The sequence below is a fragment of the Luteitalea sp. genome (assembly GCF_022842525.1).
In the GTDB taxonomy this organism is placed as follows: domain Bacteria; phylum Acidobacteriota; class Vicinamibacteria; order Vicinamibacterales; family Vicinamibacteraceae; genus Luteitalea.
Genome location: NZ_JALHPM010000024.1, coordinates 1 through 53053, shown reverse-complemented (window position 1 = coordinate 53053; position 53053 = coordinate 1). Strand labels below are relative to the sequence as shown.

The following is a 53053-nucleotide window of genomic DNA, read 5'->3' as shown; positions in this document are numbered from 1 at the left end:
GACGCGTCCGGCCGTGCTCGGCGGCACACCGGTGCGCACCGCCGCCTTCCCGAACTGGCCGGTCCAGGATGCGCGCGAGGAGCAGGCGCTGATCTCCGTCCTCAAGAGCGGCAAGTGGGGACGCGGCGGCGGAGGCCAGGTCAAGGCCTTCGAAGACCGCTATGCCGCGGCCACCGGCACCCGCGCCTGTCTGGCGACGGCCAACGGCACGTCGGCCCTGCTGACGGCGCTGGCGGCGATGGGCATCGGCGCCGGCGACGAAGTGATCGTGCCGCCCTACACCTTCGTGGCGACGATCAACGCCGTGCTGATGCTCAACGCGCTGCCCGTGTTCGTCGACACGGACATCGAGACCTTCCAGATCGACGCTCGCAAGATCGCCGCGGCGATCACGCCGCAGACGCGGCTCCTCCTGCCGGTCCATCTCGGCGGATCGGTGGCCGACATGGATGCCATCATGGCGCTCTCCACGGCCCGCAGCATCCCGGTCCTCGAAGATGCCTGCCAGTCGCACCTGGCGCAGTGGAAGGGCCGGCACGTCGGATCCCTGGGCACCGCGGGCTGCTTCTCCTTCCAGGCCAGCAAGAACCTGAACAGCGGCGAGGGCGGCGCCATCATCAGCAACGACACCGCCCTGGTGGACCGCGCCCACGCGTTCCACAACAACGGACGGCCGGGCTCCGGCAGCGACTTCGCCTATCGCCACACGGGCCTCAACCTGCGCCTGACCGAGTTCCAGGCCGCGCTCCTGCTCGCGCAGATGACCCGTCTCGACGCGCAGGCCGTGCAGCGCGAGACCAACGCCGCCTACCTGACGACCGAACTGGCGAAGATTCCCGGCATCACGCCGGCGAAGATGTACCCGGGCGTGACGCGCAACGCCTATCACCTGTACATGTTCCGCTACGACCCGGCGGGCTTTGCCGGCCTGTCGCGCGCCGCCTTCCTGAAGGCCATGCGTGCCGAGGGCGTGCCCGCCAGCGCCGGCTACTCGCCGCTCAACGCGGAGCCGTTCCTCGCCGCGACGTTCGCGTCGACGGCCTATCAGCGCATCTACGGTCCTGCCGCGCTGGCGTCGGCCGCCGAACGCAGCCGCACCCCGCAGAACGATCGCCTCTGCGCCGAAGCCGTGTGGCTGACGCAGACGATGCTGCTCGGGCCGCGCGAGGACATGGACCACATCGTGGCGGCCGTGCGGAAGATCCAGACGCATGCCGGCGACATCGCCCGTCAGTCCAACTAGGCGCCGCAACCCCCGGTGACCGCCGCGGCCGTCGACTTCCGGGGCGTCTCCTTCCGACACGCGGACGGCACACCCGTGCTCGATGGGCTGACCCTGGCCATCCAGCCGGGTGAGGTCGTCGCGCTGCTCGGCCGCAGTGGTGCCGGCAAGTCCACCATCCTGCGCCTGGTCAATCGCATGCTGCTGCCCACGCGCGGCAGCGTCCTGGTCGACGCCCAGGACACCCGCAGCTGGGACCCGATCCTCCTGCGCCGACGCATCGGCTACGTGCTGCAGGAAGGAGGGCTCTTCCCGCATCTGTCGGTGGCCGACAACGTCGCGGTGGTGCCACGGCTCGCGGGCTGGCTGCCCGAGGACGTCGAGACCCGCGTGCAGGAGATGCTGACACTGGTGGGGCTGCCACCCGACCGCTACGCCGCGCGCTGGCCCGACGAGCTGTCCGGTGGGCAACGGCAGCGGGTCGGCGTGGCCCGGGCGCTGGCCGCGGACCCGCCCGTCCTGCTCATGGACGAGCCCTTCGGCGCGCTCGATCCGATCACCCGCGCCGAGCTGCAACAGGAGACGGCACGCCTCCAGCAGCGACTGCGCAAGACCATCCTGCTGGTCACGCATGACGTCGAGGAGGCGCTGCTCCTCAGCGACCGCATCTGCGTCATCGACGATGGGCGACTGCAGGCGTGCGTCGCCGCCACGGCCTTCGACGAGGCCGACGATCCGGTCATCGCGGCGCTGCGCGACGCCCGCCTGCGCGGGAAGGCCCGGTGACCGCGTGGACGTGATCCGCTTCTGGCTCGATCACCGCGCCGAGGTGCTGGCGCTGCTCGGTCAGCACGTGCTGCTGGCCGGCCTGTCGACGCTGGTGGCCACGGCGATCGCCGTGCCGCTCGGGATTGCCGCGGCGCATCGCCCTCGCCTGAGCGCCCCTCTGGTCGGCCTCGCCAACGCCGTCCAGACCATTCCCAGCCTGGCGATGTTCGGCTTCCTGCTGCCCCTGCCGGTGCTCGGCGGCGTCGGATCGCGGACGGCCATCCTGGCGCTGACGCTGTACGCCCTGCTGCCCATCCTGCGGACGACGATCACCGGCATCACCGGCATCGATCGATCCGTGCGTGACGCCGGCGTGGCGCTCGGCATGACGCCGCGACAACTGCTGTGGCAGGTCGAAATCCCGCTCGCGATCCCCAGCATCGCGTCGGGCATTCGCATCGCCGCCGTGGTGGCCGTCGGGTCGGCCACCATCGCGGCCGCGGTCGGCGCCGGCGGTCTCGGCGAGTACATCTATCGCGGACTCGCCATGGTCGACTCCACGGTGATCCTCGCGGGGGCCATCCCGGCGGCGGCGCTGGCCCTGCTCGTGGACGGCGCACTGTGGTGGGTGCAGCAGCGATCGACGCGCCGACATCGGCGACGGACCGTGCGCGGCCCACTCCTGGCCGCAGGGGTGCTCGGCGTGGTTGGTCTCTCGACATGGGCGGTGCTGGCGTGGCGGGCGAGCGACGTCGTGGTCGTGGGCTCGAAGAACTTCGCCGAGCAGCTGGTCCTCGGCGAGATCGTCGCCCAGACGATCGAGGGCACCGGTCTGCGTGTCGACCGTCGACTCAACCTCGGCGGCACGCTGATCTGCGACCGTGCCCTGCTCTCGGGTGACATCGACATCTACGTCGAGTACACCGGCACGGCCCTGACGGCGGTGTTCAACCAGCCGACCGGCACGTCGCGGCGCGAGGTCACGCGGACGGTCCGCGAACTCTACGCCCGCAGCGGCCGCACGCTGCTGCCGCCGCTCGGCTTCGACAACACCTTCGCGATGCTGGTCCGCGGCGCAGACGCCCGGGCGCGCGGTCTGCGCAGCATCGAGGACGCCGCGCGCGAGGCACCACGCTGGCGCGCCGCGTTCGGCTACGAGTTCCTCGACCGTCCGGACGGCTTCACCGGGCTGGCCCGCGCCTACGGCATCACCCTGGCGGCGCCGCCGACGTCGATGGACCTGTCGCTCACGTATCGCGCGCTCGCCTCCGGCCAGGTCGACCTGATCGCCGGCGACGCCACGTCCGGGCTGATTCGTGCCCTCGACCTCGTCGCGCTCGAGGACACGCGCGGCTACTTCCCGCCCTACGACGCCGTGCCGGTCGCGCGGGCGGAGACCCTGCTGCGGCATCCGGCGATGCGCACCGCCATCGAGTCCCTGACCGGGCGTGTGACGGCCGCCCACATGCGCGAGATGAACTACCGCGTCGAGGCGCTGCGCCAGCCGCCGGCCGACGTGGCGCGGGCGTTCCTCGCCGGCGAGATCGTCGTGCCATGAGTGGCGACTCGCCGCGCGCGACCTGGCACTTCCTGCTGCAGCTGATCACGCCCTATCGCGGGTCGCTCTCGCTCGTCGCGCTGGCGCTGCTGGTGCAGACGTTCGCGCGCCTGGCCTCGCCCTGGCCGCTGAAGGTCGTGCTCGACTCCGTGCTGGGCGGCATGCCGCTGCCTGCGCTGCTGGCGCCACTGGTCGGTGCCGGCACGCCCATCGCCATCCTCGACGCGGCTGTCGTCGCCACCATCGCCATCGCGCTCATCGAGGCGGCCGCCGGCTACGCCAGCGCGTACTACACGGCCAGCGTCGGCCAGTGGGTGGCCCACGACCTGCGCCAGACCGTCTACGCCCACCTGCAGCGCCTCTCCCTCTCGTTTCACGAGCGGCGTCAGGTCGGTCCCCTCATCAGCACGATCACCGACGACGTCAAGGCGGTGCAGGACTTCGCGTCGCAGTCGCTGGTGTCGATGGTGGTGGACGCCCTGACGATCGTCGGCGTGCTGGTGGTGATGCTGTCGCTGAACTGGAACTTCACGCTCATCGCCCTGTCGGTCACGCCGCTCCTCGCGCTGTTCGTGTATCGCCTGCGGCACCTCGTGCGCGTGTCCACGCACGACGTCCGGCGCCGGCAGAGCGAGATCGTGTCGATCGTCCAGGAAGGACTGACCTCGATTCGCGTCGTCAAGGCCTTCGCCCAGGGCCGCTTCGAACTGCAGCGGCTCGATGCCAAGAGCCTCGAGAGCGTCGAGGCCGGGCTGCGCGCGCGCCGCATCCGCGCCCTGCTGCCGTCGCTCGTCACGGTGCTGGTGGCGACCGGCACGGCGGCGGTGCTGTGGTTCGGCGCTCGACTGGTGCTCCAGGGACAGATGAGCGCCGGCGCGCTCGTCGTCTTTCTCGCCTATCTGACCCGGCTGTTCACGCCCATCCAGAACCTCGCCCGGACGAGCAACGCCATCGCCCAGGCGTCGGTCGGCCTGGAGCGCGTGCGTGAGGTGCTGGCGGCGGACGAACGCCTGGCGCGCGCCCCGCACGCGCGCACGCTGGCGCAGGTCGCGGGCCGCGTCGAGTTCCGGGGCGTGCACTTCGCCTACGTGGCGGGGCGTCCGGTGTTGCACGACATCTCCTTCGTGGCGGCACCTGGCGAGATGATTGGTCTGGTCGGGCGCAGCGGCAGCGGCAAGAGCACCCTCGCCAGCCTCATCGCGCGCTTCTACGACCCGACTGCCGGGCAGGTGCTGGTCGATGGCATCGACATCCGGGAGGTCACCGCGCGATCGCTGCGGCGACACATCGGCTTCGTGCTGCAGGAGACCCAGCTGTTTCATGCGCCGGTCTGGCAGAACATTGCCTACGGCAGTCCCGATGCGACGCGCGAGGCCATCGTCGCCGCCGCGACCCAGGCGCACGCGCACGCCTTCATCGAGGCCCTGCCGGAGGGCTACGACACGGTCGTCGGCCAGGGCGGGGTGCCGCTCTCGGGCGGGCAGCGGCAGCGCATCGGGATTGCGCGCGCCATGATCCGCAACGCGCCGATCGTCATCCTCGACGAACCAACCTCGGGGCTCGACGCCGAGTCGGAGGCGCTGGTGTTCGACGCCTTCGGACGCCTGCTCGAGGGACGCACCGCCTTCGTCATCGCGCATCGTCTCGCCACCATTCGTCGCGCCGACCAGATTCTCGTCCTCGACCAGGGGCGCATCGTCGAGCACGGCACGCATGACGCCCTGACGGCGGCTGGCGGGCTGTATGCCAGCCTGCTCGAGGAGCGCGAGAGGTAGGATTTCCCCCGTGCCCCACTTCCATCGCCTGCTGCTGTCGTGTCTGTTCGCGCTGTGCTCGCTCCTGCTCGGCCCCGGCCGCGCCGGGGCCGTCGACCTCGTCGACCTGTCGACCGCCACCATCGTCGTGCGACCGGATCCCCGCCCGCAGGGCGAGAAGATGGCTGCGCAGGTGTTGCAGGAGGAACTCGAGCAGCGGCTCGGTGTCCGACTGCCCGTGAGCACGACGTGGCCTCGGGACGCGTCGACCGCCATCGTCATCGCGTCGGGCCTGCAGTCTGGCGTTGGCGCCGAAGGATTCCACCTCGCCGTCGACCGGACCGGCGATCGCACCGTGGTGCGGGTGACCGGCGTCGATGGGCGGGGGACGCTGTTCGGCGTCGGTCACCTGCTGCGGCAACTGCGCTGGACGCCTGGCAGGGCTGGCGGCCTGGCGAGCGGGCTGCCGGTCGACCTCGACGTCACGTCGGCACCGGCCTACGCGATCCGTGGCCATCAGCTCGGCTACCGCCAGCACTCCAACACCTACGACGCCTGGGACGAGGCGGCCTACGACCGCTACATCCGCGAGCTGGCCTTGTTCGGGGCCAACAGCATCGAGAACATCCCGCTGCAGGACCCGCGCGTCAGCCCCCACTTCCGTGTGCCGCGCGACGAGATGAACGTGGCCATCAGCCGCGTCTGCGCCAGGTACGACCTCGACTACTGGATCTGGACGCCGGCCGACTTCGACCTGGCCGACACCGCCAGGCGGGCCGAGACCCTCGACACGCTCGAGGCCCTCTTTGCGAAGATGCCGCGGCTGGACGCCATCTTCGTGCCCGGCGGCGATCCCGGGCACAATGCCGCGTCGCTGGTGCTGCCGTACCTTGCGGACCTCGGCGCGCGCGTCCGGAAGCATCATCCCCGGGCGAAGGTGTGGCTGTCCCTGCAGTGGTTTCCGGCGCCGCAGGTCGACTGGATCTACGAGCAGATCAACGCCACGGCGCTGCCGTGGCTCGGTGGACTGGTGGCAGGACCGAGCAGCCCGCCGCTGGCCGAGACCCGGGCGCGGCTGCATCCGCGCTACCGCCTGCGCGACTATCCGGACGTCACGCACACCGTCCGCGCGCAGTACGTCGTCCCCGACTGGGATCCGGCCTTCAACCTCACGCTGGGACGCGAGCCGATCAATCCGCGGCCCGTCTTCTACGCCGACCTGCACGATCGTATCGCCTCGCACAGCGACGGCTTCATCACCTACTCGGACGGCGTCAACGACGACGTCAACAAGGCGATCTGGAGTCGGAAGGGCTGGGCGCCGGAGTCGGGCGCGCGCGACATCCTGATCGAGTACGCGCGGCTCTTCTTCGGCGACGCGGTGGCCGAGCGCGCCGCCGATGGACTGCTGGCCCTCGAGAAGAACTGGGAAGGCCCACTGGCGACCAACGGCGCCGTGGACGGCACGCTGGCCACCTGGCAGCGTCTCGAGGCCGAGGTGCCGGCGCTGCAGGGGCAGTGGCGCTGGCAGCAGGCGCTGCTGCGCGCCTACTACGATGCCTACACCCGCCATCGGCTCCTGCGCGAGACCGACATCGAGCAGCGTGCCAACGCCGTGATGCTGGCCGCCGGATCGACCGGCGCGGCCGCGGCGGCCACGCGGGTGCGGACGCTGCTCGCCGAGGCGGACCTGCCGGGGCCACAGGAGGCGTGGCGCCGCCGCATCACCGATCTCGGCGCGGCGCTGTTCTCGTCGATCGGCATGCAGCTGGATACCCCCACCTACAAGGCGAGTGGCACCGAGCGCGGTGCGGTGCTGGACTTCCTGCACTACCCGCTGAACAACCGCTGGTGGCTGGAAGACGAACTCCTTCGCGTGCTGGCGCTGCCCGACGAACCCGCGCGGGTCGCCGCGCTCGAGGCCCTCGCGCGATGGGAGTCACCGGGCCCCGGCAGCTTCTACGACGACCTCGGCCACGTCGGTCGTTCGCCACACGTGCGGAAGGCGCGGGTGAGTGGGGCCAACCCGCCGGAACTCGAGGACGGCCCGACGCCTCACTTCACCTGGGAGAACGACGGTCGCAGTCGCAAGCGGCTCTCGTGGCAGGTGAGCTTGCGCTGGCCGATCGCGCTCGTGTACGAGCAGGTCGACCCTGCCGCCGAGTACCTCGTGCGGCTGAACGGCAACGGGGACGTCCGGTTGCGCATCAACGGCGTCCCGGTCCAGGCGCGCCACGCCAGTACGACGCTCGGCGACCCGAAGGAATACGTCGTGCCGGCCGACGCCGTGCAGTCACGACGCATCGTCCTGACGTTCGACGACATCGACGAAAGCGACCGCAACTGGCGCCAGCACTCGCGCCTGCACGAGGCGTGGCTCGTGAAGCGGTCGGCACGAGGAGCGCCATGACCACCCGTGACCTGCTGCGTGGCCTGCTCGCCGGCGCCTGCCTGGTCACGCGAGCGGTGGTGGTGTCGGCGCAGTCGGCGCCTGTCCCGTCGCCGTCGGCGCTGATGCCGGCGCTGACCGCGGCCCTGTCGACCTACGACGTGGTGCTGAAGCCGGATACGGAGGCCGCCGAGTGGTGGGCCGGGGCGCCCTCGGTGGTCCGGGACCAGCACGGCATCGTCTGGATGGCGGCGCGCATGCGCAGCCCCGAGGCCCCACGCGGGCAGCGCGGCTACGAGATTCGCCTGCTTCGCAGCGACGACGGCGTCAGGTTCGAGACGGTCCATCGCATCCGTCGTGCCGACGTGCCGGTGGCGGGCTTCGAGCGTCCCGCCTTGCTGATCGACCCTGTGACCCGGCGCTTCAAGCTCTATCTCTGCGGGGCATGGCAGGGCGGGCCGTGGGCGATCCTGAAGCTGGACGACGCCGAGTCGCCGACAGGGTTTCGCGCCTCGACCGCCCGACCGGTCATCACGGCACCGCCGCAACGGTCGGCGCGAGACGTCGGGGTGCACGAGTACAAGGATCCCGTCGTGGTGCACGATGGACGACAGTGGCATGCGTACGTGACGGGGTACGCGCGTCAGAACGAGCGGACCTATCACTACACGAGCGACGACGGCGAGCGGTGGCGCCCGGTCGGCGACGTCAACGCGCCGATCCTCGACCTGACGGGGTGGCGCAACTTTTTCGTGCGACCGGCCTCCGTGCTGCCAATCGGCGCCGGCTACCTGTTCGTCTACGAAGGGTCGTCGACGCGCTGGCACGATCCCGTCTACAACGTCGTGACGGGCCTCGCCTACACCTTCGACCTGCATCACCTGATCGATCTGACCCCCGAGGCTCCGCTGGCGGTCAGCACCACGCCCGGCCAGTTCCACACCTTCCGCTACTCGCACTGGCTGCGCGTCGGCGACGAGGTCTGGATCTACGCGGAGGTGGCCCGGCCGGACGATGCGCACGAGATTCGTCGATTCCGGCTGGCACTTCCGCCAGGGTGACCGGCGGCCCCCCTGCTCTCACGCCCTTCTCACGGCCTCGGGAGGCATACTTGTCGGGATGCCTTGTCTCCAGATCGTCATCGTCAGCACCCGTCCGGGCCGAAAGGGCCCGGCGCTCGCCACCTGGTTCGAACAGCACGCCCGCGCCCACGGCGCCTTCGAGGTCGAAGTGGTCGATCTCGCGGCCATGGCGCTGCCGGTCTTCGATGAGCCCGAACATCCCCGCCTGCGCAAGTACCAGCATGCGCACACCAGGGCGTGGAGCGAGACGGTGTCACGCGGCGACGCGTTCGTCTTCGTGACGCCCGAGTACAACTTCACCACGCCAGCCAGCCTGGTCAATGCGGTGACCTACCTGTTCCACGAATGGGCCTGCAAGCCGGCGGCCTTCGTCAGTTACGGCGGTATCTCGGGGGGCCTCCGGGGCGTGCAGACCACTCGGCTGCTGCTGTCGAATCTGAAGGTCGTGCCGATCGTCGAGGCCGTCACCGTGCCGATGTTCGCCTCGCACATCGATGCCAGTGGTGTGTTCACCGGTGACGCGAAGCTCGACGCGTCGGCCGCCACCGTGCTCACCGAGCTCGCCCGCTGGGAACAGGCGCTTCGTGTCCTGAGGACGCCGAAGGCCTGATCGATGTCCACCCCGGAAGACCCCTCGTCCACGCTGCTCGGCATCGACCGCCGCCTCGCCCTCAGTCTGGCGTGCGGTGCGCTGTTGATCGCCGCGTGGGTGGGTGAGGGCTGGCTGGGGCTGTCGCATGCGTGGGCGGTCGGGTTGTACGTGCTGTCGGGCGTCTGCGGCGCCGCCGAACTCGTGCGGGCCACGCTCGGCGAGATTCGCGAGGGCCGGTATCGCGCCGACATCGACCTGCTGATGCTGCTGGCAGCGCTGGGTGCCGCTGGCCTCGGCGAGTGGGTCGAGGGCACGTTCCTGCTGTTTCTCTTCTCGCTGGCGAATGCGGCCGAGCACTACGCGATGGGGCGGGCGACCGGCGCGATCCGGGCGCTCGGCGATCTCACGCCGCCGACCGCCCGGCTGATCTTCGCCGACGGTCACGACGAGGTCGTGCCCATCGCGCAGGTGGCGCGTGGGGCCCTCGTGCTGATTCGCCCGTCCGAGCGGATGCCGGTCGACGGTGTCGTCCGCAGCGGTCGCTCGGCGGTCGACCAGGCACCCATCACCGGCGAGTCCGTGCCCGTCGACAAGGCGCCGGGCGATCAGGTGTTTGCCGGCACCGTCAATGGCGACGGCGCCCTGCAGGTGGAGACGACGAAGGCGGTCGGCGAGCGGACGCTCGATCGCATCATCCAGCTCGTCGCCGATGCCCAGGCGCAGAAGGCGCACACCGAACAGCTGACGGCACGCTTCGAGCGCGCGTTCGTGCCCATCGTGCTGGTCTCGGCCACGCTGCTGATCGTGGTCCCGCCACTGCTTGGCGTCTGGCCCTGGGCCACGAGCATCTACCGTGGCATGGCGCTGCTCGTCGGGGCCTCGCCCTGTGCGCTCGCGCTCGGCACGCCGGCGGCCATCCTCTCGGGGATTGCCCAGGCGGCCCGGCGCGGGGTGCTCGTCAAGGGCGGCGCGCAACTCGAAGCCCTCGGCATGGTGAGCGCCCTGGCGGTCGACAAGACGGGCACCTTGACGATCGGCAAGCCCGAGGTCACCGACGTAGTGCCGATCGAGGGCAGCCGCGAGCGGCTGCTGGCCGTGGCCGGTGCCGTGGAACGGCAGTCGCAGCATCCGCTGGCCGAAGCCATCGTGCGGCGTGCGGATGCCGAGGGCGCCGCGGCGCTCGAGTCCGGGCCCCTCGAGAGCGTGACGGCACGAGGGGTGCGCGCCGTCATCGACGGCGAGACCGTCGAGATCGGCAGCCTCCGCATGTGGGCCGACCTGCCGGGCGGGGTGCCGTCCGTCGTGCAGGAGGCGGTGGCGGCCCTGCAGGCGCAGGCGCGCAGCACGATGGTCATCAGGCACGGCACGCGCTGGCTGGGTGTCTTCGGCGTGGCCGACACGGCACGGCCGGCGGCGGCCGCGGCCCTCGAGGCGCTGCGGCGCATGGGCGTCAAGCCGATCGTGATGCTGACCGGCGACAACGAGCACGTCGCCCGACAGATCGGACGCGAGGTGGGCATCGACGACGTGCAGGCGCACCTGTTGCCGGAGGACAAGGCGCTCGCTGTGGAGGCCTTGCGGCAACGCTACGGCAGCGTCGCGATGATCGGGGACGGCGTCAACGATGCGCCGGCCCTGGCGAGCGCCAACGTCGGCATCGCCATGGGCGCGGCGGGCACCGCGGCGGCCCTCGAGGCGGCCGACGTCGCGCTCATGAGCGACGACATCGCCCAGGTGCCGTTCGCGATCGGCCTGGCCAGGCAGACGCGCCGCATCATCGTCCAGAACCTGGTGATCGCCCTCGGAGTGATCGGGTTCCTGATTCTGGTCACGACCACCGGCCTGATGGGCATCGGCCCCGCGGTCGTGCTCCATGAAGGCAGCACGCTGGTGGTGATTGCCAACGCGCTCCGCCTGCTGGTCTACCGCTGAGGCAACGAAGGCGGGCCGCCTCGCGTCCCATCGAGTGCCATGCGAGGCGTCAAGAAGGCCCACCTGCCGACGAGGATCTGCGTGAAGTGCCAGCGCCCGTTCACCTGGCGCAAGAAGTGGGCGCGCGACTGGGCCAACGTCAAGTACTGCAGCGACGCCTGCCGTCGCCACGCCCGAGCCCTGAGCCTCGAGCCGTGAGCCTTCGGTTCTGAGCCTTGAGCCTTGAGCCTTCGGTTCTCAGCCCTGAGCCTTGAGCCCTGAGCCCTCCTACTGACAGCGAACCGGATAGCTGTTGCCCGGCACGCGAATGCGTTTCCGGTCGACATTCCGCTCGGCGATGCCGCCGCCGACGGGCCGCTGCGCATCGCCCTTCAGCACTGCGACCACCGATTCCCGCATCGGTGACCCGAGGCGCAGGACGAAGCGTCGCGCCATATCGGGGAAGTAGCCGGCGCCGCCCGCGGCGACGAACTCGTTGGTGACGATGCGCAGGGACGTCTCCGCGGGAATCGCCGCGCCGCCCCGCGACAGCGTCACGCGCGGCGTCGGGCCGTCGCACGTCACGTCGGCCTCGATGCCGGAGACGATGGGGATGGGGCCCCGCGTCACCCCGCGCAGGATGGCCTCGGCGATCATGCTGGCCGGCAGGGTCGCCGTGGCGACCACGCTGTCGAACGGCAGCAGGGCGTAGATGTCGCCGTAGGTGATCGGACCCGCCGTCAGGCCGGCGCGGGTGCCGGTCGCGTTGTACAAGGCGACGTCCATGGCCGGGTAGGCGGCCCGCAGCAGGTCCACGACCAGATGGCTGGCCGGCGATTCGTCGCGCGTCGAGTGCGGGTAGTCCCGGTCGGCCACCACGCCCAGTGGCTGGTCGCGTCGACGTTCCGCCCGGGCGATGTCCGCGCGCAGGACGGCCATCATGCCGGCATCGTGACGCACGGGACGTCCTTCGTAGTCCGGCGGCGCGCAGGCGTCCGGCGCCCACGAGGCGATGTCCCGGCTCTGCACGCCATCGCACAGGTACCGGGGCGGGTGAATGCGGGCGTCGGCGACGCGGCCGGCCGTGTCGATCCGGAGATCGACGCGGCTGAACGCCCGTCCCAACTGGAAGGCCTCGACGATCGCGATGCCGTCGACGCGATGGGCGATGCCGAAGTGCGCGTGCCCGGCCGCGATGACGTCGACGAGGCCCGGCGGCAGCGCGCGCGCGAGCTGGAAGACCTCGCCCTGCAGCCGGCAGGCGGACAGGTCGTCGGGATCGGTGAAGCGATCGCAACTGCCCCCCGCGTGTGCCAGCACGACCACGACCGTGGCGCCCGCCGCCCGCAGTTGGGTGGCTTCGCGTTCGATCGCGTCCCGCATCGGGGTGATCTGCAATCGCACCAGGTTGCGGGGGTCGGTCGCCTGCAGTGTGCCCGGGGTCGTGACGCCGATCAGACCGATGCGGACGCCAGCGACGGTGAGGATGGTGGCGGGTCGGATGTTGCGCGGCGTCCATGGCGCGCCCGCCGTGGTGCGCAGGTTGGCGGCCAGGAACGGAAACCGTGCCTGGCGTGCCCGTGCCTCGATGTTGCCGGTGGGATTGTCGCGCGGCGACCGCGGCACGGTGTCTCGCCCGGTCGGACCGAAGTCGAACTCGTGATTGCCGATGGTCACGGCGTCGTACCGGAGGGCGTTGTAGGCGCGCACGACGGCAGCGCCTTCGCCGAGGTTCGACTCGAGCGTGCCCTGCCACATGTCGCCCGCATCGACGAGCAGGACGTCGCCACCCTCGGCCCGCCGGGCCGCGCGCAGGTTCTGCACATGGCCTGACAGCCAGGGCAGGCTCTCGAGATGACCGTGGACGTCGGTGGTGGCGACCACCGAGATGGTGACGGGGCGCGCGGCGGGATGCGCCGCCGCCGGCGAGGTCGCGGGCGCCGTGGGTCGCGCGCATGACGCCGCGAGAGCGAGGGCCAGCGGCAGCACGCAGCGACGCATGGCTCTGAACTCTACCAGAGCGTGGCACACCGGCCGGTCATCCGCCGGGGGCCGGGGGGCAGGGGGTTGACGACATGTCTCGACGATGATTTCATCGTCCTGACATGAAATATGAGGTGGAGGGAACCATGGTGCAGATTCGCAACGTGCCGGTGGAGCTCCACAGGCGCTTGAAGGCGCGGGCGGCGCTCGAGGGGCTGTCGATGTCCGACTTCGTCCTGCGGGAGGTCACGCGGGTACTCGAGCGGCCCAGTCGAGCCGAGGTCATCGAGCGGCTGCGCAGTCGGCCGAGGCTCAAGCTGGGCGACGAGGTCGTCGTGGCGCTGCGCGAGGAGCGGGCGCGCTACGAATGATGCTGGTGCTCGATGCCTCCGCGGTCGTCGAGTTGCTGCTGGGGACGCCGCGCGGGCTGCTGGTGCTGGAGTGGCTGCAGGACGAGTCGCAGACGGTGCATGCCCCGCACCTGCTCGATGTCGAGGTGATTGGGGTCCTGCGCCGACTCGCGCAGCGTGGGGTGATCAGCGCCTCCATTGCGGCGCGGGCCCTCGAGGACTACCGCGACCTCGGCATCGAGCGGCACGCCCACGAGCCGCTGCTCGAGCGGGCGTGGGCGATTCGCGACAACGTCACGGCGGCCGACGCGATGTACGTCGCGCTCGCCGAAGCCCTGCCCGCCCGGTTGCTCACCTTCGACACCCGCCTGCTCAACGCGCCGGCGCTGCGCAACATCGTTCGGCCCGCGTCTGGCTGGTAGCGGGCGCTCACCAGCGCGTCAGGCCCAGGAGTTTCTCGCCGAGTGGCGTCAGCGTGGCCCGCTGCGCGTGCGTCTTCTCCCACGCGCGAGGGTCGCCAGGGAACGCCGGCCGCTGCGGATGATCGAGTTCCCGCCACAGGCGGATGCGCTCCTCGCGCTCCGCGCTGTTGTCCCAGTCGGCCGGGTGCATGGAGACGTACTGCGCGATGCGCGGTCGCCGGTCCGAGTGGTTGGGGCGGACGCCGTGCGCCAGCAGCGAGTTGAAGATCAGCAGGTCGCCGGCCTCCATCGAGACGTTGACGATGCGCAGGCCGGTGGTGTCGGGATGCATCGGCGCCCGGTCGGCGGGCTGTGTCGTGACCCACGCGTCGAACCCGGAGAAGAGCTCCGGCACGCACTGGAAGCCGCCGACCTCCTCGTCCTGGGTCGCCAGGCTCAGCACGCCCTGCACGCCGATGGGCAAGGGCCGCAGCGTCGTGTCCACGTCCCAGTGGATGAAGCCGTTGGGGTTGCCCTTGACCTTCTTCGGCAGATTCAGGTTGGCGCGATCGATCGTCACCCACAGGTCCTCGCGGTCCCAGATGTCGACGAAGGCGTCGTAGATGCGCGGGTCGGTTCGCGTATCCCACAGGTACTGGTGGTTGTAGATCTCCAGCATCCCGGTGTGATTCAGCTCGCGCATGGCGTGGTCGCGCCGCTGCGGGGCGTCCCAGGTGGCGGGGTCGTCGGGGTCCTTCTCGTCGAACCGCCACAACAACTCCACCAGCCGGTCCACCTTCTCGCGCGGCACCGCCTGGCGGACGATGACGTAGCCCTGCGTCACCCAGTGCTGCCAGTCGTCCTCGGAGAGCACGCGCAGCGGCAACTGTTTCCGGATGTCCTTCAGCGGCGTGTCGGCGTGCGCTGCCGTCGGGTGGCTGTGGTTCGGACCGGTGGGGTGCATGGCGACGACTCTAGCAGAGGCGATTCCCGCGAGCGCACCGCCTCGCCGGTCTGTACAGAAAAGCGGCGAAGGTTTCAGTAGCGAGCTGACGTTTCCAGCAGACCCCCCGTCCCTCATCACGTGCCGCTCGAGCAGTGTCGCCGGGACATAGGCCTGGACGCGCGCGTCGAAGGCGAACGTGGTCCGGAGGGTGAGGCTTCCTGGTGATGTGCCTGCAGGAAGGCCAGCGCCAGAACGGGACTGGTCATCGTCCGAGGTCTCGGGGCGAGGAGGTGGCGAGCACCATCGGCGGCGATGCGCTGCGCGGCCGCGACGCCCGATCCCTCCGTGGTGGCAAACAACTGCAGCAGACGGTCGGGATCCTCCGTGACGACCCGGTCGTCGACGCGAACGAGATCGCGGAACGCGAGCCAGAAGACCGTGCCCGCGGGGCGGACGAGCAGGAACTCGGACGTCAGGGTCCGGCGTGTCGTGGTGCCGGGGACTCTCGCTCCTCGGCCGACCATGTTGAGCGGGGCCGTGGTCAGCGCCTGCGTCATCGTCTCCTGGACCACGACGTTGGAGAAGCGCGCGACGAACTGGTCGACGTACGCAGCGGCCCGCTGCAGCAGGTCTGGAGCGGCCGGCAACGCATCAGCCCCCTGGATGTCTGGCGCGCTGCAGCAGGGGAGGACCCGCGCCGCGATCCAGCCACTGCTGTCCCGTGCGACGACGGTCAGCGTATATCGACCGCGTGGAGGTCGCGGTGTGCTCAGGACGACGCGAAGATTGGCGGCCGCCGTCATGCGCGCATGTTCGTCGGGCGTCAAGTCCAGCACCACGTCCTTGCCGGGGATCGACTCGCCTCCCGTCCGCTGGCCCTCGGCGGCCGAGAGCTCGGCGTGCACGCTGAAACTGGCGCGCAGGCGTCCTTCGGCGTCCGTGAAGCGCACCGAGGCCACCGGGATCAGGGCCTCGATGGCGACGGTGTTCTCGTCGATGCGGTAGCTGACCACGAAGTCGTCGCGCGTCACGCTGTCGGGGGCGGCGAAGGCGGCGCTGAAGGCGCGATCGGCGTCACTCGCTGCGGGCGCTGATGGCGCGAGGTACCCCGTGCGGTAGCGGACCTGCACGCCGCGTCGCTTGACCGACAGGCTGACCTTCCGCAGACCGGGCTTCGATGTCGGTGCCGGTGGCGCGTACCCCACCAGGTAGTACTGACTCGCGTCGGCACTGGCGCGCTGCAGCACGGCGCCCAGGTCGTTGGACCGGAGGTGCAGGCCGCCCGTCTCGGCGGCGAGCCCCTGCAGATAGTCGCGTCCGGCGTCGGCACGTAGACCCGGGAGGGCCATCAGCGCTCCGGCGCCACCACTGCGGGCGCTCCCGCGCGATTGCGGCATCACCGCACTGGTGAAGATGCCTGACGGATCCAGCGTGTAGAAGGTCGTCTGCGCCCGATTGGCCTGAGTGATCACGGCGCGCAGGCCCTCGCTGGCGTCTCGCGTGGCCGTTCGCCCGAGCGCAGACGACGCGTCTCGTCGCAGGCGCATGATGTCGATGCCGGTGCAGGCGCTGGCGGCGGCAGACACGGCGTCCACGGCCTGCGTCACCGGGCTGATCGCATGGCCTGCCGAGTAGAGAACGAGGTGCTTGCGGCCGTCGAGCGCGCCGAGGCTGGCGACGAGCGATGCGAGGGCCGCGGAGGTGGCCGCGCTGCGCACATTGGCATCCGCGACGAGTCGCTCGCCTGCCTCGATCGCCGCCTCCACCACGCGGGTCTCGTCGACCGATGCGGCACACACCCGGTCGACCGCGTCGGAGATGGCGTCGACGGACGCCGGCGTGTCGAGCTGCGGCGGCAGCGCACCGATGGCTGTGGCCAGCGCCGCGCGGTCGGTGGTGAAGGCCTGCCGCACGGCCAGCTCCGTGCCGATGGTTGCCAGCAGGACGGGCACCTCCGCCGGGAGATCCTGCACGGCGCGTCGCAGCGCCTCGCGCACGCGCGGCACGGCGTCGACGGACAGGCTGAGCGCGTCGATGACGATGGCGAGGCGTCGCGGGGCAGCTGCGGTTCCGGACGCCGGGGCGCCGGCCACCACGGCCTGCATCAGGCGGTCCGCAGGCGCGAGCCCCGACGTCGGTGACGCCGGCGAGGAGGCCGGTGCGGCCGCCGCCTCGGACGCCCTTCCCACGAGCTGCAGGAGCTGAACGGGTTGGCGGCGTCCGTCTTCGCGGAGGTCTATCTCGTCGGGTGAGAGGTTGGCGACGAAGCGCCCCTGTGCATCGACGGCCACAAGGTCGATCACCACCAACTCGGCGCTCACCGAGAAGCTGGGCTGTGGCGACGACAGCTGCGCGTGAGGGCTGCCCGCCGTCGCTGCCGACAGCATGACCCCGAGCGCCAAGCGACGCCAGAGAGCGTGCATCACGTGTCTCACGATGACGGCCGGCTCCACCTCCGCCACGGCTTCGGCGGACAGGTCGGAGAGCCGGCCCTACCCACCCGATTCCCGACTCCCGACTCCCGACTCCCGACTCCCGGCTTCCGGTTCCCGGTTCCCGGTTCCCGGTTCCCGCTTCCCGGTTCCCGCTTCCCCTACGCGAGCAGCCCGTGCACGACCTTGCCGTGCACGTCGGTCAGGCGGAAGTCGCGGCCCTGGAACTTGTACGTCAGCTTCTCGTGGTCGATGCCGAGCAGGTGCAGCATCGTCGCGTGCAGGTCGTGCACCTCGACGGGGTCCTTCGTGATGTTGTAACCCAGCTCGTCGGTCTCGCCGTGGGTGATGCCCGGCTTGATGCCGCCGCCAGCCATCCACATCGTGAACGCACGCGGATGGTGGTCGCGGCCGAGGAACTTCGAGCCGTTGCGGGCCTCGTTCATCGGCGTGCGGCCGAACTCGCCGCCCCACACGACCAGCGTCGAGTCGAGCAGGCCACGCTGCTTGAGGTCCTTCACGAGGGCCGCGGCCGCCTGATCCGTCTGGCGGCACAGGTGCGGCAGCTTCTCGATCACGTCGTCGCCGAAGCTGGCGCCATGGGTGTCCCAGCCGCGGTGGTAGAGCTGCACGAAGCGGACGCCGCGCTCCACCAGCCGGCGCGCGAGCAGGCAGTTGTTGGCAAACGACGTCTGCCCCGGCTGCGTGCCGTACAGGTCGTGCACCGCCTGCGGTTCGTCGGAGATGTCGGTCAGCTCGGGGACGCTGGTCTGCATCCGGTAGGCCAGCTCGTACGCGCTGATGCGCGTCTCGATCTCGGGGTCGCCGACGCTCGTTTGCCGGAGCCCGTTGAGATCCTTCAGGGCGTCGAGCGAAGCCCGCCGGAGGTGGGCGTCGACGCCGTCCGGGTTGGAGACGAACAGCACCGGGTCCGCGCCACCACGGAACTCGACACCCTGGTGCGTCGTCGGCAGGAAGCCGGAGCCCCAGCACGACTTGCCGCCATCCGGGTTGTTCTCGCCGGAGATCAGCACCACGAACGCCGGCAGATCCTTCGAGTCCGAGCCCAACCCGTACGACAGCCACGAGCCCATGCTCGGGCGCCCGATGACCTGGTGCCCGGTGTTCATGAAGATCTGCGCCGGCGCGTGGTTGAACTGCGTGGTCGCCATCGACTTCACGATGCAGATGTCGTCGGCGATCGTCGCCGTGTGCGGCAGCAGGTCGGAAATCTCCTGGCCCGACCGGCCGTGCCGACGGAATTCGTACGGCGATCCGAGCAGTCGCGGCGTGCCCTTGATGAACGCGAAGCGCTCCCCCTTGACGATCTCGGCGGGAATCTCCTGGCCGTCGTACTTGCGCAGCGCCGGCTTGTTGTCGAACAGGTCGAGCTGCGACGGCGCGCCGGCCATGAACAGGAAGATGACCTGTGTGGCCTTCGGCGCGACGGTGGAGGCCACCTGCCGGGCAGCCTGCGCCAGGAGCTGCTCCTGCATCAACGAGGCGAGCGCCGCCCCGCCGATGCCGAACCCGGTCGCCTGGCGGAAGAAGTGGCGTCGTGTGATTGCGTGAAGTTCGTTCATCGTCGTTCTCGTCAACTGGCCGGGGCCAGGGGCTGGGTGCTCGGAGAGCCGGCCCTGCCGTCCGTAAGCCGTAAGCCTTTTCTAGCCCTTCGTCATCGTCTCGTCCAGGTTCAGCAGCACGTTACCGACCATCGTCCAGGCCGCGAGGTCGATCTGGTCGGCGGTCGGCGTCGTGCCGGCCTTCAGGCCGAGGGCCTCGAGGGCCTCGGTTGGGGCCTTCGCATAGCGCGCGCGGGCCTGGGTGTGGAACTCGCGCAGTCGGGCCAGCTCCCGCGCCGTGGGCGCGCGACTGGTCACCAGGCGGAAGCCGAACGTGAGGCGCGCCTCGACGGTGGCCGGTGAGGCCTCGGCGCGCATGCGCGTGGCGAGCGCGCGGGCGTACTCGAAGAAGCCCGTGTCGTTCAGCGTCGCGAGCGCCTGCAGTGGCGTGTTGGTGCGCACGCGGCGCACGGTGCAGAACTCGCGACTGGTGCCGTCGAAGGTCGTGAACATCGGGTACGGCGCGGTGCGGCGGTGGAACGTATACAGGCTGCGGCGGAGACGGTCTTCGCCGGTGCTCTCGATCCAGCGCGAGTTGTCGTAGGGGTTGTCCCAGATGTTGGGCGGCTGCGGCGGGAACACGCTCGGCCCACCGACCTTCGTGCTCAGCTGCCCGCTCGCGGCGAGCGCGACGTCGCGGACCATCTCGGCATCCATGCGGAAGCGGGGGCCGCGCGCGAGGAGCCGGTTGTACGGGTCGCGGGCCTGCAGCGCCGGCGTCACCGTCGAGTCCTGCCGGTACGTCGCGGAGAGCACGAGCGTGCGCAGCAGTCGCTTGACGCTCCAGCCCTGCTCCATGAAGTCGACCGCCAGCCAGTCGAGCAGCTCGGGGTGCGATGGCGGCGCGCCCATCGTGCCGAAGTCCTCGCTCGTCTCGACCAGGCCGCGCCCGAACAGTGCTTCCCAGAAGCGGTTCACCGCGACGCGGGCGGTGAGCGGGTTGTCGGGCCGCACCAGCCAGCGCGCGAGCCCCAGCCGATTGGGCGGCAGGTCGTCGCCGAGCGACGGCAGCGACGACGGCGTGTTGGCGTACACGCGCGCACCCCGCGCGGTGAACGCCCCGCGCTCACGGAAGTCGACAGCGGGCCGCTCGAACGTCGGCGTCTCTTCCATCACGAGCGTCGTGGGAAGCTTCAGGTCGTCGAGCGCCTTCTTCAGCCGCGTGGCCTCCTTGCGCTCGGCCTCGAACAGGGGCGACTGCTCCCTGAACTGCGTCGCCAGATCCCTGGCCTGCGCCGGCGTGCGCGTCGACTGCGGCACGTCGAGCACCGCACGCGTGCGGGCGTTCACACCCACCGCAAGCAGCGGGTTACTGGCCGTCGTCGTCGACAGCCGGAAGCGACCGAGTCCCTGTCCCAGCGTGCCGTCGTCGTGCCCGAGGACGACGGTGAGGATCGTGCCGCCGGGCTCGCCGAGCGGGGCCGTCGGGACGAGCACCAACTGGAAGGGCACCCGCCACCCGTCGCGTACCGCATCGACCACCCACGCGCGGCCGAGGCGTGCGTAGGCCGTGGGCGCGTCGCTCGTGAGCGTCAGCAGGTCGCCGCGCGACACGTTGCCGTCGGCCTTCACCGCCGTGAACGCGACCGGCGTCCGCTTGGTGGGGTCGGAGGCGGGTGCGACGAACACCTGCACCCTGGTCAGCCGGAAGTGGCCGTAGGGGTCCCGTCCCGGGCCCTGCTTGGGCAGCGACGGGTCGAGCAGCACCTCGAGGCGCACGCCGGTGACGCTGGTGGCGTCGGTCCTCGCCTGGACCGTGTAGGTGGTGCTCGGCGGATTCGGCCCGCTGGCGAGCACGCTGCCGTCGTCCTGCACGGCGAGCACGGCGCCGTTGGTCGCCGCCGCGTGGCTCGGCATCAGCGTGGCCCAGGCCTTGCCGGCCTTCCGCACCTCGGCTTCCCAGCGTGCCTGGGCGGCCGCGCGCGCCGGCGTGTCGGCCGCGAGCGCCTCCTCGGCGGCCTTGACCTGCGCGCGCAGGTCCTTGCGCCTGGCGTCCTGCTCCGGCGAGGCCAGGTCCAGGACGCCTTCGAAGAAGCGAGTGCCGTCGCCGAACGTCTCCGATCGGTACGCGGGGTTGGCGAAGAACGCCATCAGCTGGAAGTAGTCCTTCTGGCTGAAGGGGTCGTACTTGTGGTTGTGGCACTGCGCGCAGGCCAGCGTGCTGCCGAGCCACACGGTGGCCGTCGTGTTGACGCGATCCACCTGCACCTCGTAGAGGGCTTCCTCGGGATCGACGCCGCCCTCCTCGTTGGTCATCGCGTTGCGATGAAAGCCGGTCGCGATCCGCTGGGCACGCGTCGCGCCGGGCAGCATGTCGCCGGCGATCTGCTCGACGGTGAACCGGTCGAACGGCATGTCGGCGTTGAGGGCATCGATCACCCAGTCGCGGTACGGCCACATGGACCGCAGGCGGTCCTTCTCATGGCCGTTGCTGTCGGCATAGCGGGCCAGGTCGAGCCACAGACGCGCCCAGCGCTCGCCGAAGTGCGGCGAGGCGAGCAGGCGGTCGACGACGCGCTCGTAGGCGTCGGGACGCGTGTCGGCGGCGAAGGCGTCCAGTTCGGCGAGGCTCGGCGGCAAGCCGGTGAGGTCGAGCGACACGCGCCGCAGCAGGGCGTCCCGTGAGGCCTCGTGCGAGGGCACCAGGCGCTCGGCGTCGAGGCGGGCGAGCACGAACCGGTCGACCGACGTGCGCGCCCAGGCCGGGTTCGACACCTCGGGCGGCTGGGCCTTCTTCGGAGCCACGTACGCCCAGTGCTCCTGCACGGCCTGCGTCGCGGCGGTGCCTGGTGCGGTGGGCCACTCGGCGCCCTGGTCGATCCAGGCGCGGACGAGGGCCGTCTGCTCGTCGGTGAGCGGGTCCTCGTCGAGCGGCATGCGGTCTTCGCCGCCCTCGCCGAGGATGCGCTGCACCAGGTAGCTCTTCGCGCTGTCGCCCGGCACCAGCAGCGGCCCGGTCGCGCCGCCCTTGAGCGCCAGGTCGCGGACGTGCAATCGCAGCTTGCCGCGTCCCTTCTTCTCGCCGTGACACTCGTAGCACTGCGCGCGCAGAAGGGGTTCGATCTGCGTCGCGAAGTCGATCCGGGCGGCAGGCTGGGCCGAGTGCACGACGTCGGTCCCCATCCACGCGGCGGCAAGCGCGGTGGCCGACACGAGGGCCGCGCCGGGCAGCCAGCGAAGAGGGAGGGACATCGGCATCGGGAACACTCGAATCTAGCCCTTCGTCACCGTCTCGTCCAGGTTCAGCAGCACGTTGCCGACCATCGTCCAGGCCGCGAGGTCGATCTGGTCGGCGGTCGGGGTCGTGCCGGCCTTCAGGCCGAGGGCCTCGAGCGCCTCGGCGGGGGCCTTCGCATAGCGCGCGCGGGACTGGGCGTGGAAGTCCCGCAGTCGGGCCAACTCCCGCGCCGTGGGCGCGCGACTGGTCACCAGGCGGAAGCCGAGCGTGAGGCGCGCCTCGACGGTGGCCGGCGAGGCCTCGGTGCGCATGCGGACGCCCAGCGCGCGGGCGTACTCGAAGAAGCCCGTGTCGTTCAGCGTCGCGAGTGCCTGCAGCGGCGTGTTGGTGCGCACGCGGCGCACGGTGCAGAACTCGCGACTGGTGCCGTCGAACGTCGTGAACATCGGGTAGGGCGCGGTACGACGATGGAAGGTGTACAGGCTGCGGCGGAGACGGTCGTCGCCGGCGCTCTCGATCCAGCGCGAGTTGTCGTACGGGTTGTCCCAGATGTTGGGCGGCTGCGGCGGGAACACGCTTGGCCCACCGACCTTCGTGCTGAGTTGGCCGCTCGCCGCGAGCGCGACGTCGCGGACCATCTCGGCATCCATGCGGAAGCGGGGGCCGCGCGCGAACAGCCGGTTGTACGGGTCGCGGGCCTGCAGGGCCGGCGCCACCGTCGAGTCCTGCCGGTAGGTCGACGACAGCACGAGCGTCCGCAGCAGCCGCTTGACGCTCCAGCCCTGCTCCACGAAGTCGACCGCCAGCCAGTCGAGCAGCTCGGGGTGCGACGGCGGCGCGCCCATCGTGCCGAAGTCCTCGCTCGTCTCGACCAGGCCGCGCCCGAACAGCGCTTCCCAGAAGCGGTTCACCGCGACGCGCGCGGTGAGCGGGTTGTCAGGCCGCACCAGCCAGCGCGCGAGCCCGAGTCGATTGGGCGGCAGGTCCTCGCCGAGCGCCGGCAGCGACGACGGAGTGTTGGCAAACACCTGCTCGCCCGGCGCCGTGAAGGCGCCGCGCTCCCGCAGGAAGGTGGACGGCCGTTCGAAGGTCGGGCGGTCCTCCATCACGAGGGTCGTCGGGAGCTTGAGGTCGTCGATCGCCTTCTTGAGGCGGCCGACCTCCTTCCGCTCGGCGTCGAACATCGGATCCTGCTCGCGGAACTGGCTGGCGAGCAGCGAGGCCTCGTCGGTGCTGCGTGCGGCCAACGGCTTGCCGAGCGCCGCACGCGTCCGCGCCGTGATCGACACTGCACGGAGCGGCTCGGGGGCCGTCGTGGCCGACACCCGGAACCGACCGAGTCCCTGTCCCAGCGTGCCGTCCTCGTGGCCGAGGACGACCGTGAGGATCGAGCCGCCGGACTCGCCAATGGGGGCCTTCGGGACGAGGACCAACTGGAAGGGCACCCGCCACCCGTCGCGCACCGCATCGACCACCCACGCGCGGCCGAGGCGCGCATACGTCGCGGGTGCGTCGGTGGTGAGCGCGAGCAGGTCGCCGCGTGACACGTTGCCATCGCCCTTCACGGCCGTGAACTCGACGCGTCGCCGGTTGGCCGGCGCGCTCGCCGGCGCGATGAACATCTGCGCCTTCGTGAGCCGGAAGTGCCCGTACGGGTCACGGCCGGGGCCCTGCTTCGGCAGCGAGGGATCCAGCAGCGCCTCGACGCGCACGCCCGTGATGCCGGCGACGTCGGTGCGGGTCTCGACGGTGTAGACGGTCACCTGCGGGTTCGGACCGCTCGCCAGCACGCTCCCATCGTCACGCACCGCCAACTGCGCGCCGTTGGTCGCCGTGGCGTGGCTCGGCACGAGCGTGGTCCAGCCGCGGCCGGTGTCGGCCAGCGTCGCCTCCCATCGTGCCTGGGCCGCGGCGCGCGCCGGCGTGTCCGCCGCCAACGCGTCCTCGGCGGCCTTGAGCTGGGCCTTGAGCGTCGTCCGCTGCGCGTCCTGCTCCGGCGTGGCGAGGTCGATCTGGGCCTCGCTGTACTTGAAACCCGCCCCGTGCTTGTCGACGGTGTACGCGGGGTTGGCGAAGAACGCCATCAGCCTGAAGTAGTCCTTCTGGCTGAAGGGGTCGTACTTGTGGTTGTGGCACTGCGCGCAGGCGACGGTGCTGCCGAGCCACACGGTGGCCGTCGTATTCACGCGATCGACCTGGACTTCGTAGAGCGCCTCGTCCGGATCGACGCCGCCCTCCTCGTTGGTCATCGCGTTGCGGTGGAACCCGCTGGCGATACGCTGGGCACGCGTCGCGCCGGGCAGCATGTCGCCGGCGATTTGCTCGACGGTGAACCGGTCGAACGGCATGTCGGCGTTGAAGGCGTCGATCACCCAGTCCCGATAGGGCCACATCGAGCGCAGGCGGTCGGCCTCGAACCCGTTGCTGTCGGCGTAGCGGGCAAGATCCAGCCAGTGGCGGGCCCAGCGCTCGCCGAAGTGGGGCGACGCGAGCAACCGGTCCACGGCGCGCTCGTAGGCGTCGGGGCGCGTGTCAGCCAGGAAGGCGTCGAGGTCGGCGAGCGTCGGCGGCAGGCCGATGAGGTCGAGCGTCACGCGGCGCAGCAGCGTCTCGCGTGCGACGTCGTGCGACGGCATCAGCTTCTCGCGGTCGAGCGTGGCGAGGATGAAGCGGTCGACCGGTGTGCGCACCCAGGTCTCGGTGGACACCGCCGGGAGCGGGGCCTTGACCGGCGGCACGTAGGCCCAGTGTTCCTGCACGGTCTGCGTCGCCGTGCCTGCCGGCACGGGCCAGGTGGCGCCCTGATCGATCCAGGCACGGATGAGCGCCGTCTGCTCGTCGGTGAGCGGGTCCTCGTCGAGCGGCATGCGGTCTTCGCCGCCCTCACCGAGGATGCGCTGCAGGAGGTAGCTCTTCGCGCTGTCGCCCGGCACGAGCAGCGGCCCCGTGGCGCCGCCCTTCAGCGCCAGGTCGCGGATGTGCAACCGCAGCTTGCCGCGTCCCTTCTTCTCGCCGTGACACTCGTAGCACTGCGCCGCAAGGATGGGTTCGATCTGCGTGGCGAAGTCGACCGGCGCCGCGGACTGCGCCGACGACACGACCGCCGGGGCCAGCCACACGGGCCGCCACGGCCCGAGGACCGCGGCAAGGACGAAGACGGGAGGTGCGAGCCGCCGGAGGCGTCGGGGAGTGAGCATCGGGATCGAGCGAATGATACTTCGACCTTTCCCCTTCGACGGCCGGCTCGGCGAGCCGGCCCTCCCACCATCCGGTGCCCGGTGCCCGTCTGTGTTACCGTGACGCCGCTTCAGGAGCCAGCCGATGTCCCACTACGCTCGTCGCCCACAGCTGTCCTTGCTGCCGCTGCTGCTGGCGGCCACACTGGGAGGCGCCTGCGGCTCCTCCTCCACCGAGGCTCCGGCCTCCTCGACCACCCCGGCCCCCGCGCCGACCCGAACGCTCGCCATGACACGCTCGCCCTTCGGTACGCTGCCCGGCGGCCAGGCCGTCGAAGCCTTCACCTTGACCAACGCCAACGGCATCAGGGTCACGGCCATCACCTACGGCGGCATCATCACGTCGCTCGAGGTGCCCGACCGTGCGGGCAAGGCCGGCGACGTCGTGCTCGGCTACGACACCCTGCAGGGCTACCTCGACAAGTCGCCCTTCTTCGGCACCATCGTCGGCCGCTACGGCAATCGCATCGGGAAGGGGACGTTCACGATCGACGGCACGACGTACTCGCTGCCGATCAACAACGGCGAGAATCACCTCCACGGTGGACCGCAGGGCTTCGACAAGGCCGTCTGGAAGGCCGAGCCGTTCGAGCGTGCCGATGCGGTCGGCGTCGTGTTCAGCCACACGAGTCCCGACGGTGACATGGGCTACCCGGGCACGCTCCAGGCGCGGGTCACCTACACGCTGACCAACGACAACACGCTGCGCTTCGACTACCAGGCCACGACCGACAAGGCGACACCGGTCAACCTGACGCAGCACACGTACTTCAATCTCGCGGGGGCGGGCAACGGCGACATCCTCGGCCACGAGATCGAGATCCTCGCCGACCGCTACACACCGGTGGACAAGGGCCTGATCCCGACCGGCGAACTGGCCCTCGTCGAGGGCACGCCGTTCGACTTCCGGACGGCGACGACGATTGGTGCCCGCATCGACGCGGATCACCCGCAGATCGCCCTCGGCGGCGGCTACGATCACAACATGGTGTTTGCCCGCACGGGCACCGGCCTCGAACGCGTCGTCCGCGTGTACGAGCCGACCACCGGCCGTACCATCGAGGTCGCGACCACGCAGCCGGCCACGCAGTTCTACACGGGCAACTTCCTCGACGGCACCATCACCGGCAAGGGCGGCAAGGTCTACCCGAAGCGATCGGGCTTCTGCCTCGAGACGCAGCACTACCCGGACTCGCCGAACAAGCCGCAGTTCCCCTCGACGATCCTGCAGCCTGGCGAGACCTACGCGCAGAGCACCACGTTCACGTTCGGCGCGCGGTAGGGAATTTCAGGATTTCAGGATTTCAGAATTTCACCATCTCCGCCAACGGTCGATGCGTTTCGGATGGTGGTGAAATTCTGAACTTCTCCAATTCTGCAATTCTGCAATTCTACCGCGGCGGCCGCTCGTTGCCCCACAGCTTCGATCCATTCCCCATCGCCTTGCGCCACGCGTCGCGCCAGCGATGGATCTCGCTCGGGCCGATGGGCGGCATCAACGTGCGCGACTCGCGATCCGGGAAGGCCGGGAACGCCTTGTGCGGCTCGGTCTGGTACCAGTAGGCGACGGTCGCGAGGTCGAGCGTCAGGTTGTTGTCGTGCCCGTGCTCGATCGAGACCTTCAGGGATTTCTCGAAGCGCACGGGGTCGGTGACGTGGAAGCGGTAGACGTGCGTGCGCCCGAGCCAGCCCGTCTCGCCGTTGACCCGCGCGTACCCGAAGAACGGGTGCTGATACAGCGTGTTGGGTGACCACGACGTGTTGAAGTAGTCCTCGGTGCCCGTGCCATGCAAGGTGCCGGGCCACGCCTGCCCATCCACTTCGAAGAGGTCGTCGCCCTCGCCGTACCACATCGGTGACGGGGAATGGACGTAGTAGTTCATCCCGACGTAGTGGCCGCGGCCGCTGATGTCGGCGACCACGTAGTTGCCGGCGCCGGTCGTGTTCTTCTGCTCCGGGCCGAGCACACCCCACTCGTTCTCCCCGTACGTCTGGGCATCGGTGAGCTCATGGTGGTACCACGCGTGGAAGTACGGCGTGTCGGCCGGCAGCGAGCCGGCGGGGAACTGCTCGTAGTCCACGTAGTAGTAGAAGGCGTCGATCTGGCGACCGGTGTCGTTCTCGATCTCGAGGCGCGCGCGTGATCGGAACGGCATCGGGAAGTAGCTCACCATCGCGCGGCCCTCCCGTGGTCCTGCCGCGAGCGGCAGCGCGGCCATCGGATAGCTCTCGTTCCAGCCCTGCCCGAAGAACTCGCCGATGGGCGCCTCCACACTCGGCGTCGTCTCATCGTCCCAGTACATCCGCAGGACGATGTCGTGGCGCGACACGGTGGGGGGCGGTGGCGCGATGGTCACCCAGATGTGCGTGATCTGCCCCGACCCCTTGATGTCGGCCAGGGTGCGGCGCTCGCCGGGCGCGATCTGCTCGAGGCGATCGTTGTTGCCGCCGCTGGTGTCGAAGCTGCTGACGCGCAGGCTCTTCACCCCGGGCTGCAGCGTCAGCCAGCCCTGCATGAGCGACCCGGGCGATTGGGAATCGAGGACCGGGGCCGCCAGGACGACCAGCCCGCAGACAAAGAGGGGGACTCGGCGCATGGGGGGTGATCTACTCCGAAGCCTGCCAAAGGGCAACCTTCTGCCCCCAGTGTTCAGTCGGGCGCCGGCATGCGTTGAAGTAGGGGAGTGGCCCGTCCGTTCCCCTGATGCCCGACGTCCTTGCCGTGCCCTTGCCCATCCAGGATGATGCTGCCCTCGTCGCCCGGGTACGTGCCGGAGACCCCGAGGCCGAGGCCGACCTCGCCCTCCGGTTCGGTCCCCGGATGCGCGCGCTCTGTCTCGCCCGCACCCGGCGCCCGGACCTGGCCAACGATCTCGCACAGGACGCCATGATCGCGCTGCTGCTCGAACTGCGGCGCGGGGGACTGCGCGACCCGGCCGCCCTGCCGGCCTTTGCCGCCGGCATCGCCCGCAACATCGTCCGCTCGGAACACCGGGCGTCGACCCGGCACGACATCCAGGCGCTCGACATGGACGTGGCCCAGGCCTCGGCCGAGGCGGCCGACGTCCGCCGGATCGACGTCGAGCGGGCCCTCGAACGCCTGCCCGGGGCGGACCAACAGGTCCTGCGCCTCATCCTGGTCGAAGGGTGCAAGCCGGCCGACCTCGCCGCGCGGCTCGGCATCTCGGCCGAGGCCGCCCGCACCAGGAAGCTCCGCGCCCAGCGCCGCCTGATGGAGGTGTTCGGTTCGCCCCCTCCGTCACGTTCTCCCGTCTCCGAGCCACCTAGTTTGCGATGAGCGCCTGCACCCGCTACCCGGACGATGAGGCCGTCCTTCGGTACGTGACCAGTGACCTGGTCGAGCCGGAGCTCTCTGCCTTCGAGGATCACCTGTTTACCTGCGATGCGTGCCTGGCACGCGTCGAGCGCTACCAGGCGGCCCAGGAGGCGCTCACGGAGTGGGTCCTGCCGACCGTGCCGACGGCCGTCCCCAGCACCGACACCGGTGGCGCGGCCTCCGGCTCGCCCCGTCCCGCGGCGTGGTGGGTCCTCGGCGCCGTCGCCGCCAGCCTGTTGCTCGCCGTGGTCGGCTGGTCGGCGTGGCGTCCGGCCGGTGTGCCGGCGGCCGTTCAGGTGACGCAGCAGCCGACGCCCACACCCGAGGCCACCCCGGCGGTCGGCGCGAATTCCACGGCGCTGCGCGTGGCGGTGCTGGCGATGGTCACGCCGCCGCCGTATCTCCCGATCACCACACGGGCCGGTGGCGATGCCGGCGCGTTCGCGCAGGGCATGCGCGCCTATGTGGAGGCCGACTGGGCGGCGGCCTCGCGGGCGCTGGGCACGGTCGCCACCCCGGAAGCGCGGTTCTACCAGGGCGTGGCCGACCTGATGCGCGGCGACGCGCCCGGCGCCATCACCTCGCTCGACGCGGCGCGTGCCAGCGGTGCACAGCCGTATGCGCGCGAGAGCCTTTTCTATCTCGCGAAGGCCGCGCTGCAGCGGGGTGACGTCGTCGCCGCGCGTGCCTCGCTCACGGCCGCCCGGAACGCCAACGCCGGCCCGCAGGGCGAGGCGGAACGCCTGCTCGAGGCGCTCGACGAACTGGGGAAGTAGTGCGGCCGGCTCGGCGAGCCGGCCCTCCCACCTGCGTCACGGTCTGCGGCGCGCCGGCCCTCCCACGGTCTACGGAATGCCGACGGCGATGTAGCCGGCCCACAGCAGCGGAGTCGCCGGCAGCGTGATCACCTGACCACCGACGCGGGCTGTGACCGTGCCTGCCCGCAGGGCACGGAGGTAGGCGACCTGCGCGGTGCGCAGGGCTTCGCTGAGGCCTCCACGGCCTGCCCGCCTGGCGCTGTAGAACCCGTCCATCACCCGCAGACCGGCCAGATCGGGCATCTCCCAGGTCGTGGCCACCACCGACCGGGCCCCGGCCGCGAGGAAGCTGCGGGTGAAGCCGAGCGTCCCCTCGCCCGTGACCCGTCCGAGCGCGGTGCCGCAGGCGCTGAGCACTACCGTGGCGCCGGCCAGCGGCAGCGTGCGCACCTCATCGGCGGTCAGCAGGCCATCGTCGGTCGCGCCGCCGGTGCCGCGGGCCAGCAGCAGATAGGACGAGGCCGTGTCTTCCTCGGCGACCCGCGCATGGGTGGCCACGTGGAGCCAGTCGAAACGGCCCATGGCCTGACGCAGTGTGCGTTCCGTGGCGGCCCCACCGATCGAGAGCAGGGCACCCTGCGGGAAGCTGCGGGCGACGCGGCGCGCCTCGACGCGCGCATGGGGGAGCGGCGGCGGCAACTGCACACCGGCGAGCCTGGGCAAGGGGGCGGGATCCCCGAGGATCAGCGCTCTCGACTGGCCGTCGCGTGCCGGCTGGCGTGCCGCGGCCTGCAGCACCGCAATCGACGGCGTGTAGTGCAGGACGTAGCGCTCCACCAGATGGCGGCCGCGGGCGTCGAGCAGGCCTGCGAAGGGCAGGTGCAGCAGCGCGCCGTGCGGGACGATCGTCAGCCGTGCCGCCGGCCTGGTCGGGAGGTGCCGCTCGAGCGGGGCGATGACGGCGCGGTAGAGCGACCGCCAGGCTTGCAGGTTCGGGCCACCCATCATCGCGGCGTTGATGGCCGCGGGCACATTACCTGATCCTGCCGCGACGCGGACCAGTTGCCGAAGCGACCGGGCACTCACGGCGAGGCGATGCCCGTGGACGGCGTCTGGCGCCACCACCCACGCGAGTACCGCGGCCTCGTCGACCCAGTACACGAGCAGCGTGGAGCCGTGCTCGCGAGCGACGGCCTGCATCTCGGCGATCCTCGGCGGGGCGTCGGCGCTGCCGTCGCGTCCCTCGCGCATCAGATCGAGGAGCGCTCGCGCCCGCGCCTGCTCGGCGAGTTCGAGCGCGGCGCTCGGCTCATGGCGACGCATCGCGACGTCGATCGACACGGCGAAGAGGCCCTGATGCAATTCACCGAAACCCCGACGCGCCGAGTCTGCCGTGAACGTCCCGACGCGCGCGTGTTCGACCATCCGCAGCGCCTCGTCGAGGTCGCGTTGGGCCAGGTCGAGGTCGCCACGCCGCGCCAACACCCGAGCGTGCGCGGTGAGCCAGGACACACGCTCGTCGAAGGAGGGGCTGGGAATCGCCGTGGCGGCCTCGTCGAGCGCCGCCAGGGCCTTGTCGAACTCGCCGAGCTCGCGCCACGCTTCGGAGATCTGTCGGAGCCGCGTCGCACGCAGGAACGGGCTCTTCTCCCGCGCCAGCACGGCCTGCAACTCGCGCAGCCCCGCGGCCACGTGGCCGGCGTTGAGCAGCGACCCGCCGAGGTTGCCCTGGATGAAGACCTCGTACCGTTCGAGCTTGCGCTGCTGCGACAGGGTCAACGCGCGTCGGTAGAGGCGTTCGGATGTCGTGAAACGGCCGAGTCGGTCGTACGTCACGGCCTGCGCGTTGAGACTCTGGATCAGACCGGTGTAGTCGCCCACCGCCTCCTGCTGGGCCGCGGCGCGGCGGTAGTACTCGAGTGCGGCTGGCAACTGCCCGTGGGCGCGCTGCACGCGCCCGAGGCTCACCAGCACCCGTCCGGCGTCGGCGCGGTCGTCGACGCCCTCGTAGCACGCCAGTGCGATGGACAGGGCTTCGTGGGCCTCGACGTACCGGGCCCGGTTGAAGAACGCATCCCCGTTGCTGTGCCACAGGCTGCAGGCCACAGGAAACCTGTCGTCGGGACGCAACTCGCCCCTCATCCTGTCCAGCATCGCGTCATGCTCCGGCCGGCCCGGCAGCACCGACAGCACCTGATTGAAGGCCCACAACAGGGCTTCCCGCGGAATGTCCATCTGGCTGAGGGCGTCGACGGCAGCCACGGCATCTGCCGCCACCTCGCTGGCGGCACCCTGCAGGGTCCGAATGCGGCTCAGCAGCAAGGTCGCTTCGCGTTCACGCCGACGCAAGCCATGGGCGCGGGCATGGCCCACGGCCTCGTTGGCCAGCGCCAGTGCCTCCGGCAGGCGTTCCAGGTCGATCCGCAGCCCGACCAGCAGGCGCAGGGTGGCCGCCACGGTGTCCTGGTCCCCAGCCTGGGTCGCATCGTCGCGCAGGGAGGCCCCGAGGGCCTCGGCGTCGTCGGCGGCGCGCTGCTCGATGCGGGCCCGCAGCTCGTCCAGTCGGGCGGCGAACGGCGCCGGCGCCTGGGCCGCCACCGTCACGGAGCAGAGAGAGCAGGCCAACAGCAGGGCGAGAAGCGCGCGCATCGGACTCCTCGACTATATCGGCATCGGCCACCCGCCCTTGCCTCCCGTATCATGTCGGCCACCCCCTCCCGTTCTCTGGCGCGACGGACCCGGTGCCCCCGGAGTCCGCCTGAGGGTTCGACATGACTCGCTCGTCCACGGCGTTCGGTCTGCTCGCCTGCCTGCTGCTTGCCGCTCCAATGGCCGCACAGACAGGCGCACCTCCCCCGCGCATCACCATGCCCCGCCAGGCGCCGTCGATGCCGCCGCGCGACACCAGCGCGCGGCCGACCACGCCAACGCCGGAAGTCGGCTCCGCGTCCCTGAGTGGCCGCGTGGTCGCGGCCGATACCGGACAGCCCCTGCGCAAGGCGACCGTGTCGGCGATGCCGACGCGGCCGCCCGACCTGCCGCGCCCTGGAGGCAACTTCCAGATCCCGCGCAGCTTCTCGGCCCGGACCGACGAGGACGGTCGCTTCACGATCGCGCAGGTACCGGCCGGCGAGTACAACCTCACCGCGCGCCGTGCCGGCTACGTCGAGATGTCGTTCGGGCAGATGCGCACGAATGGCCCGTCGCGGCGCATCACGGTCGCCGATGGCGCGGCGGTGGCGCGCCTCGACTTCCAGCTCGCGCGGGGCGGCGTCATCACTGGCCGTGTCCTGGACGAAGGTGGCGAGCCCGCCGAGCGCGTGTCCGTCCGCGCGCTGCAGCAGCGACGCATGGGTGGGCAGATGCGCTTCATGGGCGGCCAGGGTGATCAGACCGACGACCAGGGCCACTACCGGATTTACGGGTTGCCCCCCGGCGAGTACGTGGTCATCGCGGAACCCGGCGACCAGCGTGGGCCCTTCGCCTTCGGGGGCGGCAACGTGCAGGGCCTCGAGGTGGACACCATCCCGACGTACGGCCCGGGCACCGTCAACTCGGCCGAGGCGATGAAGGTGCAGGTCCAGCCGGGTGTGGAGGCGGCCATGGATGTGCAACTGGTCGTGGCCAAGGTCGCCACCGTGCGCGGGCGAGCCCTCACCTCGAAGGGCGAGCCGATGGAAGGGGGGGTCGTGCGTCTGCAGACCTCCGGCAGCGCGATGATGGGGATGGGGAAGGGTGGGCCGCTCCGGCCGGGCGGCGCCTTCGAGATCCCCGGCGTGGCGCCCGGCACGTACATGCTCATCGTCCAGCCGATGATGCGTGGCGGGATCGATGACGATGGCCCTGCTCCCGAGAGTGCGATGGAGAGCATCACGGTCGAGGGCGAGGACGTCGTCGTCTCGCTCACCGCGAGCGTCGGCTCCACCGCCCGCGGCCGCGTCGTCGTCGAGGGCGATGCCTCGGCGCTGGCCAATCGCGAACTGCGCATCATGTCGTTCGCCACGAGTGGAGACATGCTCGGGATGGGCGCCTTCCCCGGCCGCGGACGGATGGCCGCCGATCAGACCTTCGAGGTGTCCGGCCTGCGGGGCCAGCAGGCGCTCAGCGTGCAGGGCCTTCCCGAAGGGTGGTGGGTGAAGGACGTGCGGGTGGCGGGGGAGTCGGCGCTGGATGGCTTCGACTTCGGCCAATCGCGCGCCTTCACAGGGGTCGAGATCGTGATCAGCACGCGCCCCACCGGCTTGACGGGCACGGTCACCCTGCCGACCGGCGCCACGGCCGGCGACTACGCCATCGTGCTGTTCCCCGAAGACGACGCGCGCTGGGAGCGGCTCGGGATGGGACAGGACGCTGGCCTGCGCATCACCCGCCCGGGCCTCGATGGCGCGTTCCGGTTGCCAGGCGTTCGACCCGGGTCGTACTACGCGCTGGCCGTGCCGGCCGACCAGGCGGAGTATCAGGCGCTGTCGGATCCGGATCAGTTGCGGGCCCTGGCGGGACGGGCGCGCACGGTCGAGATCAAGGACGGGCAGATGACACCGCTCACCCTGACGCTCGTGGAGCGCTGACACGCGTGAGCCGGTTTGCCGGTCGGCTGCACATTCTCTGGTGGAGGGGGACAGGGCCGCGGGTGGCGCCTGGCGCTCCTCCCCAAGGAGTCGTGCCATGTCTGCTCACCCCGCGTCGCGCCCACCGGCCGCCCATGCGCGCCACAACGACAGCGTGCTGGCCACCGCAGAGAAGCGCGTGCTGATCTGGATCGCCCGACGGTTGCCCAGAGCCATCGGGTCCGATCACCTCACGGGCCTCGGTCTGCTGTCGATGCTCGGGGTCGGCGCCGCGTTCGCGGCCTCCGCCGCTCGACCCGAGGTGTTGTATCTCGTGCCCGTCCTGCTGCTGCTCAACTGGTTCGGCGACAGTCTGGATGGAACGGTGGCGCGCGTGCGCGACGAGCAGCGCCCGCGCTACGGCTACTACGTCGATCACGTGGTGGACGTGGTCGGCGCCACGGCCCTCTTCGCGGGGCTCGCGCTGTCGGGCGCCATGCAGCCGATGCTGGCCATGGCGTTGCTCGTGGCCTATCTCGCGGCGATGGCCGAGGTGTTCCTCGCCACGCACGTGACGCACGTCTTCCGCCTCGCGTCGTTCGGCTTCGGCCCGACCGAACTCCGCATCGTCATCGCCGTCGGCGCCCTGGCGCTCGTCGGGCGACCCACGGTGGATGTGCCGCTCATCGGTCGCACGCTGCTGTTCGACGTCGGTGGAGTGGTCGCCCTGGTGGGTCTCGTGCTCGCGTTCGCCGTGTCTGCGGTGCGCACCTCGGTGCTCCTGGCTCGGGAAGAACGGATCGCCCGGTGACCAGACAGCGCGTGTCGAGGTTCGTGGTGATTGGTGCCGTCGGCTTCACCGTGCAGATGGCGGTCGGTGCGGCGCTGCTCGCCGCGGGGCTGACCCCTGTGCTCGCCACGCTCCTCGCCATCGAGGCCGCGATCGTCACCAACCACGTGTGGCATCGTCGATGGGCCTGGCGTGATCGTGCGCACGCGCAGGCGTGGCCCGCGACGCTGCTGCGCGCACATGTCGGCGCCGGCGGGACGTCGCTGGTGGTCGGCGTCGGCACCGTGGCCGCACTGTCGGGACAGGTGCCGGCCTTGCTGGCGCAGGGCATCGCCGTGGCGCTGTGTGCCGCGGCCAACTACTGGCTGGCGGATCGCTGGGTCTTCACGACGGCGGGACTCGGCCTGCTGGTCCTGCTGCCGACGCCCGTCTCGGCGGCCGGCCCGTCTCCCGAGGCGCTTCGATCGTGGGACCGCTACGTGGCCGCGCTCGAACGGGCACGAACCTCCGAGTCGACGCAGCAGGTGCCCTCCTGGGCCACCGATGACGACGTGCGTGGCGGCCGCGTGCTCGCGGCGTTGAGGAAGGGCGAGCTGGACGTGTCGCGCCGCGCCATGTCAGGTGTCGAGGTGCAGGACGCCACGCTGGAGCACTGGCAGGGCAGCCTTCTGGTGCGCGGCGTGTCGATCGCGCAGATCACGCATCGCCTGCGGCACCCGGACCAATACCCGCAACCGCGCGACGTCCTGTCGCTGCGCGTCGCCAATCGGCAGGAGTCCGGCCATGACCTGTTCCTGCGACTCACGCGATCGCTGTTGATCACGGCGACCTACGACACCTGGCATCAGGTCCGCCATCGCGTGACGTCGGCTTCGCGGGTCGACAGTACGGCCGTGGCCACACGCATCGAGGAGATCGACCACCCGGGGACGCCATCCGAGACGCGGATCCGTCTCGAGGACAGCCGCGGGTTCCTCTGGCGCATGCAGTCGTTCTGGCGCTTCACGGCGGTGCCGGAGGGCGTGATCGTGACCTGCGAATCGATCACGCTGAGTCGCCCGGTGCCGCTCGGGCTCGGGCTGGTGTCGCGGCCGATCATCACGCGGGTGGCGCGCGAGTCGATGACGACGGCGGTGCGGGCGTGGCAGGCGGGCTGGACGCCCGCGCGCGGAGGACAGCCCTAGAAGGTGCGCCCGAGCGTGTGACCGGTCCACACCGCCAGCAGGCCGAGGGTGACGCTGAGGCCGACGTTGACGAGGGCTGCGGGCAGCTCGCCCCGCTGCAGGAGGGCCAGGGTCTCGTTCTCGAACGTCGAGAACGTGGTGAAGGCCCCCAGCACCCCGACGGCGCCGAACGTGCGCCAGGCCGGATTGAGGTGCGGCCGGGAGTCGAGGGCGCCGGCCAGCAGGCCGAGCGCCAGGCAGCCCACGACGTTCACCACGATGGTGCCCCAGGGCAGGGTCGACGGCCATCGCGCCTGCATCGTCGTCGACACCGTCGCGCGTGCGACGGCGCCCAGGGCCCCGCCAATCGCCACGAGCCACAGGGAGCGCATGGGCAGCATGATACGCGGCCGTGCTACGCTCCGAGCAGGTCGGGTGCCGCGCCAGCCGGTGCCTCACAGGAGCCGGGAGCCATGCGTCGCTTCGTCCCCGTTGCCGCGGTCATCGCCGCGGCCTTCGCCGCGCTGGCGCCCTCCGCGGGCGCGCAGAATCTCACCAGCTGCACCGTCGCGAGCCAGAACCGCTTCGTGCTCGACGCGATGCGCGACATCTACTACTGGAACACCGAGCTGCCGGCGACGGTCAACGCCACGGCGTTCGCGACGCCCGAGGCGCTGCTCGAGACGCTGCGCTTCCGGCCACTCGACGAGCGCTTCAGCTACATCGGGGCCCGTGCGGCCGAAGAGGCCTTCTATTCCGACAGTCAGTTCATCGGCTTCGGCTTCGCCAACGGCTACGACGCGCAGGGGCTCCGTGTGCTGCAGGTCTTCCCGGAGAGTCCGGCGGCGGAGACGGGCATGCAGCGCGGCGACCGCATCACCTCGATCAACGGCCGGAGCGTGGTGGCGCTGGTCGAGAGTGGCACGCTGGGGACGGCGCTCGGGCCCTCGACGGAGGGCTACACCATCAGCTTCCGCTACGAACGGATGGACGGGTCGGCGGTCGATGCCAGCATGACCAAGCGTGCCGTCACGATTCCGACCGTGTCGCTGCTGAACATCTACGAGGTCGACGGCCGGAAGATCGCCTACCTGTTCTTCCGCAATTTCGTCACGCCCTCCCGTCAGGCGCTCGACGATGCGTTCAACGCCTTGCGTGATGTCGGCGCGACCGAACTGGTGCTCGATCTCCGCTACAACGGCGGCGGCCTCGTGTCGGTGGCGCAGCACCTCGCCAGCCTGATCGGCGGCACGCGCACCGAGGGACAGACCTTCGCCGAGTACTTCCACAACGACCGCAATGCCTTCCGCAACGAGATCACGCGCTTCGAGGCCAAGCCGAACGCCCTGCCGCTGACACGCCTGGTCGCCATCACGACGGGCGCGTCGGCGTCGGCCAGCGAGCTGGTCGTCAACGCCCTGCGGCCCTTCATGCCCGTCATCACGGTCGGCACCGCGACCTACGGCAAGCCGGTCGGGCAGTACGGCATCACGTTCTGCGACAAGGTGCTGTATCCGGTCTCGTTCACGCTGCGCAACGCCCTCGGGCAGGGCGACTTCTTCGGAGGCATCGCCGCCGATTGCCAGGCGGCCGACGATCCGAACCACCAGCTCGGGGATCCGCAGGAGGCGTCGCTGGCCGAAGCGCTCACCGTCATGCGCACCGGGCAGTGCTCGGCCCCTGCGACGGGTGCCGCGCCGGAGCGTCGGCGCGAGACGACACGCGCGGACACGGGGACGCCGCGCCGGGGGCTCGACCAGCTGATCGGCGCCCATTAGGCGCGTCGCGACTCAGGGTTGCCGGGGCGTCACTCGAAGGACATCGGCGATCATCCGCGCCTTGTCCTCGTCGTCGGCCATGTGACACCAGGTGACGCGGCGCCCCTCGGTGCCCGTGGAGACGACGAGGCGCGGTCCAGACGCGCCGTTCGTCTCGAGTCGGGCCACGGCGGCTTCGCAGCGGACCTTGCCGGGGTGGGCGGCCACGTCCACGGCAATCATCGCCGGCATCGGGAACGCGTCGCCGCCACCGCGACTGCGGAGCAACTGCAACCAGCCGCGCGCCGACGAGGTCAGGAGCTTCACGGGGCCCTGCCCCTGATCGAGGCGGTCGATGTCGGCCCCGGTCAGCCCGATGCCCGTGCTCGCATCGGCGGGCACGAGGGTCAGGGCGACCGGGCTGTCGAGCAGCACCTGCAGGCTCGACGCGTCGGCGAGCACGTTCGGGTCGGGGCTGGCTGCCAGCGCGGCGGTCGACGTCCCGTCAGCCTGCCCGGCCACGAGCACGATGCGATCCATCCGACTGGCCATCTCGGGGTGCCGCAGCACGACCGACGCGATCGTCGTTGCCGGGCCAGCCGCCACCAGCGTCAGCGGCTCCTTCTCCAGCGCTTCCTCGAGCAGTTCGGTGGCTTCGGTGGGCGCGGCCCGCTCCTCGGGGCTCGACGCCCCTCGCCACGGCCGCAGCAACCCGGTATCCAGACGCTCCAGCAGTTCCTTGGCGGCCGGGAAGCTGCGGACGAGCGGGGCATTGCCGAAGGTGACCGACGCGCCACGGACGTGAACGCGACCCGAGCCGTAGGCCTGCAGCAGGGCGAGGGCGTCGCCCGGATCGCGCGGGGGATCGCCCAGCGCCGGGCTGATGTCCAGCCACACGGCGGTTCGTCCATCGGCCGGCGCGGTCCCGCCTCGCTGGCAGCCGGTGCTGCCGACCAGCAGTGCCAGCGCCAGAGGCAGCCACCCCAGGTGCCGGGGGATCACAGCGGCAGCTCCACGGTGGCGCCGCCCCGAAGCAGGCGGGTCGCATAGTCGAGCTCGGCTTCGAGCCGATCGCCGGTGAGGTCGCCCGGCACGGGGTCGAGCCCGAGTCGACTTCGGATGAGCTCCAGCCCCACGCAGGCACTCACTTCGGCCATGTCCACGGGCGCGCCACGGCGATACCGCTGCAGTACGCCCGCGATCAGCGCCGGCGGTTGGGCTGCCAGGAGCAGATGCGCCACGAAGTAGCCCAGGTCGAGTGCGGGCGGTCCCGCCGTGGCGAGGCCCGGTGACAGGATCCGCAGGCCGCGCGGTGACGGCATCCAGCGAGCCGGTCGGAAGTCGCCGTGCAGCAGCGTGCCGCTGCCGTCGAGGAACCGCCCCCCGAGGTCGCGCATCGTCGCGCGGATGTGGAGGTCGGTGCGGATGGCGTCGACCTGCAGGACCAGCCGGGGCATGCGCGTGGCGAGCGCGTCGACGCGGGCCGCGGCGATGGGCTCCTCGAACCGCACGGCCTGGCGGGCCAGGCGCACGCCATCACTGCGGAGGGCACCCAACTCGTCCTCGCGTCCGGCGACCCCGTGGAGGGCCAGCAGGTAGGCGATGAGGTCGTCGGCCTCGGCCTCACTCAGGACACGACCCGAGTAGAGGTCCGTCAACGGCGGCGTGGCGCCCAGATCCTCGAGGGCGACCACGTGGTCGGTGCGATCCACGCCGATGCAGGTGGCCATGCGCTCGGCGATGGCGGGCCAGGTCTGCACCAGGCGGTAGAACTCGCCTTCGACGGCCAGGAGATCCGCCGGCGACGCGGCATGCCTGGCGTCGCCGATGCTCGCGTCACCCGGTTGGCGCAGGATGCGTGTCGCGCCTGCGTCCGTGGTCACGCGCACCGTGGTCGTGGTGGGACCCGTGCCGAGGAGCACGCGGGACGCCACGGCCGAGGTCGGGGGGATCCAGCCGCGCACGCGGAGGAAGGCTGTGAGGGACTCGAGGGAAACCGTCGCGACGTGCACCGGAGGCCAAGTATGGCAGGAATGAACTCCGGATTCCGGTGAGCTGTATACCCACGGGGGGTATACTTCTGTGAGGAGGCTGACGTGACGACACAGACACTGAAGATCGACGGGATGTCCTGCGGGCACTGCATCAAGGCCGTGACGATGGCGCTGCAGGAGGTGCCGGGCGTGGACGTGAAGGACGTGACGGTCGGTCAGGCCCGCATCGAGGCCGACGAGGCCGTCGTGACACCGGCCCAACTGACGGCCGCCATCGAGGAGGCCGGCTTCACGCTGGTCTCGGCGGCCGGGTGACGACCGCGCCGCCACGCCACCGCGAGGACACCGCCATGAACGAGATCGCCGCGCCGGTCACCCCGTTGCAGGTCCTGACCCAGGTGCAGATCCCCGTCGAGGGGATGACGTGCGCCGCCTGTCAGTCGCGCGTGCAGCGCGCGTTGGCCAAGATCCCCGGCGTCGAGCAGGCCAGCGTCAACCTGCTGGCGCACCGCGCGTCGGTGCGCTTCGACCCGGCGCGGGTGCGAGCCGAAGACCTCGTGGCCACGATCCAGCGAACGGGCTACGAGGCCCGGCTCGAGGCGCCCATCGTCGATCTCGTGGCCGAGCAGGAGGCGCGCGATCGTGCCGACGACGCCGAGTATCGCGACCTGCGGCGCAAGGCGATCGGCAGCGGCGTGGCGGGCGCCGTGGCGATGGTGGCGTCGATGCCACTCATGGCGCCGGTGGCTGGCGCGGGCGGACACGGCCACGGGGTGCAGGACATCACCGATCCGCTCATGCGCTGGGTGATGGTCACCGCCCATCCGGCGCTCGAACGCGTGGCGCCCTGGCTGTACGCCATCGATCGACAGACCCTGGCCTGGACGCTGCTGCTGATGACCGCCGTCGTGATGGGGTGGGCCGGGCGCCACTTCTACGTGCGGGCCTGGCGCACGGGACGCCATGGCGGCGCCGACATGAACACGCTGGTGGCCGTCGGCACCGGCGCGGCGTTTCTCTACTCGGCGGTCGCCACCGCGGCACCGGACATCTTCCTGCGGCGCGGCTTGATGCCAGACGTGTACTTCGAGGCGGTGATTCTGATCATCGCGCTGATCCTCACGGGCCGCGCCTTCGAGTCGCGCGCCAAGCGCCGGACGTCGGGCGCGCTGCGGGCGCTGGCGGGACTGCAGCCGCGGACCGCGCGGGTGCTCCGTGAGGGCGTCGAGCACGACGTCCCTGTCGAGGACGTGCTGGCGGGGGATCTCGTGCGTGTCCGTCCGGGCGAGCGGCTCGCCGTCGACGGGCGCGTCGAGGAGGGCACGAGCAGTGTCGACGAGTCGATGCTCACGGGCGAGTCGCTGCCCGTCTACAAGCAGACCGGCGATCTCGTCATCGGTGGCACCGTCAACGGCACGGGCGCGCTGGCCTACCGCGCCACCACGCTCGGCGCCTCGAGCGTGCTCTCGCAGATCGTGCGCCTGATGCGCGACGCGCAGGCCACGCGGGCGCCGATCCAGGACCTCGCCGATCGCATCAGCGCGGTGTTCGTGCCGGTCGTGATGGCGATCGCGATCGCCACGCTGGCGGGCTGGTGGCTGTTCGGCGGCGACGGGGCCATCGTCCGCGGCTTCGCGGCGGCCGTGACGGTGCTGATCATCGCGTGTCCGTGCGCCATGGGACTCGCCGTCCCGACGGCGGTGATGGTGGCCACCGGCAAGGGCGCGGAGCTGGGCGTGCTGATCAAGGGCGGCGATGCCCTGCAGCGCACCGGCGAACTCACGACCGTGGTGTTCGACAAGACCGGCACCATCACCGCGGGCCGGCCGGTCGTCACCGACACCTTCTGGATCGACGGCGAGGACGCGGAGGACGCGCTGGCCCGGCTGACGGCCGTCGAGCGCGCGTCGGAGCATCCCCTCGCCGCCGCCGTCGTGGCGTACGCCGCCGCGCGCGGCATCGACGGGGCCACCGTCGGCCCGGCCTCGCACTTCCAGGCCCATGCGGGTCGTGGGGCGCAGGCGCGTGTCGGCGATCGCGCCGTGCTGGTCGGCAGCGCCCGTCTCCTCACCGAGGCCGGCATCGCGTCCGAGGCGTTGCAGCCCAGGGCGGACGCCTGGGCGGAGGCGGGTGCCTCGGTCATGTTCGTGGCGATCGACGGGCGGGCCATCGGCCTGGTCGGCGTGGCCGATCCCATCAAGCCCGACGCGGCCACCGTCGTCGCCCGCCTGCGCGGTCTCGGGGTGCAGGTCGTCCTGCTCAGTGGCGACACGCCGGCGACGGCGCGCGCCATCGGGGTGGCCGCCGGCATCGACGATGTCGTGGCCGGAGTGCTGCCGGAGGGCAAGGTTGCGGAGATTCGCCGACGGCAGGAGGGCGGTGCGGTGGTCGCCATGGTCGGCGACGGCATCAACGACGGCCCGGCGCTCGCCCAGGCCGACATCGGCATCGCCATGGGGACCGGCACCGACGTGGCGATGGCCGCCAGCGACGTCACGCTGATGCGCGGCGATCTGGCCGGCGTGCCGCAGGTGATCGAACTCTCGCGGCGCACGTTGCACACGATGCGGCAGAACCTGTTCTGGGCCTTCGTCTACAACGTGATTGGCATCCCCATCGCGGCGGGCGTGCTGTATCCCGCCACCGGTCTGCTGCTCAGCCCGATCATCGCCAGCGCGGCGATGGCTCTCAGTTCGGTCAGTGTCGTCAGCAACAGTCTGCGCCTGCGCCAGGCGCGCATCGCGTGAGGTCGTCGTGACTGCTCCCACCCCGCCACCCCCGACCTGCCACACGGCCCCCGTGGGGCACGGTCTCTCGGCCGATCCCGAGATGAAGGCCCGCACGCTCGCCCGTCTCCGGCGCATCGAGGGGCAGGCGCGCGGCCTGCAGCGCATGGTCGAGGAGGAGCGGGCCTGTGCCGAGGTGCTGACGCAGATTGCCTCCGTCCACGAAGCGCTGCGTGCGGTGGGGCGCGAGCTGCTGCGCAATCACCTGAAGCACTGCGCGACCACCGCGCTCAGCGAGGGTGGTCCGGTCGCTGACGCGATGTGTGACGAACTCGTCGATCTGATGTACCGGCATGTGAGGTAGGGGATGGCAGCGCCACGGCATCGCGGCATCGCGGCATCGCGGCATTGCGAAATGCTGGAATGCTGCAATGCTGGAGTGCCGCCATGTCGAAGGGAGAAGGGTAAAGGGGAAAGGAACGATTACGCGTGGGTCTCCCTTGCACGCCCTCGTCGCGTCGGTGGCCGCCAACACGACGCGGCTCAGGATGTACTCGCCGGTCGTGTTGACGACGTTGAGCAGGAGCAGCGCGCGCCTAGCGTCGAACCTCGAGATCGTTGGACACCCGGTAGCCGGGCGCCTTCTCCGCGGCGAGGCGTGCCGCCGTCGCCTTCTCGGCCGTCGACCGGACGTGACCCTTCAGCGTGACGGTCTTCGTGCTCGCCTCCGTGTCGACGTCGATCGCCGACGCGTCGATGGACGCGTCGGCCATCAGCGCGGCCTTGATCTGCGCGGTCTGCTGCGCGGCGTCGCCGACGCTGGCGGCCGAGGCCGCGGCATCGCGGGTGGCGTCGACTGCCTGCCCCGTCGCCTCCGAGATCTCGCGACCGGCGTCACGGCCAGCCTCCGCCGTCCGCTCAGCCGCGCGCTCCGATTCGGCCGCCGCGTTTTCGGCGTCGCGTTCCATGCCCTCGCGCGTGTTCTCGCACCCGACGATCGCAAGCGTCCCCACCAACAATCCGATTCCGAGTCCTGTGCTGCGCATCATTGCCATCTCCGTAGCGAATCCCGACAAGGTCGAATCCGAGCCATCTGAAGCGGCCCGGTGACGTTTCCGGCCGAAATCACGGGAACACTGCGGTCACCCCGCATCGGCCGACCGTCGTCAGTGCAAACGGGCGACCAACCTCGCCACCACGGCGCGCGACGTCCCTCAGAAGAGTTCGGCGAAGATGACCCAGAAGCGTTCCTGCGCGCGTTGCCACAGCGAGCGGTTGCGCCACTGCGCGAGGTCGAGGCGGGCACTGCGGTCCAGGTCGGCATCGAACGCACGCTCGAGCGTCGCTGCCAGGACGCGGTCCTGCACGCCAATCGCCAGTTCGTCGTTCAGCTCGAGCGATCGGTTGTCCAGGTTGGCCGTGCCGATGACCGACCACACGTGATCCACGGTCATCGCCTTGACGTGCATCATCGTCGGCGCAAACTCTGCGATGGTGACGCCCTGCTCCAGCAGCGCGGCGTAACTGGCGCGACTGGCCGCCTTCACGGGACCCGCGTCGGTGTGGTCGCCGTCGGTCAGCATCCGCACCCGCACGCCACGGGCGCGGGCCTGCGCAATCGACCACCGCAGGGACGCGTCGAGCACGACGTACGGCGACTGGATGTCGATCGATTCGCGGGCCGAGGCGATCGACAGCAGGTAGAGCAGCTTGACGTTGCTCGCGCCGCCCGAGAAGTTGCTCCACGCGACCAGCGTCCGGACATCCGGCGTGGCGCTGCGCTGCTCGGCGGGCTCGGGGTCGAGGCGTGGGGCCTCGCGCCCACCCGATTCGATCCAGTTCTCGTAGAACGAGGCCTCGAGGGCGCGGACGGCAGGACCCCGCACGCGAAACTGAGTGTCGCGCCAGTGATCGGGATCCTGCGCCGTGCCTGCCCAGTGGTCGGCGAGGCCGACGCCGCCCGTGAACGCTACCACGCCGTCCACGACGAGCACCTTGCGGTGCGTGCGGTAGTTGACGCGATCGATCGACCAGGGGCGGAGCGGGTGGAACCAGACCAGGCGCACGCCGGCGTCCTCGAGCAGCGTCACCGAGGCCGACGGCAGATCGTTGGCGCCGTAGCCGTCGAGGACGATACGGACGTCGACGCCTCGTCTGGCCGCCGCCGCAAACGCCTGGGTGAAGCGTTCGCTGATGGCCCCGTCCGAGTAGATGAAGCTCTCGAAGCTGATCCGGCGCTGGGCGCCTTCCACGGCGGCCAGCATCGCCGGGAAGATCGCGTCACCGTTCTGTAACACGTCGAACGTATCGCCGGTGGTCACCGGCGCGCCGAGCAGTGACGCGATGTAGTCCGGGAAGTCGGCGTCGGCGGCCGCTACCGGACTACGCACCTCGAGGGTGCGTGGGTCCTGCAGGAGCCAGAGGAAGGCGGCCAGGCCCAGCGCGACGAGCCAGGGCCATCGTCGCCGCCGTGGACGCGCGGGCGATGCGGGGGGCGAGACGGGAGCGGCTGAGGTCACGCCCCAGCTGATGCATTCCTCGTGCCGTCCTACTGCGTGTGGCTGACCGGCACGCACGCGTCCTTCTCGCAACGCAGCGACAGCTGGAGCCCAGGGACGAGACCGCCGGTGCCGTTGCGGACGCTCACCGTCACATCGAGGGCCGTCCCCGTGTCCGCGACGTCGAGCATCCCGAACTGGTGATTCCGCCGCGACACGCCGTGGCTGTACGGGCCGCCCTTGGTGCGGGTCCAGCGGTCCAGCGGGGCCCCGTGCGCAACGACGAAGCCGCGCGTCGCCGGCGTGCGGCCGGACATGTACGCGCTGTTGCGGCCATCGTCGATCGCCGACATGTGCCCGTCGCCACTGAGCATCACGAGACGCGCGGTGAGCCCCAGCGCCTCGATCCGATCGGCCAGGCGGGTGCGCTCCTCGGCATACGGGGCCCAGCCCTCGGAGGTGGCTTCGTTGGCCTTGGTGATCCACGGCACGGTGTTGACCCAGATCACGAGCGGGGCGTCCTTGGCCTTCTCGAACTCGTCTTCCAGCCAGCGGACCTGCGCCTCACCGAGCATGGTGCGCGGGCGATCGGCATCGACGGGCGCGCGTGCCGTGCGGGTGTCGGTGACGATGACGCGGACGCGACCGATGGTGAACGACTGCTGGATGCTGGCGCCCGGCTGCAGGGCGTAGTGCGGCACGCGTTCGCGATAGACGGTGCCGGCCGCCGGCCCGCTGGCCGACGTGCTGTCGGCGTTGTTGGCGCCGAAGTCGTGGTCGTCGAACATGTAGGCGATGGGTGTCGAACGATACAGCGCCGACTGTCGCGGCGACGAGAGGACGCGGTCGTAGCCGCGGCGGAAGGCCGCATGGTCGTTGCGCGAGATGTTCAGGTAATGGAAGTCGCCCATGTGGACGAACAGGTCCGGCGTCATCGAACGGATGGCGTCGAAGACGCGGCTGTTGGAGGCGGTGGTCGCGCACGACGCGAACGTCACGCGGAACGAGAACGGCCCGTCGGCCCACGTCCGCAGCCGGCCGTCGAGGCGCTCGCCGGACGGCGTTTCGACGCGATAGCGATACCGCGTCGCCGGCGACAGGCGCGTCACGGCGAACCGGATGACGCCGTGCGCGTCGGGCGCCGCCATGCCGGTGGACGGGACGGTCATCGCATCGGCCTCCGCACCGGCGCGGTCGGGAGTGATCACGAGGCGCGCCCCGGTGACACCGTCTGCGACCCGCGCCACGACCGTGGCGCTCTCGTGCGTGATGGCGCCGCTCCACGCCCACGCCACGCCGCCGGCCTGGGCCAGTAACGGCGCCGGGCGGACCACGGCCAGCCAGCTCAGCAGCGAGGCGACCAGGACGAGCCAGCACAGGCTGACCACACCCGCGCGCCCTTGCGCGGTGGCCACAGGTGAGACACGCTGCTCGGCAGTGATGCCAGCCGAGCTCTCGTGGGCGGTGTACGTGCTGTACCTCGCCTCGGCGACGGTGTTCCTCGTGCTCGAGAACCGGTCACCGCAGTCGACGTTTGCGTGGTTGTTCCTCATGGTCCTCGCGCCGGGCATCGGCCCGGTCGTCTATTTCCTGTTCGGACGGGGAGCCAATGCGTTCAGCCACCGCAAGGCCCTGCGTCGGCAACTGGGACGCACCGGGCTCGCCAGGGAACTCGACCAGGTGCGCGCAGCCCAGGAGGAGGCCCGGCATGAGCTTTCGGACAGCGACGTCGAGATCTACCGACGCCTGCCGCAACTGCTGTGGACCTCGACCGAAGCGCCCCTCACGATGGGCAACCAGCTCGACATTCTCCAGAATGCCAGCGAGAAGTATCCCAGACTCCTCGCGGATCTGCGCGCGGCCACCAGGCTGATCCACCTCGAGTACTACGAGTGGGCCGATGATGTCCTGACCCGCGAGGTGCTCGACATCCTGCGCGCGCGGGTCGCCGCGGGTGTCACGGTGCGCGCACTGTACGACCCGGTCGGCAGCTTCTCGATGCTCACGCGCGGCTACGTCCAGGCGCTGCGCGCAGCCGGCGTCGAGGTGCATCCGTACTCGCCCATCTGGCGCCTCCACACCATCAGCTATCGCAACCATCGCAAGCTGGTCGTCATCGACAGCGAGATCGGGTACACCGGGGGACTCAACCTCACCGCCAAGCACCTCACCGGCCCGGAAGGCTTCTCGGGCTGGCGCGACACGCACGCCCGCGTCACCGGCGACGCCGTCGCGATGCTCCAGTGGACGTTCGCGCTGCAGTGGTTCAACACGACGGGCGAACTGCTGTCCGACAGTGCGCTGTACCCGCGCGGACGACGGCCAGGCACGGTGCCGGTTCAGGTGGTCAACTCGGGGCCGGATTCGCGCTTCAGCGTCATCCGGCAGCAGTACATCGCGATGATCTCGATGGCGCGGGACCACGTGTACTTGCAGTCGCCCTTTTGCGTCCTCGACGACAGCGTGCTGCAGGTCCTGTGCGCCACGGCGATGTCGGGCATCCGCGTCTGGGTCATGATCGCGCCGCGCGGCGGCGAGGGGCCGCTCGCCTACCGCGCCGGCATGACCTACGCCCGCGATCTGGCTCGCGCCGGCGTGCGGGTGCTGCTGTACGAGGGCGCGTACTTCCACTGCAAGACGATCGCCGTGGACTCGCTGGTGTGCTCGATCGGATCGGCCAACCTGGACATCCGGAGTTTCACGATCAACTACGAGACCAACCTCGTCATCTACGACCGCGACACGACCCGGCACCTCGAGTCGGCGTTTCTCGCCGACATCCGCCAGTGCCGGCCGTTCCATGCCGACGCCTACATGCGGTTGCCCGCCTACAAGCGCCTCGGCGACTCGGTCATGCGGCTGTTCTCGCCGCTCCTGTAGTAGGTCGACGCGACGGGGGAGGGTGACGGCCGGCTCGGAGAGCCGGCCCTACCCACCTTCCGACCCGTCCCGGGCGCCGCGTCAGGCGAGCGCGCCGGCACCGAGCAGCTCGTCCAGTGAGGCCTTCACGCGGCCGTCACGGAACGGATAGTCGATGTAGCCGCGGGTGTCGCCGCCGTAGAACGTACCGCGGTCGGGCGCGTTGGGCGCGAGCCCGGCCTGCGTGCGCTCGACGAAATCGGGCGTCGTGAGGAACGGCACCCCGAACGCCACCAGGTCCGCATCCCCACGGGCGAGCACGGCCTCGGCAGCATCGGCCGTGAAGCCGGCGTTGGTGATCAGCACGCCCGTGAACACCTCGCGGGCCGTCGCCGTCAGCGGCCGCACCGCCGCCGCGTCGTCGCCCGGCGCCATTTCGAGCACGTGCAGGTACATGACCTGACGGGCATCGAGTTGCTCGGCCACGTACCGCGTCAACGTTGTCGGATCACGCTCCGACATGCTGTTGAAGGGGCTGGTCGGCGAGATGCGGACGCCCACGCGGTCGGCCCCGATGGCGGCGGCCGTCGCATCGACGACGTCGAGCAGGAACCGGGCGCGGCGCTCGATCGACCCACCGTACGCATCCTCGCGGTGATTCGCTCCATCACGCAGGAACTGATCGATGAGGTAGCCGTTGGCCGCGTGGATCTCGATGCCGTCGAAGCCGGCCGTCATGGCGTTGCGCGCGGCCTGCGCGAAGTCCTCGACGATGGCGTGGATCTCGGGGATGGTGAGGGCCCGCGGTGTCGGAAACGGTTTCGGCCCGTCGTAGGTGATGACCTGGCCCTCGGCGGCGACCGGGGACGCGCTGACCGGCTGCGACCCGTCCGGGCGCATCACCGGGTGCGAGATGCGCCCCGTGTGCCAGAGCTGCACCACGATGCGCCCGCCGGCCGCATGGACGGCGTCGGTCACGGCGCGCCACCCCGCGATCTGCTCGGCGGAATAGATCCCCGGCGTGAAGACGTACCCGGCCGCGGAATCGGAGACCTGCGTGGCCTCGGTGATGATGAGCCCGGCCGAGGCGCGCTGCGCGTAGTACACGGGCGCCTGCGGGCCGGGGGCGAGCGACGGCAGGGCCCGATTGCGCGTCATCGGCGCCATCACGAAGCGCTGGGGCAGCGCGAGGTGACCGACGGTCGCGGGCGTGAAGAGGTGAGGAAACGCCGACGGGGAAGGTGTCAGGGTCTGCATGATGTGTGTGATCCCAATCATTAAGCGAGTGACTGTCTATTCATGAACCAATGTGGCAAAAAAAAGAGCTACGTAGTGAGGGTGGCGTCGCACCCGGCAAAGCGGGTCACGAGTTCGGTCATCAGGGTGCGCTCGGGCCCGGCGAGGCTGGTGAGGAAACGCTCTTCCTCGGCCCGCAGGATGTCTTCGGCCCGCGCGAACGCGACTCGCCCGGCCGCCGTGGGCTCGGCCAGGACGGCTCGACGATCCTGAGGGTCATCGACCCGCCGAACCAGGCCGTCGGCCTCGAGCCGGTCGGCCAGTTGAGTCATGTTCGACCGCACGCACTTCTGGCGGTGGGCGATGGCACTCAGCGGCAACGGGCGCTGTTCGTGCACCAGGCAGCGCAGGACGCCGAACTTCGCCAGCGACAACTGCAGCGGTGCGAGCGCCTGCTCGAGCCGCGACTCCAGCGTCCGGGCCGCCTCGATGAGGGCCGCCGACACCGGGCAGGGATGGTCGCCGCAACCATGATTGTTCACGCATCAATTGTCTATGGGGAGACATCCGCTGTCAACCCCCTTATTCTGGACCGGCTCCGAGCGAGCGCGGTTCTTGCACATGGTTGCCGTCATGTCTGCCGACGTCAGTGATCGTCGTCGTCCTCGATCGCCGCGGTCCAGACCTCGAGCGTTTCGGGCGTCATGTGCCCACGCTCGAGCCGGGCGTCGGCATAGCCGAGCTGGGCGACATCGGCAAGGAACTGCTGACGCGACAGCAGCGTGCCGTAACACGTCGGGGTGTCGGCCGCACTCGGCGGTGGCGACAGGTCCGCCAGCACCTGCTCGAGCACCCAGCCCGGCATCAGGCGATCGGCATCGGAGTAGGCGAACCGGAGGAGCAGCAGATGTGCCGCCAGCACCAGGCGGTAGTCACCGTAACGAGCGATCAGGCGTGGCCAGTCGATCACGTGCCCGCGAGCCCGGATCAGGTGCAGCACATCGCTGCCGTCGAAGCGTTCGCGTTCCATCACGAACGACTTGGACCAGATGAGCTCCTCGATCGGCGACACCTTCACCGGGATGCCGTAGAGCGGCACCTCGGCCGCAAAACGGAACCAGTCCGCATCGACGCGGGCGACCCCGTTGCCACTCGAGAAGATGAGGTCCATCGCCAGCTCGGCATTCCTCGCCTTGGCCAGCCAGTGCGGGAAGGGGACCGAGGTCTCGAACCCGGCGTCGCCGAGCGCGCGCAGCGTCCGTTCGAGATCGCCGTGCGCCACGAAGAGGTCCAGGTCCTTGGTGGGCCGGACCACCCCCGTGTACTGCGTGAACGCGAACGTGCCGCCCACGAGGAACTGGATGCCGCGTTCGTGCAGCACGCGCAACGCCGTCGCGCACGCCGCTTCGTGCGCATTTCCCGCGGTGAACGACCCTGACTCGATCATGGCGGGCCTGAAGGAGGCAAGGACAGTGCCAGAGACACGACACCTGCGGATCGCGGCCATGGCCGACATGCACATCGGCCGCTCGGCCTCCCCCGGCGTCGCACAGGCGTTCGCGCACGTCCGCGAGGTCGCCGACGTCCTCGTGCTGTGCGGCGATCTCACCGACCGCGGCACCGAAGACGAAGCCCACCAACTCGCCCGCGATCTGAAGACCGTCGGCGTACCGGTCGTTGCCGTCCTCGGCAACCACGACTTCGAAGCGGGGCATCCCCAGGAGGTGTCGCGCATCCTCACCGATGCCGGCGTCCACATGCTCGACGGCGAAGCGATCGAGGTCCTGGGCATCGGGTTCGCTGGCGTCAAGGGCTTCGGCGGGGGGTTCGGCCGCGGGGCGCTCGGCCCGTGGGGCGAGCCGATGATCAAGGCGTTCGTGCAGGAGGCGGTCGACGAGGCGCTCAAGCTCGAAACGGCGCTGGCGCGGCTGCGCACGCCGCGCAAGGTGGCCGTGCTGCACTACGCCCCCGTGCGCGACACCGTCGAGGACGAGCCGCCAGAAATCTTCCCGTACCTCGGCTCGAGTCGCCTCGAGGAACCGTTGAACCGGTATCCGGTCGATGTCGTGTTCCACGGGCACGCCCACGGCGGTCGCCTCGAGGGGCGCACGAGCGGCGGTGTGCCGGTCTACAACGTGGCGGCGCCACTCCTGCAGCGGCGCGATGCCGCCGCCCCGGCCTTCCACCTCGTCGAGTTCACCTGGGAGACTCCGGCTCAGGAGTCCGGCCGACCATGATCAGCGCTCGCGAGTGCGGGCGCAGCGCTTCGCCACGGTAGCCGCCCCAGCGGTGCTCCACCTCGAACCCCGTGTGGAGGAACAGCAGTTCCAGTTCGCGCGGGAAGTAGACGTGGCTCTCGAAGTCGCTCACGTACCGCTGCGCCCGTGCCTCGTCGTCTGGCCGCGTTTCGAACCGGTCGTACAGGAAGCGGACGTGTGCCCGCTGCCGGTGCGCTTCGTACCGGGTCGTCTTGTAGCGGATCAGTCGATGCACCCCGTCCTCGCTCTCCTGATCGACATCCATCTCGACCAGCACGCGCGGCGGCGTCGCCATCGAGTCGGCAAAGGCCGCCAGCGTCGGCATCGTCAGGTCCACGACGAAGCGGCCTCCTGGTCGCAGGCTGCGAGCCACCGACCTCCAGACCGCCAGCTGCTCGTCGAGCTCCAGCACGTGCGCCAGCGTCGAGCACGGCACGATCACGAGATCCACCGGCGCAGCCGTCTGGAAGCGTCCGATGTCCTCGAGCACGAGCTGCACGCGTGTACGACAGCCGGTCGGCAATCGCGTCATCTTCTGCCGCGCCTCGCCGAGCATCTCCTCCGAGACGTCGACCCCCGTGATGTGCAGGTCGTGCTCGTCGGCCATCGCGGCCAGCGGCACCGTGATGCGCCCGCTGCCGCAGCCGAGTTCGACGATGGTGTGGGCGTCGAAGCGCTGGATCAGGCGGCGGTAGAACGTGATGTCTTCCTCACCCTCCCCATGCTCGAGGTCGTACTCCTCCGGCCGTGTGTAGATGGTCGCCACGCGTCCTGCTGAAGCAATCGCGATGCCGCGGAACCGACCTTGCATCTGATCGCTGGGCGCACGCCGGCAGGAACGCGGGCGGCGCGTGGTTCGGGTCACACACGCCGAGGAGGCACGGGTGAGTCAGCGAGAGAAGATCTTCGAGATGCTGCGCGGGTTCGAGACGGTGATGCTGGTGACGGCGACACCGGAAGGCCGGATCGAAGGCCGCCCCATGCAGATCGTCGACATCGACGCCCACACGGGCAACATCTCGTTCTTCACGGGGCTCACCTCGCGGAAGGTCGACGAGATCACGAAGAACCCCGAGGTCGCCATCGTCGGGCAGGACCAGCGGAGTGCCTTTCTGTCGCTGGCCGGCAGCGGGCTCGTGGTGCACGAGCCCGCCCGGGTGCGCGCGCTGTGGAGCGAGCCCTTCCGCGTGTGGTTTCCGGGCGGTCCGGAGGATCCCGACCTTCGCCTGCTGGTCGTGGAGCCACGGCTGGCCGAGTACTGGGACAACCGCGGCACCAACAAGCTCGAGTACATGTTCGAGGCGGCGCGGGCCTACGTCTCCGGCGAACGGCCCCGCGTGGATGAGGGCGACCAGCACGGGCGCGTGCCGCTCTAGCGCCGCGTATCGAACGTCAGGCCCGCCATCGGCGTCGTAGGGACGTGCTCAGCTTTCGTACCTTTCGTGCGTCCATCGGCCTGGTCCTCGCCTGCAGTGTCCTGCCGGCCACGCTGGTGGCGCAGGACACGACCGGCGTCGGCGCCATCACCGGCGCGATCACCCGACAGGATGGCAGCCCGGCCCCGGACGTCGCGGTGTGTGTCATCGAGACGTCGCAATGCGCGGTGAGCGGCCCGGACGGCCGCTTCCGCATCCCTGACGTCAGGGGCGGGGCGTATCGCCTCGAAATCACGCCCGCGGGCGCCGCCAGGGATTGAGCCGAAGCCC

The 53053-nt window shown here is 70.5% G+C and carries 43 protein-coding genes; 25 read left to right on the top strand and 18 right to left on the bottom strand.

What is annotated here, in order from left to right; genetic code table 11:
• The 9 genes from Q0C41_RS07395 to Q0C41_RS07355 form a co-directional block, all read left to right on the top strand.
• The coding region (locus tag Q0C41_RS07395; protein ID WP_291982378.1) for a DegT/DnrJ/EryC1/StrS aminotransferase family protein at positions 1–1243 on the top strand (1243 nt) is incomplete at its 5' end.
• Positions 1244–1258: 15 nt separating this feature from the next.
• Complete coding sequence (locus Q0C41_RS07390; protein WP_291982376.1) at positions 1259–2008, top strand: ATP-binding cassette domain-containing protein; 750 nt, start codon at positions 1259–1261, stop codon at positions 2006–2008.
• Between the two features lie 4 nt (positions 2009–2012).
• Complete coding sequence (locus Q0C41_RS07385) at positions 2013–3548, top strand: ABC transporter permease/substrate-binding protein (protein WP_291982375.1); 1536 nt, start codon at positions 2013–2015, stop codon at positions 3546–3548.
• Positions 3545–5323 carry an ABC transporter ATP-binding protein gene (locus Q0C41_RS07380; RefSeq protein ID WP_291982373.1) on the top strand — a complete coding sequence of 593 codons (1779 nt, stop codon included), beginning with the start codon at positions 3545–3547 and terminating at the stop codon, positions 5321–5323. Before Q0C41_RS07385 ends, Q0C41_RS07380 begins: the two co-directional genes overlap by 4 nt.
• 10 nt (positions 5324–5333) lie before the next feature.
• Entirely contained in the window at positions 5334–7712 is a 2379-nt protein-coding gene (locus Q0C41_RS07375) for a glycoside hydrolase family 20 zincin-like fold domain-containing protein (RefSeq protein ID WP_291982371.1), read from the top strand.
• Positions 7709–8752: a hypothetical protein gene (locus tag Q0C41_RS07370; protein WP_291982369.1), complete on the top strand. Its 1044-nt coding sequence runs from the start codon at positions 7709–7711 to the stop codon at positions 8750–8752. The genes Q0C41_RS07375 and Q0C41_RS07370 overlap by 4 nt, the downstream gene beginning before the upstream one ends.
• A gap of 58 nt (positions 8753–8810) precedes the next feature.
• Positions 8811–9383 carry an NADPH-dependent FMN reductase gene (locus tag Q0C41_RS07365; RefSeq protein ID WP_291982367.1) on the top strand — a complete coding sequence of 191 codons (573 nt, stop codon included), beginning with the start codon at positions 8811–8813 and terminating at the stop codon, positions 9381–9383.
• Positions 9384–9386: 3 nt separating this feature from the next.
• The gene (locus Q0C41_RS07360) at positions 9387–11297 is read left to right on the top strand and encodes a heavy metal translocating P-type ATPase (RefSeq protein WP_291982366.1); all 1911 of its coding nucleotides are present in this window, start codon (positions 9387–9389) and stop codon (positions 11295–11297) included.
• A gap of 39 nt (positions 11298–11336) precedes the next feature.
• Complete coding sequence (locus tag Q0C41_RS07355; RefSeq protein ID WP_291982364.1) at positions 11337–11495, top strand: DUF2256 domain-containing protein; 159 nt, start codon at positions 11337–11339, stop codon at positions 11493–11495.
• A gap of 69 nt (positions 11496–11564) precedes the next feature.
• On the opposite strand, the gene Q0C41_RS07350 is transcribed toward Q0C41_RS07355, so the two are convergent.
• Positions 11565–13277 (bottom strand): bifunctional UDP-sugar hydrolase/5'-nucleotidase, encoded by a 1713-nt coding sequence (locus Q0C41_RS07350; RefSeq protein ID WP_291982362.1) that lies wholly within the window; start codon positions 13275–13277, stop codon positions 11565–11567.
• Positions 13278–13405: 128 nt separating this feature from the next.
• On the opposite strand from Q0C41_RS07350, the gene Q0C41_RS07345 reads away from it, so the two are divergent.
• Complete coding sequence (locus Q0C41_RS07345; protein WP_291982360.1) at positions 13406–13630, top strand: hypothetical protein; 225 nt, start codon at positions 13406–13408, stop codon at positions 13628–13630.
• Positions 13627–14031, top strand: a complete 405-nt coding sequence (locus Q0C41_RS07340) for a type II toxin-antitoxin system VapC family toxin (protein ID WP_291982358.1) — start codon at positions 13627–13629, stop codon at positions 14029–14031. The genes Q0C41_RS07345 and Q0C41_RS07340 overlap by 4 nt, the downstream gene beginning before the upstream one ends.
• Before the next feature lie 7 nt (positions 14032–14038).
• Here Q0C41_RS07340 and Q0C41_RS07335 read toward each other — a convergent pair whose 3' ends face one another.
• From Q0C41_RS07335 to Q0C41_RS07315, 5 genes are all read right to left on the bottom strand, one after another.
• Positions 14039–14974: a phytanoyl-CoA dioxygenase family protein gene (locus tag Q0C41_RS07335; RefSeq protein WP_291982356.1), complete on the bottom strand. Its 936-nt coding sequence runs from the start codon at positions 14972–14974 to the stop codon at positions 14039–14041.
• A 116-nt stretch (positions 14975–15090) separates the two neighbouring features.
• Positions 15091–17379 carry a VWA domain-containing protein gene (locus tag Q0C41_RS07330; RefSeq protein WP_291982355.1) on the bottom strand — a complete coding sequence of 763 codons (2289 nt, stop codon included), beginning with the start codon at positions 17377–17379 and terminating at the stop codon, positions 15091–15093.
• A 170-nt stretch (positions 17380–17549) separates the two neighbouring features.
• The gene (locus tag Q0C41_RS07325) at positions 17550–18971 is read right to left on the bottom strand and encodes a DUF1501 domain-containing protein (RefSeq protein ID WP_291982353.1); all 1422 of its coding nucleotides are present in this window, start codon (positions 18969–18971) and stop codon (positions 17550–17552) included.
• An 81-nt stretch (positions 18972–19052) separates the two neighbouring features.
• Complete coding sequence (locus Q0C41_RS07320; protein WP_291982351.1) at positions 19053–22208, bottom strand: PSD1 and planctomycete cytochrome C domain-containing protein; 3156 nt, start codon at positions 22206–22208, stop codon at positions 19053–19055.
• A 15-nt stretch (positions 22209–22223) separates the two neighbouring features.
• Positions 22224–25385: a PSD1 and planctomycete cytochrome C domain-containing protein gene (locus tag Q0C41_RS07315; RefSeq protein ID WP_291982349.1), complete on the bottom strand. Its 3162-nt coding sequence runs from the start codon at positions 25383–25385 to the stop codon at positions 22224–22226.
• Between the two features lie 124 nt (positions 25386–25509).
• Here Q0C41_RS07315 and Q0C41_RS07310 point away from each other — a divergent pair, with 124 nt between their 5' ends.
• Positions 25510–26706 (top strand): aldose epimerase family protein, encoded by a 1197-nt coding sequence (locus tag Q0C41_RS07310; protein ID WP_291982347.1) that lies wholly within the window; start codon positions 25510–25512, stop codon positions 26704–26706.
• 109 nt (positions 26707–26815) lie between these two features.
• Here the strand turns inward: Q0C41_RS07310 and Q0C41_RS07305 are convergent, their stop codons facing one another.
• A complete protein-coding gene (locus Q0C41_RS07305; RefSeq protein WP_291982345.1) occupies positions 26816–28021 on the bottom strand; it encodes a glycoside hydrolase family 172 protein in 1206 nt (401 codons plus the stop codon).
• Positions 28022–28128: 107 nt separating this feature from the next.
• Here Q0C41_RS07305 and Q0C41_RS07300 point away from each other — a divergent pair, with 107 nt between their 5' ends.
• Together Q0C41_RS07300 and Q0C41_RS07295 are read left to right on the top strand one after the other, a co-directional pair.
• Positions 28129–28722 (top strand): sigma-70 family RNA polymerase sigma factor, encoded by a 594-nt coding sequence (locus Q0C41_RS07300; protein WP_291982342.1) that lies wholly within the window; start codon positions 28129–28131, stop codon positions 28720–28722.
• Positions 28719–29537: a hypothetical protein gene (locus Q0C41_RS07295; RefSeq protein ID WP_291982340.1), complete on the top strand. Its 819-nt coding sequence runs from the start codon at positions 28719–28721 to the stop codon at positions 29535–29537. Before Q0C41_RS07300 ends, Q0C41_RS07295 begins: the two co-directional genes overlap by 4 nt.
• A 69-nt stretch (positions 29538–29606) precedes the next feature.
• Here Q0C41_RS07295 and Q0C41_RS07290 read toward each other — a convergent pair whose 3' ends face one another.
• Positions 29607–32168: a CHAT domain-containing tetratricopeptide repeat protein gene (locus tag Q0C41_RS07290; RefSeq protein ID WP_291982338.1), complete on the bottom strand. Its 2562-nt coding sequence runs from the start codon at positions 32166–32168 to the stop codon at positions 29607–29609.
• Between the two features lie 122 nt (positions 32169–32290).
• Here Q0C41_RS07290 and Q0C41_RS07285 point away from each other — a divergent pair, with 122 nt between their 5' ends.
• The 3 genes from Q0C41_RS07285 (at position 32291) to Q0C41_RS07275 (ending at position 36040) form a co-directional block, all read left to right on the top strand.
• A complete protein-coding gene (locus Q0C41_RS07285) occupies positions 32291–34087 on the top strand; it encodes a carboxypeptidase-like regulatory domain-containing protein (RefSeq protein WP_291982336.1) in 1797 nt (598 codons plus the stop codon).
• A gap of 97 nt (positions 34088–34184) precedes the next feature.
• Positions 34185–34877 carry a CDP-alcohol phosphatidyltransferase family protein gene (locus Q0C41_RS07280; protein ID WP_291982334.1) on the top strand — a complete coding sequence of 231 codons (693 nt, stop codon included), beginning with the start codon at positions 34185–34187 and terminating at the stop codon, positions 34875–34877.
• Positions 34874–36040: a GtrA family protein gene (locus tag Q0C41_RS07275; RefSeq protein WP_291982333.1), complete on the top strand. Its 1167-nt coding sequence runs from the start codon at positions 34874–34876 to the stop codon at positions 36038–36040. The genes Q0C41_RS07280 and Q0C41_RS07275 overlap by 4 nt, the downstream gene beginning before the upstream one ends.
• On the opposite strand, the gene crcB is transcribed toward Q0C41_RS07275, so the two are convergent.
• On the bottom strand, positions 36037–36411 hold the full coding sequence (gene crcB / locus Q0C41_RS07270; RefSeq protein ID WP_291982331.1) for a fluoride efflux transporter CrcB: 375 nt from the start codon (positions 36409–36411) through the stop codon (positions 36037–36039). The two genes, Q0C41_RS07275 and crcB, sit on opposite strands and share 4 nt — an antisense overlap.
• A gap of 81 nt (positions 36412–36492) precedes the next feature.
• On the opposite strand from crcB, the gene Q0C41_RS07265 reads away from it, so the two are divergent.
• A complete protein-coding gene (locus tag Q0C41_RS07265; protein ID WP_291982329.1) occupies positions 36493–37797 on the top strand; it encodes a S41 family peptidase in 1305 nt (434 codons plus the stop codon).
• A 12-nt stretch (positions 37798–37809) separates the two neighbouring features.
• Here the strand turns inward: Q0C41_RS07265 and Q0C41_RS07260 are convergent, their stop codons facing one another.
• Positions 37810–38778: a nucleoside hydrolase gene (locus Q0C41_RS07260; RefSeq protein ID WP_291982328.1), complete on the bottom strand. Its 969-nt coding sequence runs from the start codon at positions 38776–38778 to the stop codon at positions 37810–37812.
• Positions 38775–39740, bottom strand: coding sequence for a phosphotransferase (locus Q0C41_RS07255; RefSeq protein ID WP_291982326.1), 966 nt, complete (start codon positions 39738–39740; stop codon positions 38775–38777). Before Q0C41_RS07255 ends, Q0C41_RS07260 begins: the two co-directional genes overlap by 4 nt.
• Positions 39741–39872: 132 nt before the next feature.
• Between Q0C41_RS07255 and Q0C41_RS07250 the strand changes: the two genes are divergently transcribed.
• The 3 genes from Q0C41_RS07250 to Q0C41_RS07240 all read left to right on the top strand — a co-directional run bounded on the left by Q0C41_RS07250 (position 39873) and on the right by Q0C41_RS07240 (position 42860).
• Positions 39873–40085, top strand: coding sequence for a heavy-metal-associated domain-containing protein (locus Q0C41_RS07250; RefSeq protein ID WP_291982325.1), 213 nt, complete (start codon positions 39873–39875; stop codon positions 40083–40085).
• Between the two features lie 35 nt (positions 40086–40120).
• Positions 40121–42517, top strand: coding sequence for a heavy metal translocating P-type ATPase (locus tag Q0C41_RS07245; protein ID WP_291982323.1), 2397 nt, complete (start codon positions 40121–40123; stop codon positions 42515–42517).
• An 82-nt stretch (positions 42518–42599) separates the two neighbouring features.
• On the top strand, positions 42600–42860 hold the full coding sequence (locus Q0C41_RS07240; RefSeq protein ID WP_367079166.1) for a metal-sensitive transcriptional regulator: 261 nt from the start codon (positions 42600–42602) through the stop codon (positions 42858–42860).
• Positions 42861–43092: 232 nt separating this feature from the next.
• Here Q0C41_RS07240 and Q0C41_RS07235 read toward each other — a convergent pair whose 3' ends face one another.
• From Q0C41_RS07235 to Q0C41_RS07225, 3 genes are all read right to left on the bottom strand, one after another.
• Positions 43093–43509, bottom strand: a complete 417-nt coding sequence (locus Q0C41_RS07235) for a BON domain-containing protein (protein ID WP_291982319.1) — start codon at positions 43507–43509, stop codon at positions 43093–43095.
• A gap of 201 nt (positions 43510–43710) precedes the next feature.
• Positions 43711–45015, bottom strand: a complete 1305-nt coding sequence (locus Q0C41_RS07230; RefSeq protein WP_291982317.1) for a phosphatidylserine/phosphatidylglycerophosphate/cardiolipin synthase family protein — start codon at positions 45013–45015, stop codon at positions 43711–43713.
• Positions 45016–45044: 29 nt separating this feature from the next.
• Positions 45045–46409 carry an alkaline phosphatase D family protein gene (locus Q0C41_RS07225; RefSeq protein ID WP_291982315.1) on the bottom strand — a complete coding sequence of 455 codons (1365 nt, stop codon included), beginning with the start codon at positions 46407–46409 and terminating at the stop codon, positions 45045–45047.
• Positions 46410–46434: 25 nt separating this feature from the next.
• Between Q0C41_RS07225 and cls the strand changes: the two genes are divergently transcribed.
• A complete protein-coding gene (cls, locus tag Q0C41_RS07220; RefSeq protein WP_291982313.1) occupies positions 46435–47874 on the top strand; it encodes a cardiolipin synthase in 1440 nt (479 codons plus the stop codon).
• 81 nt (positions 47875–47955) lie between these two features.
• On the opposite strand, the gene Q0C41_RS07215 is transcribed toward cls, so the two are convergent.
• From Q0C41_RS07215 to Q0C41_RS07205, 3 genes are all read right to left on the bottom strand, one after another.
• Complete coding sequence (locus Q0C41_RS07215) at positions 47956–49110, bottom strand: alkene reductase (RefSeq protein ID WP_291982311.1); 1155 nt, start codon at positions 49108–49110, stop codon at positions 47956–47958.
• Positions 49111–49178: 68 nt separating this feature from the next.
• Entirely contained in the window at positions 49179–49631 is a 453-nt protein-coding gene (locus tag Q0C41_RS07210) for a MarR family transcriptional regulator (RefSeq protein WP_291982309.1), read from the bottom strand.
• A gap of 104 nt (positions 49632–49735) precedes the next feature.
• Positions 49736–50536, bottom strand: coding sequence for a nucleotidyltransferase (locus Q0C41_RS07205; RefSeq protein WP_291982308.1), 801 nt, complete (start codon positions 50534–50536; stop codon positions 49736–49738).
• A gap of 25 nt (positions 50537–50561) precedes the next feature.
• Here Q0C41_RS07205 and Q0C41_RS07200 point away from each other — a divergent pair, with 25 nt between their 5' ends.
• Positions 50562–51326: a metallophosphoesterase gene (locus Q0C41_RS07200; RefSeq protein WP_291982306.1), complete on the top strand. Its 765-nt coding sequence runs from the start codon at positions 50562–50564 to the stop codon at positions 51324–51326.
• Here Q0C41_RS07200 and Q0C41_RS07195 read toward each other — a convergent pair.
• Entirely contained in the window at positions 51286–52113 is an 828-nt protein-coding gene (locus tag Q0C41_RS07195) for a class I SAM-dependent methyltransferase (RefSeq protein ID WP_291982304.1), read from the bottom strand. The two genes, Q0C41_RS07200 and Q0C41_RS07195, sit on opposite strands and share 41 nt — an antisense overlap.
• Positions 52114–52231: 118 nt before the next feature.
• Between Q0C41_RS07195 and Q0C41_RS07190 the strand changes: the two genes are divergently transcribed.
• On the top strand, positions 52232–52723 hold the full coding sequence (locus Q0C41_RS07190) for a pyridoxamine 5'-phosphate oxidase family protein (protein WP_291982302.1): 492 nt from the start codon (positions 52232–52234) through the stop codon (positions 52721–52723).
• 44 nt (positions 52724–52767) lie between these two features.
• Positions 52768–53043, top strand: coding sequence for a carboxypeptidase-like regulatory domain-containing protein (locus tag Q0C41_RS07185; RefSeq protein ID WP_291982300.1), 276 nt, complete (start codon positions 52768–52770; stop codon positions 53041–53043).
• Positions 53044–53053: the final 10 nt, after the last annotated feature.

Coding starts and splice junctions, on each gene's coding strand:
- Q0C41_RS07380 (WP_291982373.1), top strand. CDS start 3,545: ATGAGTGGCGACTCGCCGCGCGCGACCTGGCACTTCCTGCTGCAGCTG.
- Q0C41_RS07370 (WP_291982369.1), top strand. CDS start 7,709: ATGACCACCCGTGACCTGCTGCGTGGCCTGCTCGCCGGCGCCTGCCTG.
- Q0C41_RS07365 (WP_291982367.1), top strand. CDS start 8,811: ATGCCTTGTCTCCAGATCGTCATCGTCAGCACCCGTCCGGGCCGAAAG.
- Q0C41_RS07360 (WP_291982366.1), top strand. CDS start 9,387: ATGTCCACCCCGGAAGACCCCTCGTCCACGCTGCTCGGCATCGACCGC.
- Q0C41_RS07355 (WP_291982364.1), top strand. CDS start 11,337: ATGCGAGGCGTCAAGAAGGCCCACCTGCCGACGAGGATCTGCGTGAAG.
- Q0C41_RS07350 (WP_291982362.1), bottom strand. CDS start 13,277: ATGCGTCGCTGCGTGCTGCCGCTGGCCCTCGCTCTCGCGGCGTCATGC.
- Q0C41_RS07345 (WP_291982360.1), top strand. CDS start 13,406: ATGGTGCAGATTCGCAACGTGCCGGTGGAGCTCCACAGGCGCTTGAAG.
- Q0C41_RS07340 (WP_291982358.1), top strand. CDS start 13,627: ATGATGCTGGTGCTCGATGCCTCCGCGGTCGTCGAGTTGCTGCTGGGG.
- Q0C41_RS07335 (WP_291982356.1), bottom strand. CDS start 14,974: ATGCACCCCACCGGTCCGAACCACAGCCACCCGACGGCAGCGCACGCC.
- Q0C41_RS07330 (WP_291982355.1), bottom strand. CDS start 17,379: ATGCACGCTCTCTGGCGTCGCTTGGCGCTCGGGGTCATGCTGTCGGCA.
- Q0C41_RS07325 (WP_291982353.1), bottom strand. CDS start 18,971: ATGAACGAACTTCACGCAATCACACGACGCCACTTCTTCCGCCAGGCG.
- Q0C41_RS07320 (WP_291982351.1), bottom strand. CDS start 22,208: ATGCCGATGTCCCTCCCTCTTCGCTGGCTGCCCGGCGCGGCCCTCGTG.
- Q0C41_RS07315 (WP_291982349.1), bottom strand. CDS start 25,385: ATGCTCACTCCCCGACGCCTCCGGCGGCTCGCACCTCCCGTCTTCGTC.
- Q0C41_RS07310 (WP_291982347.1), top strand. CDS start 25,510: ATGTCCCACTACGCTCGTCGCCCACAGCTGTCCTTGCTGCCGCTGCTG.
- Q0C41_RS07305 (WP_291982345.1), bottom strand. CDS start 28,021: ATGCGCCGAGTCCCCCTCTTTGTCTGCGGGCTGGTCGTCCTGGCGGCC.
- Q0C41_RS07300 (WP_291982342.1), top strand. CDS start 28,129: ATGCCCGACGTCCTTGCCGTGCCCTTGCCCATCCAGGATGATGCTGCC.
- Q0C41_RS07295 (WP_291982340.1), top strand. CDS start 28,719: ATGAGCGCCTGCACCCGCTACCCGGACGATGAGGCCGTCCTTCGGTAC.
- Q0C41_RS07290 (WP_291982338.1), bottom strand. CDS start 32,168: ATGCGCGCGCTTCTCGCCCTGCTGTTGGCCTGCTCTCTCTGCTCCGTG.
- Q0C41_RS07285 (WP_291982336.1), top strand. CDS start 32,291: ATGACTCGCTCGTCCACGGCGTTCGGTCTGCTCGCCTGCCTGCTGCTT.
- Q0C41_RS07280 (WP_291982334.1), top strand. CDS start 34,185: ATGTCTGCTCACCCCGCGTCGCGCCCACCGGCCGCCCATGCGCGCCAC.
- crcB (WP_291982331.1), bottom strand. CDS start 36,411: ATGCGCTCCCTGTGGCTCGTGGCGATTGGCGGGGCCCTGGGCGCCGTC.
- Q0C41_RS07265 (WP_291982329.1), top strand. CDS start 36,493: ATGCGTCGCTTCGTCCCCGTTGCCGCGGTCATCGCCGCGGCCTTCGCC.
- Q0C41_RS07245 (WP_291982323.1), top strand. CDS start 40,121: ATGAACGAGATCGCCGCGCCGGTCACCCCGTTGCAGGTCCTGACCCAG.
- Q0C41_RS07240 (WP_367079166.1), top strand. CDS start 42,600: ATGAAGGCCCGCACGCTCGCCCGTCTCCGGCGCATCGAGGGGCAGGCG.
- cls (WP_291982313.1), top strand. CDS start 46,435: ATGCCAGCCGAGCTCTCGTGGGCGGTGTACGTGCTGTACCTCGCCTCG.
- Q0C41_RS07215 (WP_291982311.1), bottom strand. CDS start 49,110: ATGCAGACCCTGACACCTTCCCCGTCGGCGTTTCCTCACCTCTTCACG.
- Q0C41_RS07205 (WP_291982308.1), bottom strand. CDS start 50,536: ATGATCGAGTCAGGGTCGTTCACCGCGGGAAATGCGCACGAAGCGGCG.